Here is a 55,503-nt window from a genome sequence, read left to right as displayed (position 1 = left end):
AAGCGGCCCAGATGGGTGCGCTTGACCGGCGTGCTTGCGGGATCGAACGGGTCGATCTCGACCATCCAGCCATAGGTATTGGGCTCGTTGCGGTAGTCCTCGGTGGCCGAGGCGCCCCGGGTCGTGGCGTCGAACCTGACGAACTCGTCGGCGCCCGACTTCGCCTTGTGCCAGCCGTAGCGGCCACCGTTCGGGTTGGTCGAGACGCCATAGCGGGCATGCTCGCGCGGCAGGTCGGGCTTCTGGTCGATCTGGGTCGTGTTCGAGAAGTAGCCCGCCCAGTTCTCTTCCGCGGCGAGATAGGTGTTCCACGGCGTCACGCCATGGGCGCAGTTGTTGACCGTGCCGCGGGTCATCGTCCCGTCGGGGCTGTACTTGGTGCGCACATGCGCCGAGCCGCGGACCGGGCCGCCGATCTCCATCGGCGTATTGCCGGTGATCCGGCGATTGTGCGGGTCGGCGACGATGGCCCACTGGCCGTCGGCCTGCCTTGCGGTACGATAGATCGAGATGCCGTGGGCGGCGATCTCCATGCGCACCTCGTCGTCGTCGCGCATGCCGTCGGCGTCGTAGACCACGCTGCGCTTGTCATGCGCCACGCCCTTGTAGCCTTCCTTTTCGGCATGCAGGAAGCGCGGCTCGATGTACTCGTGGTTGAGGACGAGCAGACCGTCCTCCGAGGAGACACCGTCGATCGGGAAGAAGTGGATCCCGTCGTGGCATTGGCCGATCTGGTGTTCCTGCTCGGCGCCGGTGTTGGCACCGGGCCGGTAGGCGGGCATGTCGCCCGAGACCGGCTCGCCGGTCGCGCCGAGAACCTGGAAGCTGTAGCCTTCGGGGACGACCACGACGTCCTCGAAACTCACCGGCACGGGCTTGAACCCGATCAGGCTGGAGGTGCCCTGCGCCAGCGCCGCCTTGCCCGACAGCGCGCCGCCGATCAGACCGGTGGCGATGGTGGCGAGGCCCCCCATCATGAAGCCGCGACGCGCGACGCGGGCCTCCATCACGTCGTAGAAGTTGCGATTGGCGGACGTGTTGCACTGCGCCTCGTCGCCGTGCTCGTAGCCCATCGCCTGCGTGTGGTCGGGATAGTCCCGCTCAAAGTCCTTCATGTCCAGCTCCCTGTGCTGCATCGAAAGAGCGAGTCGGCAGACCGCTCGACGAGGAATTAGCTGCCAAGTGTCACAGGTGCGTGACGAACGCGGCGGGGCGCGACCCGCCGCCGGCAGCAGCCCTCCGAGTGTGCCCGCCCCGGGTGATGTTCCATTGATCCACCGCAAACCAGCGCGGAACTCGGGAGATGGCTGACGCCGGGTCGTTTCGTGCTGGAGAACGCTCGGCGCATTGAACAGTGATTATTTGCGACTCGGGAACGAAGCGGCCCCGCCCCGGCCCGGCAAACGGGCGCTTCCCGGCGGGGCCCGCCCGGAAAGGCCCGCCGGACGCCGGAGGTGGAAGATCCCGACGAGACAAGGTGGATCGGGACGACAAGACCCCGTCTCCCGCGCCCCGGCCCGCGCGGTGTCGATGCGCCGGGTGTCTGCCGCGACCCCATGTCCGGCCTGCCCGTTGCCCGTGGCAGCGTGCAAGATGCGGCGCGCGCCAGCCGCCGTAACGCCTTTTCTGCCGGGGCCGGACGCATGCAGCGTGGCGCATCGCTCCTCTTGCCACCTCGGCTGGCGCGTGCGGGGCGACGACCGCTCGCTCGCACCGGCTGGGCCGCCTCTCTTCGAAAGCGCCGCCGTGCGGCAAAAAGGGCCTCACTCCTGGCAGAGCCTCATGGCGGCCGCGGCGAGCCGCGGAAGCGGCAGTTCCTCCTCGACGCCACCCATGCGCCTTGCCTCCTTCGGCATCCCGTAGATCACGCAGCTGTCCTCGTCCTGGCCCAAGGTGCGGGCGCCGGCCTCGCGCATCTCCTTCAGACCGCGCGCGCCGTCATCGCCCATGCCCGTCATGATGATCCCGACCGCGTTGGAGCCCGCGTTCTGCGCCACCGAGCGAAACAGGACGTCCACCGACGGGCGGTGCCGCGACACCAGGGGCCCGTCGCGCACGTCGATCCCGTAATGCGCGCCCGAGCGGGTGACCATCGTGTGGCGGTTGCCGGGGGCGATCAGGGCATGACCGCGCAGCATGCGGTCCCCCGGCCGGGCCTCCTGCACGGAGATGTCGCACTCCCCGTCGAGGCGCCGCGCGAAGGCGGCGGTGAACGTCTCGGGCATGTGCTGCACGATCACGATCGGCGGGCATCCGGCCGGCATCTGGCGCAGGAAGAGGCGCAGCGCCTCGGTCCCGCCGGTGGAGGCGCCGACGGCGATGATCCTGTCGGTGGTGCGCGCCATCGCCCTGCTTCCCGGCGGCGGAAGCATGGCGTCGGCGGTCAGCTTCGCCTCCACCTCGGACGGGCGCAACCGCGACAGCCGCGCCTGCGCGGCCGCGCGCACCGCGTCGCAGATGCGAACCCGGCTTTCCTCCAGAAAGCCGCGAATGCCGACCTGCGGCTTGCAGATCACGTCCACGGCTCCGGCCGCCATGGCCGCGGTCAGGGTCGCGGTATTGGCGCCCACGAGCGAAGAGCACATGACCACGGGAATCGGGTGTTGGGCCATGAGCTTCTTGAGAAAGGTCACCCCGTCCATGCGCGGCATCTCGACGTCGAGAATGATCACGTCCGGCTTTTCAACGCGAAGCCGCTGCGCCGCGGCGAAGGGATCGCTTGCCGCACCCATGACTTCCAGGCCCGGGTCAGACGCGATCAGTTCGCACAGTGTCTGGCGCACCACCGCGCTGTCATCCACGATGAGCACCTTGAGCGGGCGCCGCGGCTGCGCGGACATCACGGGCCCTCCTTGCGGTAGAGCGTGGGTGCGACCTGCCGCAGCCCCTCTGGAACGCGGCTCAGCCCCTCGGCGTGACCGGTGACGAGATACCCGCCTGGCCGCAGGCGGCCCACGACCCCTGCCGCGATCATCGGCTGCTCGGATGGCGGGAAATAGATCAGGACATTGCGCAGAAAGGCGATGTCGGCGGTCAGGGCCGGGCCACGGGCCGGCTCTGACAGGTTCGCCCAGGCCAGTCGCGCCTGCGCACGCAACTCCGGCACGATGCGGTAAAGCGGCCTGCGTCCCGCGCGGGACCGCATGAGATAGCGCCGGCGAAAGGTCTCCGGCAGCCCTTCGATCTCGTCTTCGGTGAAGATCGCGGTGGCGGCCCGTCGCAGGATGCGGCGCGAGATGTCGGTGCCCACTACCGCCCAGCGCAGCCCGCCGGCACGCGACCGGGCGGCCTGATCCAGCACCATCGCGGCCGACCACATCTCCGCCCCGGTCGAACAGGCGGCGCTCCAGACCGTGAGGGGCCAGGACCGCCCTGCGCCGGAGGCCACCACCTGGTCTATGCCCTCCTGTGCAAGCCAGTCGAAATGCGCCCGCTCCCGGAAGAACGACGTGGTGTGGGTGACCAGCGCCTCCGCGAGGTTCTGGCGCTCGGCCGCGCCCGAGGGGCCCCGCAGATGGGCGAGATAGGCGTCGAAATCTGCCGCACCCGTCGCCTGAAGCCGTCGCCCGACGCGCAGCTCAAGAAAGCTGCGCTTGGCCGCATCGATCCGCACGCCGGAAACGCGAAGCATGATGTCGCACAAGCCGCTTGCCTGGACCTCGGTCAACGCCGGCGGAGGAGAGGTCTCGACGGCACCCGCCGCGCCGCCGAGCCCGCGATGCGTTATCGCGCTCACGTCGATGTTCCCCCTGTCATCTTAGGCCCGGCCCGCCGCGCGCGTGTTTTCCCTCGCGTAGCGCTCGAAATCGCTGTCCGAGATGTCCTCGGAGCCGAGATCCAGCGTTACTCCCTGACCACCCGCCACGACGGGCGGCATGGAAGCCCGGGCCGTTACGGTCGAGCCGGACGCCTCCGTCGCGGGGCGCAGGCCACGCGGCGGGGGCGACGCCCCTGTCGTCGCACCGGGCGACGAAACCTCTCCGGATGCGTCCGACAGGCGGAAATATCCGATCACCTGGCGCATCTGCTCGGACTGAGACGCGAGATTCTCGGCGGACGAGGCGGACTCCGTCGCGGCAGAGGCGTTTTGCTGGATCACGATGTCGAGTTGACGGATCGCTTCGTTGACCTGTTCAGCGCCGGTGGTCTGCTCCCGGGCCGCGGCCGAAATCTCCTGCACCAGATCCGCGGTGCGCTGGATCGAAGGCACCAGCGCGCGGAGCATCTCGCCCGCCCGGGCGCTGGCATCGAGCGTACGTCCCGAAAGCGACGAAATCTCCGTCGCGGCCTGCTGGCTTCGCTCGGCCAGCTTGCGTACCTCGGAGGCGACGACGGCGAACCCCTTGCCGTGCTGGCCGGCACGCGCGGCTTCCACGGCGGCGTTGAGGGCCAGCAGATCGGTCTGGCGCGCGATTTCCTGGATGATCGTGATCTTCTCCGCGATGGTCTTCATGGCGGCGACCGCCTCGTCCACGGCGCGGCCGCTATCCTCGGCCTCCTGCGCCGACTTGGTGGCGATCTGCTCGGTCTGGGCGGCGTTGTCGGAGGATTGGCGTATGGTGGCCGACATCTCCTCCATGGAGGCGCTGGCCTGGCCTGCCGCGGCCGCCTGCTCGGTGCTGCCGTTGCTGAGTTGTTCGGCAGTGGCGCTCATCTCCTGCGCGCTGGCGGCGACACTGTCGGCACTGGCACCGGCACTGGAAATGACCTGGCGCAAACGAGCCAGCATGTCCTCGAGCGCGATGCCGAGCGCGTCCACCTCGGAGCGGCGCGTGACGCTCACGGACAGATCACCCTTCGCGATGGTTTCCGCTGCACGGGTCATGCCGCGCAGGTCCCCGGCCATCGTGTCCATCGCGCGCAGGAGATCGCCGATCTCGTCGCGCGGTCGGTTGGCCGCGGCAATGTCCAGATCGCCCCGCGCGACCCGGTTCGCCACATCCGTTGCCAGACCGAGGCCACGAGTGATCGATATCATGATCCATGCGCCGGCAGCGAGGCTGACGATGAACGCCAGGGCCGCGGCGGAGAAAAGCATCGACCGGGCCCCTGCGTAAGTGGCATCGGCCTCGGCCTGGGCATCGACCATCTCGGCACGGCTGCCGGCGGAAACCTCGGAAATGATGTCGAGCGCCCGCTCGAACGCCGCATCGGCCGGGCCCGTCGCCAATGCCTCCGCCTGCCGGTTGCTGTTCTCCAGCGCCAGCATGCGTACCTCATCTAGGACGGAGGCCGACCTGTCCCAGGCATCGCGCAGATCGCTCCTCTCGGCGCGGGCGGTCACCCCGAGAATGGCGTCGATCCGCGCAAGTGCTGCCGACCCTCTGGCCAATGCCGCGTCGAGCTTGGCCGAAGCCTCTTCCTGCTCCGCGGGATCGGCCTCGAGCAAAGTCATCTGCGCCGCCCCCTGGGCGGCCAGAAACGCGTTCGCCATCTCGTCGAGCGCGACGTCGATGGCGTTCGCGTCCACCCCGGCGCCTCGCGCAACGGCACCGCGCAAGGCCGAAACGGCCTCCGTCCCTTCGGCGACGGCAGCCTCGCCGGCATCGCGCGCAAGCCGGCGGCCGCGGGTGTTGGTCTGAGCTCGCGACAGCGTCGCGACTTCGCCGAGTATGTCGTCGAGATCGTCAAGCGCCCCGCGGATGTCGGCCATCTGCGTGAGCAAGTTTGGATCGGCTCGCTCGGCCATGTGCGCGAGCTCGGCGTCAAGCTTGGAAGCATGAGCCGCGATTGCCGCCTCGGCCGCCTCGAGTTCGGCCGGCTCGTCGGCGAAGATCAGCCGGGTCATCGCGATTTCCATTTCGAGCGCGTGCCGGCGCATGTCGGCAGCCGTGAGGATTTTGTCGGCGCTCCCGTTGACGATTTGGTCAAGCACGGAGTCGAGGTTCTTCAGATTGCGCTCCGACACGAAGACGAGAGCGCCGAAGAGGACGAGAACGAGCGTGAAAGTCGCGGCCAGCTTGGCCTTTAGGGTCGGGCGCATGGGAACCTCCTGAAACGTGCCGAACCGGGAAACGGAACCAAGGAAAAAATCAGGTCTCTCGCGGGGGCGGGCCCAGCGCAGCCCGTGCCCGAGGGCCAAGGGCCGGATCGATGTCGCGCGCCTGAAGGGCAAGCCGCGTCGCCTGAAGCAGCTGCAGCGCCGGCGCCGTGGCCCGCCCCTCGCCGAGTTCCAGCCGCACGGGCCGGCCCGGATCGAGATCGGCGAGCCGCGCGCAGAGCGATGCATGCACCGACTGCGCGCCCGACAGGTCCAGGGCCGCGTCGATGTCGAGAATCTGCAGGTCGGGCGAATCGGCGGGCACGGCAACCTCCTTTACGGTCGAGGCCGTTGGTAGCGCCCTTCGCTTAACGATCGCTTGCCAGCGCCGGACCGACGGCGCGCTTGGCCGGTAACCGGATGTCAACGGGTGTCAGGAAGAAACGTCCCATCGAGCGGCTGCCAAGCGAGCAAGAGATGCCCAAGGACACGGTTGAAATCGTCGCGGAAGGATTGGCGCAGGCCGAGGAGGCGCGCAGCCGCGTGGTCGCCGCCTTCGAACGTCTTTCGCAAAGCCTCGGCGGCGCCAACGAAAGCCTCGGCGACGTGGGCGGCGCGGTGAAAGGGCTTGGCGCGCTGCTGTCGCGTCTCGACGACCCGGGCACGCAGGATGCGCTTGCCGGCATCTGCGAGGAGATCGCGCAGCTTCTCGCCACCCAGGCCAAGGAGCTCGGTCAAGGCGCGCTTGCCGAAGGGCTTGACGGCGCGTTCTCGGCCAGCGGCGCCATCCTGCGCGAAACACGCCAGCTGGCCATGGTCGCCACCATGAGCCGGATCACGGGCAATGCGAGCGGCATGGAGCAGATCAACGGGTTCGTCGCATCGCTTCGCCACATGACAGAGGAACTGCGCGGATCGGCCGGCAGCCTGGAAAGCACGATCCAGGAGATTCGCGAGCGCAGGGATGCGGCGCTCGGCCAGATCGGCGCGACGGCCCTCAGCGCGGCAGGGGCGCAATCATTCGGCGGCGCGGCGCGCGCCCGTCACGCCGACATCCACGATCGCAACCGCGAACTGAGCAACGGCCTCGACAGGCTTGCAGAGCGGCTGGAGGCCACGAGCCGCACCGAAACCGGCGCGCTGATCGCCGGCATCCAGCACGCCGACGAGCTTTCGCAGCGGCTGGACCATGTCGGCACCATTCTTTCAAGCACCACAGCCGACCCGGTCGCCGCCCGCGCGCTCGCCTCGGCGCAGATCGCAGCGGCTTGCGCCGACACCGATGAGGTGCTGCGCCGTTTGCGGACCGCGCTTTCGCGGATGCGGGAAAACGGGCGCAACGCCGCCCAGATGCTGGCCGGCGACATCGGTGGCGAAGCCGAGGCCCTGATCGAGGGCCTGTCGACAGAACTGGCGCAGGCCGAACGGCTGGAGCGGTTGCTGGGCCCCGCGCTGGCCGCGGCCCTGGAAGCTGCGGGCGCCGTGCGCACCCGCGTGTCCGAAGCGCGCTCCGATTTCGCGCGGCTCCTCGACACCGCCGAGGGTATCACCCTCGCATCGATCAACGCGGGATTGCTGGCCGATCGCAGCGGCATGTCGAAGGCGGCCATGGACGTCCTGTCGCGCACGGTCCAGGAAACGGCGGCCCGGTGCAGCGCGCAAGCCGACGCCTGCAAGACGGCCTTCTCCCATGTCGATGCACTGATCGAAAGCGCGACCCTGTCGCGCCTGGAGGATCGCGCCGCCGAGCTGCACCAAAGCCTCGCCGCGGCGCGCGCGCGCCACGATGACGTCGCCAAGGGCGTATCCGACCTTGCCGCCTTGCGTGACAGCGCGCGCGCGGACGCCGCGACGCTGTCCAACGCCGTCGAGGAAGGGCTCGGCGCCCTGGCCATCCTGCCCGAAGCGGTCGAGGCGCTGCGCCGCTGCGGCCGCGCGATGGAGCCAGCGACCCCCTTGTCAGGCGCCGCCCTCGAAAGCCTCGCACCGTTGAATGCGATCTACACGATGCAAAGCGAGAGGGATGTGCACGCGGGGCTGGACGGTACGGCCGCGTTGAAGGCGACAGCGCCCGCTTCGCAATCCCTCGATGACATTCTGTTCTGAGCCTCCGGCGTCGCTGCATGCGCGCCCAAGGGAATCGAATGACAAGTATATGAAAATTAGAAATAAAACCGGAACTCAGGGGTTTTGACACGACGAGGTGCCGCATCATATGCGGCTGCGGTCAGAGGTCGGACGCACGCCGCAAATGCCCGGTTTCGAAGATGGCCACACTGCGCTTCGCCATAATTGGCGTCGCGTCCTTCGGAGGACAGCAAGATGACACGTACGGTTCTCACGGTCGATGACAGCAAATCGGTCCGCGACATGGTGGCCTTCACCCTCGGCCAGAAAGGTTTCCGGGTCGTCGGGGCGGCTGACGGCGCGGAGGGGCTGTCGGCTTTCACCTCCCAGAAGATCGATCTGGTCATCACCGACCTCAACATGCCCAACATGAACGGGTTCGAATTCATCGAGCAGGCGCGCGGCTCGGCGGCCAATGCCGGGGTTCCGATCGTGATGCTGTCGACCGAGTCGGACCCCGCCGCCAAGAGCCGCGGCAAGGCGCTGGGCGCGACCGGCTGGATCAACAAGCCCTTCGACGCCGACATGCTGACGGCCGTCGTCAACAAGTTGCTGGGGTGATCGCCATGTCTGCCGAGATCAACCCCGCCATCGCCAGCTTCGTTCAGGAGGCCCGCGATCTGCTCGAGGGCCTCGAAGGTCAGCTTCTGGACCTCGAGGCGAACGCGGATCCCGAGCGTCTGGATGCCGTATTCCGCACCCTGCACACGATAAAGGGATCCGGAGCGATGTTCGGGTTTACCGATCTCAGCCGGTTCACCCACCATTTCGAGGAGGCCTTCGATCAGCTGCGCGCGGGTCATCTCACCGTCGATCCGTCGCTTGTCGACTTGTGCCTGCGTGCGCGCGACCACATGATCGGGCTGCTCGAGGCCGGCGCAGACGGCGACGCTGCGGATGAGCCCGACACGTCGCCCGAGGCGGCGCGCCTGCTCGAGGCTCTGGCACGGGTCACCGGCGAGACGTCGGAGACATCTTCGCCCCCTGCCCCCACCCGACATGACGCGGTGGCCGCCGATCGCGCGCGGCGCTGGCATATCCGTTTCCGCCCCGACCGGGAGGCGTTGCGCCAGGGCATGCGCCCGGATCTTCTGATCGAGGAACTGGCGTCGCTCGGTGCGCTCGACGTCACGCTCGACACCACCGCGGTTCCGACGCTCGAGGCGATGACCCCCGAGGACAGTTATCTTGCCTGGGAGGTCGTGCTTCGTACGGACCGGCCGCGGGCGGAGATCGAGGGCGTGTTCATCTTCGCCGACGACGCGACCCTCGAAATCGAGCCGCTGGAAGAGCCGTCCGAGGCGGCGCCCGGCGCATCCGGTACCGACGCGCGGACGCGCGCAGAAGCCCCGTCCGCAAGCATGTCGTCGCCCCGCGCGGACGGACCGGCCCAACCGGCGGCGCGGCCGGGGCAAAACCGGCCCGCCGACAGCCTGCGCGTGGCATCCGCCAAGCTCGACCGCATCATGGATCAGCTCGGGGAACTGGTGATCGCCCAGTCGCGCCTGCACAAGCTGGCCGCCGATGTCGGACATTCCGAGCTCGAGACCGTGGTTGAAACGGTCGAGCGTCTCGTCACGGGCATGAGGGAGGAAACCCTCTCGATCCGGATGCTGCCCATCGAAGGCGTTTTCGGAAAATTTCGCAGGGTGGTGCGCGACCTTGCCGCCGAACTCGGCAAGGAGGTCGACCTCGTCGCCACCGGGGGCGAGACGGAGCTCGACAAGACCGTGCTCGACCAGCTTACCGAACCCCTCGTGCACATGATCCGCAATTCCATGGACCACGGGTTCGAGCCGACCGAGGACCGGCTCGCCGCTGGCAAGCCCGCGCGCGGCACCCTGCGCCTCAACGCCCGCCAGGAGGGCGGCGAGGTATTGATCACGCTGGAAGACGATGGCGGCGGCCTCGACACGGAGGCGATCCGGACCCGCGCGGTCGATCGCGGCCTGCTGGCACCGGAGGCTGCGCCGACCGAGGCGGAACTGCAGCAGATGATCTTCGCGCCCGGCTTCTCGACGGCGCAGACGCTCTCTTCCGTCTCGGGCCGCGGTGTGGGAATGGACGCAGTGCGCAGCACCATCAACGGGCTGAACGGCGGCGTCGAGGTCACCTCGTCCCGCGGTCAGGGCACCCGCGTCACGCTTCGGCTTCCGATGACGATGGCCATCATGGACGGGTTGCTGGTGCGGCTGGGCGACTCGGTGCTGGTGGTTCCGCTGGCGGTCATCGACGAATGCGTCGAGATGGACCCCTCCGACACCCTGCGCGACAGCGGGCGCCGCACGCTGCAGATCCGCGACACGTTGATACCCTTCGTCGCGCTGGACGACGCGCTGGGCCTCGCGGCGGATCCCGACGCGCGCCGGCGTGTCGTGGTCGTGCGGGCGGATGGCGCCCGCCTGGGCCTCGTGGTCGACGACATCCTCGGCCAGAACCAGACGGTCATCAAACCGCTCAGCCCCTATCATCGCGGCATCTCCGGACTGTCCGGGGCCACCATCCTTGGCGACGGATCCATCGCGCTCATCATCGATGTGGCCACGCTCTGCCGTGGCCTGTCGCGCAGCACGCCCGTCGCGCCCGACGCCGCCTGAAAGGATCCCGCCATGGCCGACACGCATCCCGACATCGTGGCCGAGGCGCCCACGGGGCTTGCCACGCTGCTTGTCTTCCACCTCGCCGGCGAACGGTTCGCGCTGCCGGTCACGACTGTGGCAGAAGTGATCGATCCGGTTCCGGCGACCCCGGTGCCCCATGCAGCGCCCCACGCCCGCCTGCTGGTGAACGTCCGTGGCGTCATCACGCCGGTGATCGACATCCGCCGACGCCTGCGCATTCCCGCGCCGGCCGAGGCGCCGGCCACCCTGCGACTGGTCGTGATCGAGGTCACGCTGCCGGTCGGGCCCCAACGCCTCGCCATCGAGGCCGACGCGGTGGAAAACGTGCTGGAGGTCGATACAGGCGCACTAGAGCCCTTGCCGGAGCTGGGCAGCCGCTGGCCCGCCTCGCTCGTCAAGGGTGTCTGTCGCGATGCCCAGGGCGTCGTGATCCTTCTATCCCCCGATGCCGTGTTCGACCCGGACACCGAAGCCGGCTGAGCCTCTCCCGGGATCGAACCGCATTTCGCCCTACTGCGCGCGTCGCCGAAGGCGGTGCCGCGTCTCTTGATTGCCAACTGAAAGACCTACCCAATGAAGAACCCCCTTGATAATCTGAGCGTGAAACTGAAGGTCTCCCTGCTTGGCGCCTTCGGCGTGCTCGGCGTGATCGCATCCGTGGCGCTTTTCGTGCAGACCCGAGCGACCACCGACCGGCTCGATGCGCGCTACGACAAGTATACCGAGCAAGTGTCTCTCGCATCCGCGCTCGACGAGGCTTTTTCCGACTCCGTCATCGCCGTGCGAGGCTTTGAACTCGCGCCGGGAAACGAGCGCCTCGCGGTCGCGGAGGCGGCGCTTGACGCCAAGACCCGGCCGTTGGAGGCGCTTCGCGCCCTGCTCATGGACCACCAGGACGACACGCGCGCCGCGCTGGAAACCGTGGACGCGCAGATACGCGGTTATGGCGACGCCGTCGCGCGACTGTCCGCGCGGATCGCGGAACGCGGCTTTGACTGGAGCATGGGGTTGCGCGCCGAACTGGCGGCAGCACGACAAGCGCTGGACAACAGGCTGGTAAACGTGGACGACGCTCAACTGCGGGCCCTGGGCCTGCGGTTGCAAGGCCACGAACGCACGTTCATCACCATCCGGGACGATGCGGCAATCCGGGAATTCCAGGACGCGGCGGAGGCGTTCGCCGCCCGGCTGGACACGGCGCTCGCGCTGCCCGCGGGCGAGCGCGCCGCGCTGCGCGAGGCGAGGAACGGCTACGTTTCGGCCTTCGAGGCTTATGCCGAGGGCGTTGGCAACGTCAGCGCGGCCCGGGCCGACCTCGACGCGGCCACCATCCTGCCTACCGAGGCGATCGGCACGTTGCGGGAGGCGATCGACGCCGACAGGTCCGCCGTCCGGGCGGAAGTGCGGGCCGCCGCGGCCGAGGCGCAGAACACGCTCTGGTGGCTGACGGGGGCGATCGTCGTGGCGCTGGCGCTGCTGGCCGCACTCACCGTGCGCAGCATCACGCGCGGTCTCGGCCGCGCACTTCACGTGGCCGAGCAGGTGGCCGACGGCGACCTGACGGTCGACGCCTCCACGACCTCGCGCGACGAGATCGGGCGACTTCTCGGTGCGCTCGACCGCATGGCGGTCAAGCTGCGCGACGTGGTGAGCGAGGTGCAGGCCGCGTCGGCGCAAGTGGCCGAAGGGGCGCAATCGGCCGGCGTCGCCTCCGAGCAGATCAGCCAGGGCGCGACGGAGCAGGCGTCGGCCGCGGAACAGGCCAGCAGCGCCATGGAGCAGATGACCGCCACGATCCGGCAGGCGGCCGACAACGCCGCGCAAACCGAGAAGATCGCCGAACAGGCCGCGCGCGAGGCCGAAGAGGGTGGACAGGCCGTCGATGCCGCGGTGACCCGGATGAAGACGATCGCGGAGAAGATCACGATCATCCAGGAAATCGCGCGCCAGACCGATCTGCTGGCCCTCAACGCCGCCGTGGAAGCCGCGCGCGCCGGCCAGCACGGCAAGGGCTTCGCCGTCGTCGCCTCCGAGGTGCGCAAGCTGGCCGAACGAAGCCAGCAGGCCGCCACCGAGATTTCGGGCATGTCCGGCGCGACGGTCGAGGCGAGCGAAACAGCCGGCCAGACGCTCAAGTCGCTCGTCCCCTCGATCCGGCGCACCGCGGACCTCGTGCAGGAGATCTCGGCGGCATCGCGCGAGCAAAGCACCGGCGCCGATCAGATCAACGACGCCATCCGCCAACTCGACAGTGTGATCCAGCAGAATGCCTCCGCCGCGACCGAGGCGGCCTCGGTGGCGGAGGCGCTGGCCGCCCAGTCCGAACAGGTCCGCGCCGTCCTCGCCTTCTTCAGCACCGGCACGGCGGAGCGGCACCATGCCGCGCGCACGGCTTCGGCGGAGGCCAGAAATGCCCCCTCCGTCCCGGTCGGCGCCAAAGAGGCTCAGAGTCCCCGGAAGGAAGGATCGCGCAAGAGCATCGACCTGGCCGACCGGGGGTCGCGCGCCGCGACGGCCCCGGCATCCGGCACGGGTCACGGGCCGACCAACGGCGTGGCGCTGGATCTCGGCTACGACGACATGACCGACGCCGATTTCGCCCGCAATTGACGCTTGCGCCGGGCCGGGCACCAGCCCGGCCCGGCATTTCTCCACGCCCCTCTCCGGAAGACCGCCATGACCATCGACAATGACGCAACCGACACCATCCCGTCCCGGCCAGAAGAGCAGGAGGCGCGGGCCTATGTCGTTCTGAGCCTCGATGACCAGCTCTTCGTGCTCGACGTCGCGCATGTGCGCGAAATCCTCGACATGGCGCGGATGTCTCCCCTGCCCGGCGCCGGGTCCGACGTCCTCGGCCTCATAGACCTTCGCGGCCGCGCGATCGAGGTTGCGGACCTGGCCGTCCGGCTTGGCCTGCCGAGGAGCCCGGCCGGCGGCGAAGGCCGAATCCTCGTGCTCGATGGAGGCGGGGATCGTCCGAGAGGCCTGCGCGTCGACCGCGTCGAGAGCGTGATCGAGATCGCCCCGGACGCCTTCGAACCGGCCGAATACGGGCAGTCCGGCGGAGCGGTGCGCGCCATCACGCGGATCGATGGCCGCCTTGCACTGGCGCTGGATGGCAACGCGGCGCTCGGGGCGGGCGGCGGTTGGCCGCTCTAGGCATCGGCGCGAGGGCGCCGGCGCTCGACGCCTTCGGGCGAAGGCAATCCCGCCAGGACCGGCGCCTCCCGGAACGGCCCCCGCGCCGGGAATGATCGGGGCTTTCGCGAGCTTTCGATGGGCCCTGGCGAAGGACTGCGGCACGGGTTGCGCCCGAAAGACCCGTCCAACCCGGATCGCGAGGAATTGATCCTTCGCGTCGCCTTGCATCGCGTCCTGAAGATAACGGCCACCCCTCCGTCGAGCGCGCGAAGATGACGGCATCCACGTCCCCGTGGCCAATCGCGCCGCTCGTCCGCGTCATGGCCCCTTGCCGGTGACACTGACAGGCAGGGGCGGGGCGCGCCCACCACGGCGACCGAAGCGACAGGCCGCCGGGCGGTCGTGCTGCTTCGTTCGACCGGATTTTTCGGTGGCCTGCTTCGGGCCGAGCGTCCTCGACATCCTCCCCGGGCAAATTCCAGGGCGGAACCGGCCATGCCCAAGGGCGCACACGGGGGCAGCGCCACGTCCCCGGGCGGGGACGGCGCGGGCTGACCGGACCGCAAGCCCCCGGGCGTCGCGCGCCGAGGAATGAGATCCATGATCTCGGGCGCGCCGCCTTCGATGCCGTGGGTGGCGTCTGGCGGCATGGAACGCCCCCATCGCGGGCCAGCTCCTTTCGATGCGCCCAGACGGGACCGGCGAGGCGGGACAGCCGCGCGGTGCGCATGGGGCGCGAGATGCGGATCCGTGCGGACGCCTGGGCCCGCGACGACACGTGCCGAGGCGGCGGCGATGTCCACGCCGCCCGCGCGACGGGGCAGCGCGGGAGCGCGCCTCCCGGCAACACGGCCCGAATGCCGGCCCCGCGCAGCGGGCGAGCGCCGCGCACGAGGACACCCGCGGGCCGCTGGCGCCGGCCATGCCGGTATCGGGCCAGGACCCACCGTTTCCCGCTTCAGCCGTCAGGTTTTCACCCTCAGCGCCTTGGGGTCGTACATCGGCGTCAGGCTCGCGTGGGCGGGCACACGGCGTCCCGCGACCTCGACCGCGTAGGAGGCGGCCAGCATCTCGGCCGCCGGTTCTCCGGGACGGGTGCAGGGCACATAGCCGAGCCCGACCGCCGCCCCCAGGGCGTGGCCATAGCCGCCGGAGGCGAGAAACCCCACGATCTCGCCGTCGCGCAGCAGCGGCTCGTTGTGATGCAGGTGGATTTCGGGATCCTCGAGCCGAAATTGCACTAGACGCCGCTCCGGGCCCGTCTCCAGCTTGCGCAGCACGGCCTCGCGGCCGATGAAGTCCCCCTTCCGCGTCTTCACCGCGAAACCCAGCCCCGCCTCGATCACGTGATCCTCGTCGGTGATATCATGCCCGTAATGCCGGAACGCCTTCTCGAGGCGGCAGGAATTCATCGCGTGAATGCCGCAGAGCCTGAGCCCTTGCGCCGCGCCGGCCTCGACCAGCGTCTCGAACACATGGGCGGCCTGATCGCAGGGCGCGTAGATCTCCCAGCCAAGCTCGCCGACATAGCTCACGCGATGCGCACGGGCGATCCCGAGGCCGATCTCGATGTCCCGCGCCGTGCCGAAGGGATGCGCCGCGTTCGAGAAATCGTCCGGTGAACAGCCTGCAAGCACAGCGCGCGACAGCGGCCCCATGAGCGAGAAGACGGCCTCGCCCGAGGTCATGTCGACGATCGCCACCGCGCGCTCGCCTGCGTGACGGCGCAGCCATGCCAGATCGCGTTGCAGCGTGGCCGCCGGGACGACCAGAAGATAGCTCGTCTCGCCCAGCCGGGTCACCGTCAGGTCGCTTTCGATGCCGCCACGGGCGTTCAGCATCTGCGTGTAGACGATGCGCCCCGCCGCCACGTCGAGCTGCCCGGCGCAGACGCGCTGAAGAAAGGCGCAGGCGTCGCGCCCCTCCACCCGGATCTTGCCGAAAGAGGTCATGTCGATCAGCCCCACGCCCTCGCGCAGCGCGATGTGCTCGGCCCGGGCGTTGGCGAACCAGTTCTGCCCGCCCCAGTCGTAGCGATAGGCCCGCTCCTGACCGGGGTCGGCGAACCAGTTGGCGCGCTCCCAGCCGGCCGTTTCGCCGAAGACCGCGCCGGCGGCCTTCAGATGCTCGTGCACCGGCGAGCGACGCACGCCGCGGGCCGTCACCGGCTGGCGGTTCGGGTAGTGATCGGCGTAGAGCAGGCCCAGCGTCTCGGACACGCGCTCGCGCAGGTAGCGGCAGTTGCGCTGAAAGGGCTGGGCGCGGCGGATATCGACCTCCCACAGGTCGAAAGGCGGCTCGCCTTCCGTGATCCAGTGCGCAAGCGCCATGCCGGCGCCCCCGGACGAGACGATCCCGATGGAGTTGTAGCCCGCCGCCACCCAGTAGCCCCGAAGCTCCGGCGCCTCGCCCAGATAGTAGCGGTCGTCGGGCGTGAAGCTTTCGGGCCCGTTGAAGAAGGTGTGGATACCGGCCGTCGCCAGCATCGGCATCCGCGCGACCGCGGTCTCGAGGATCGGCTCGAAATGGTCGAAATCCTCGGGCAGCTGGTCGAATTCGAAATCTTCGGGGATGCCGCCCATCCCCCAGGGCTTGGCGCGCGGCTCGAAGGCGCCGAGCATCATCTTGCCGGCGTCCTCCTTGTAATACGCGCATTCGTCGGGCACCCGCAGGACGGGCAACCGGCCCAATCCTTCGATGCCCTCGGTGACGATGTAGAAATGCTCGCAGGCGTGCAGGGGCACGGCGACGCCCGACTGCGCGGCCAGTTCGCGCGCCCACATCCCCGCGCAGTTCACCACGACGTCGGCCGCGATATGGCCCTGTTCCGCGCCGCTCTGCCACGACACGCCGGTGACGCGCCCCTCCTTCACGCCGACACCCGTGACCTTCACGTTCTCGGCGATGGTCGCGCCCCGGTCGCGCGCGCCCCGCGCGAGCGCCAGCGCGATGTTGGCGGGATCGGCCTGCCCGTCCTTCGGCAGCCAGACACCGGCGGTGACGCCCTCGGTGTTCAGATGCGGATACATCGCCTTCACGTCGGCCGGCCCCAGCTCCTCGACCTCGACGCCGAAGACCCGCGCCATGCCGGCGGTGCGCAGCAGCTCCTCCTTGCGGTGGGAGGTCAGCGCGACGGTGATCGATCCGGTCTGGCGAAAGCCTGTCGCCATGCCGGTTTCGTCCTCGAGCCGGGTGTAAAGCTCGGTCGAATACCTGGCGAGGCGGGTCATGTTCTGGCTGTTGCGCAGCTGACCGATTAGGCCGGCCGCATGCCAAGTCGTGCCGCTGGTCAGCCGCTTGCGTTCCAGAAGGACGATGTCGGTCCAGCCCGCCTTCGCAAGGTGGTAGGCGACCGAGCAGCCGGACACCCCTCCGCCGATGATGACGGCCCGGGCCTCGCGGGGAAGCGCGGTCATGTCGTTCGTCCCGAAGCGGAGCCGAGCGGGGTGACGGGAGGACGGTGTCGCGTCAACCCTGCCGGCATCGCGAGCTCCGCGCGCGCCCCGTCGCTTACCCCGCCCGACAGCCCCGGCGCTTCGGGGCAGGCCGGCCGGGGGCGCACCATGGCCCGCGCACGGGGGTGCGCCGCGTTTCGCGACCTGCGTCGCCCCGTCGAGGGCGAGTTCGGGCGTGCGGAAGGCATCACCGTTTCACGCGCTCCATCGCCGGATCCAGCATCGGCCGCAGCGCGGCGCGGGCCGGCACGCGCTCGCCCGCGACATCGACCTCCCACGGGCCGGCCTCGACGATCTCGGGCGTCACGGCGCAGTCGAGCGCGACGAAGCCGATACCCACCGCACCGCCCAGCGTGTGGCCGTAGCCGCCGATCTGAAGATGGCCCACCTCCTTGCCGTCGAGGCGCACGATCTCGTTGCCGTAGAGCAGCGGCTCGGGGTCCTCGAGCAGGAATTGCAGCATCCGCGTCTTCGGCACGCCTTGCGCCTTGATCGCGGCCAGCGCATCGCGGCCGATGAAGCCTCCGGGCTTGTCGAGCTTCACCGCGAAGCCGAGACCCGCCTCGATCGGGTTGTCGGTGTTGTCCACGTCGATGCCGAAGTCGCGATAGGCCTTTTCCAGCCGCAGCGAGTTCAGCGTCTGCATCCCGGCGTTGCGCAGCCCCAGGTCGCGCCCGGCCTCGACCAGCAGATCGTAGACCTGAACCGCCTGCGTCGCCGGCACATGGAGTTCCCAGCCCAGTTCGCCCACGAAGGTCACGCGCAGGGCGAGCACCGCATAGTAGCCGATATCGATCTCCTGCGCCGTCATGAAGGGGAAGGCCGCGTTGGACAGGTCGGTTTCGCTCAGCCGCTGCATCAGCTGCCGCGCCTTGGGGCCATGCACGTTGATCTGCGTGATGCCCGCGGTGAGGTCGGTGATCGTGATCCATTCGTTCGCGCCGATGTGGCGGCGCATCCGCATCTCGGTGTGGCCGTGCGAGTTCTCGCCCACCACGACGATGAATTTCGTCTCCGACAGGCGCGTCACGGTCAGATCGGCTTCGAAACCGCCCCGGTCGTTGACCCAGGCGGTGTAGACGACGCGCCCCGGCGCGACGTCCACGTCGTTGCAGCTCAGCCGCGAGAGCAGCGCGCAGGCGTCCGGCCCCTCGACGGCGAATTTCGACATGCTCGACATGTCCATCACGATCACGTCCTCGCGCGCCGCGCGATGCTCCTCGGCGTGCCAGTCCCACCAGTTCTGGCGGAACCAGCTCAGCCGCTCGATCTTCGCCTGCGCGGGTGATGGCGCGAACCAGTCGGGCTGTTCCCAGCCGTTTCCTTCGGTGAAATACGCGCCCGCCGCCGCCAGCCGGTCGTAAAGCACCGACCGCTTGAGGTTCCGCCCGGTTTTCGGGGCCTCGTTGTGGAAATGCTGGCCGAACAGCTTGCCCAGAAGTTCGGTCGTCCGGTCGCGGCGGAAGGCGGGCGTCGCGTGGTGCCGGGTGAAGCGATTGACGTTGATGCCGGTCACGTCGATCGGCGGCACGCCCTCGACGATCCAGTGCGCGAGCGCCCGGCCCGTGCCCGCCCCGTTCAGGATGCCCAGGGAGTTCATGCCGCAGGCCACCCAGCAGTTGCGAAGCTCCGGCGTTTCGCCCACCAGCGGCGCGTTGTCCGGGGTGAAGCTTTCCGGCCCGCAGAAGAGCTTGCGCACGCCCACGTCCAACGCGCCGGGCACGCGGCTGTAGGCAAGTTCGAGCCAGGGGCCGACCCGGTCCCAGTCCGGCTCGATCTCGCCGAAGGCGAAGGTCTCCGGGATACCCTCGACCTTCCAGGGCGCGGCGCCGGGCTCGAACAGGCCCAGCATCAGGCCGCCCACTTCCTCGCGGTAATAGGTGTAGGTCTTCGGATCCTCCAGCACCGGCAGGTCGCGCGGCAGCCCCTCGATCTTGTCGGTGATGAGATAGTAATGCTCGGCGGCCTGAAGCGGCAGCGTGATGCCGGCCTTCGCGCCCAGTTGCCGCGACCACATGCCCGCGCAGATCACCACGTGATCGGCGCTGATCTCGTGCCCGTCCGCCATGCGCACCCCCACGGCACGGTCCCCCCGCACGACGATGTCGGTGACGGCGGTCGTCTCGAAGATCCGCGCGCCACCCATCTGCGCGCCCTTGGCGAGCGACATCGTCACGTCCACCGGGTTCGCGCGCCCGTCCTCGGCGATGTAGAAGCCGGCCAGCACGTCGCTCACGTCCCCGACCGGGAAGAGCTCCTGCACCTCGCGGGGCGAGATCTCGACCATGTCGATCCCGTGCCTGCGCATGAAGGGCGCGACGCGGCGCATCTCGTGCACGCGCTCCTCGTTGCTGGCGACCTGCAGGTATCCCACCGCGCGAAAGCCGGTGGGCACGCCCGTCTCTTCCTCGAGCCGGGCGTAGAGGTCGCGGCCGTGGGTGTAGATCTCGCATTCCGCCTCGGACTTGAGCAGCCCCGCGACGACCAGCCCCGCGGCGTGCCATGTCGTGCCCGATGTCAGGCGGTCACGCTCCAGCACCACCACGTCCGACACGCCGAGCTTCGTGAGGTGATAGGCGGTGTTGCAGCCGATGGAGCCGCCCCCGACGATCACGACGCCTGCGTGCGATGGCAAGTCGGACATGGTTGCTCCTCTTTCCCCAGGCTGCGCATCCGCGTTCGAAGCGGCGACACGGCAAAGCATTCTTGGATGCGCGCGGCGGCGCAACCCCCCTTCGCCCCGCGGCCCGCGCGCGGTGCGCCCCGTGGAAACGCGGTCGGCACGGCCCCTGCTCCGGCCGGCGCCGCAAACGTGGCCGCCCGGATCCTTCCGCCCGGGACCGCTGGATAAACGGTCGGCCCGATATTCGGGCTTGAAGCTTACCCGGAAGAGGATAGTTTCGCGTATGCACAGGGGAGCTCCGCGATGCCGGGGCTGAGATGCAGGGCGCAGGCCCTCGGACCCTTCAGCTGATCTGGGTAATGCCAGCGGAGCGAGGTGACCATGTTTTCCGGCGCACAGGTGTCATTGTATCCGATGTCCGACGATTTCGTCGGCATCATTCTCGGCGCGCTCGGGGCGCTCGATCCCTGGCGCGATCGGCTCCGGCTCGAGACCGACGACCTGTCGACCCTGATGGTCGGTCCGCCGGAGATCCTCTTTCCCGCGATGCGCGACCTCTTCGTGGCGGCCGCCGCGTCCGGCGCGCACACGACGATGCACGCCACGATCTCGCGCGGCTGTCCCGGAGAGCCCGACGACCCGATCTGCACCCCCGTCGCCGGGCCGCCCCCGGAGATGGACCTGCCCACGCGCATCGCCACCTGCCGCGAGGCGGTGGCCGCCGCGCCTGAAAGCACGCAGACGGTGGCGGCGCAGCTGTCGCTCTATCCGCTGGGCATCGGCCATCATATGGACGAGATCTACGGCTGCATCGCGTTCCTCAAAAGCTCGGGCACCTTCGACAGGTCGAAGAAATTCTGCACCGCGCTGCGCGGCGACGCAGGCCCCGTCTTCGAGACGCTGAACCAGGCCTTCACCGGCTTCGGGTCGGCGGCCGGGCATCTCGCGCTCGACGTGACCGTATCGGCGAATTCGCCAAGCGACCGCTGACCCTGCCGCCCGCGCGCGGCCGGCATCCCTTCGAAATCTTGTCCAAAAAAGGAGGCCGACATGGCTGAACAATCCGTCTGGACCATGCGCGAAACCCTGATCATCGCCGTTCTCGGCACCGTCTTCGGCGTGCTTTACCTGGGCTGGGTCCAGGTCTGGCTGGTCCTGCAGGCGATCTTCGGGGCCGTGACGATGGACGTGGTCATGGGCTTCTGGTTCATCGTCTCGATCATCGCGGCGGCGATCATCCGAAAGCCGGGGGTCGCGCTTGTCTCCGAAGTCATGGCCGCCGCCGTTCAGGTGCTTCTGGGCAGCCCGGCGGGGCTCTTGCTGCTGCTCACGGGCCTCGTGCAAGGCGCGGGGGCGGAAGCGGTCTTCGCGGCGACGCGCTGGCGGCGCTATTCCCTGCCGGTCCTGATGGCCGCGGGCATGGGGGCCGCCGTGTTCTCGTTCGTCTACACATGGATCCGGTTCGACTACGCAAGCCTGGCGCCCGGGCTGCTCGTCGCCATGTTCGTGCTTCGGCTGGCTTCGGGCGCCTTGCTGGGCGGCCTTCTGGGGCATGTCGTCGTCAAGGCGCTCTACCGCACGGGCGTCCTGTCGGGCCTCGCCATTGACCGGGACACCCGCGCCGCGAATGCCTGACGCGCTGGCCTACGAACGCGTCGCGCTGCGCTATCCCGGCGCGGCGTCCGACGCGGTCGGGCCCGTCTCGTTCTGCGTGCGACGTGGCGAACGGGTGCTTCTGCTCGGCCCGTCCGGCGCGGGAAAATCCTCGCTTCTGCACGCCGCGACCGGGCTTCTGCCCGAAGCGATCGACGGCATCCGCAGGGGCGAGATCCGCGTCGAGGGGCAGCCGGCGGACGCGCGGCGCCCGGCGGGCTGGGCCGATACCTGCGGCTATCTCTTTCAGGACGCCGCGCAGACGCTGGCCGGATTCACCGTGCGCGACGAGGTGGCCTTCGCCCTTGAGAACAGGGCGGTCGAGGCCGCGGATATCCCGGGGCTGGTCGCGAGAGCGATGGCCCGCGCCGGGCTGCCGACAGACTGGGCGGGACGGCGGATTTCCAACCTCTCCGGCGGGGAGCGTCAACTGGTGGCGCTTGCCGCGCTTCTCGCGCAGGACGCCGCGATCACGCTTGCCGACGAGCCCGCGGCAAGCCTCGCCCCCCAGGCGGCGCGGCGCATGACGGAGCTCGTTCTGGCGCGCGGCCGCACGGCCCTCGTGGTGGAGCACAAGCCGGGGCCGATCCTCGACCGGATCGACCGCTGCCTCGCGCTCGGCCGCGACGGCCGCATCATCGCCGAGGGCCCGCCCGCGGAGGTGCTTGTCGCGCAGGGCCCGGCGCTGGCCGACAACGGGATCGCCCTGCCGCTCGGCATCCGCTTGCACCTCGCCATGCCGGAGATCTTCGCCCCGGCAGCCGACCTGACCGACAGCCTGCGCGGCCTGGCGCCCGGACGCCGCCGCACGGAGGCCCTGCGCGCCGCCGTCCTGGCCGATCCGGTGCCGCCCGGCGAAACGCTCGTCGCGCTCCGGAACGCGGATTGCGCCCCGGCCTTCGGTCCCGTGGTGCTGCGGGACATCACGTTATCCCTGCGCGCCGGAGAGGTCCTCGCGATCCTGGGGGCCAATGGGGCCGGCAAATCCACGCTTGCCGCCTGCCTCGCAGGGCTGCTGCCCCCGCACGCGGGCCAACGGACCGGCCCGCCCGGCGCGGTGGCGTTCCAGAACCCCGAGGCGCATTTCAGCCGCGAGTCCGTTGCCGCCGAGATCACGGCGGCAACGGACTCTGCGACGGCCTCCGACATCCTGGCCCGTTGGGGCCTGACCCGCGTGGCGGGCCAGCACCCCTTCACCCTTTCGCAGGGTCAGAAACGGCGGCTGGCGCTGGCGCTTCTGACCGAAACCGGCCGCTGGCCGGTCCTGATCCTCGACGAGCCGACGGGCGGGCTCGACGGGGCTGCCGAGGCCGCGCTGGGGCGGCGGATCCGGGCGCTTGCCCGGGGCGGGTACGGGGTTGCCGTGATCACGCATGATCTCGATTTCGCCCTGTCGGTGGCGGACCGCGCGGTGCTCGTCGCGCAGGGTGCCCTGCGGTTCGACGGCGCATGTCCGGCCCTGTTGCGGGACGAGGCGCGGCTGGCGCAAGCGGGGCTCCTGCCGCCGGAGGCCGCGCCGCTGCTCGGCTGGCTGGAGACGGCATGCTGAACGGCTTTCATCCCCTGCCGAAGCTGGCGTTGTGCCTTGCCTGGATCGTGGCGTCCCTCCTCGTTTTCCGGCTCTCCTTCCAGATCGCACTTTTCGTGGCCGCGTCGGTCCTGCTTCTGGTCGACGCGCACATCCCGCCGCGGCGCCTTCTGGCGCTGATGGTGCCCTTCGCGCTTTTCGGGTTCGGGTTCTTCACGACATCGGTGCTGTTTCGCGCCGACACGGGCTTCGCCTTCCAGATGGCGCGGGAACAGGGCGGCGCGCCCGACGCGGCACCGGGGCTGGTGCTGTTCTTCCGGGTGCTGGCCTGCGGCATGGTCTCGGCCGTCTTCGCGGCGACGACGGATCCCGGCCGGTTCGTGCGCGCGCTGATGTTTCATCTGCGCCTGCCGGCGCCGATGGGTTTCGCCCTGCTGCAGGCCATGCACATGGTGCCGGACCTGCGCGCGGAGATGCTTCAGCTGCGCATGGCGCGCGCGATCCGGCTGGGCCGCCCGCTGCGGCGCATCGCGTCGCCCGCGGAAATCGGGGCGCTGGCCATCCCGGCCCTCGCCTACGCGATCCGGCGCGCGACCCGCGCCGCACTCTCCTTCGAGGCGCGCGGCATGCAGCCCGGCGCAACGAGAACCCACCTGCCGCAGCCTCCGATCACGGGACGGGACTGGACGCTGCTGGCGCTGGGCCTCGGCCTGCTTGTCGCTGCGCTGTCGGCCGTGGGCGCGGCGGGGCCGTGATCGTCGGACGGGTGGCCAGGAGGCCGCGTATCGTGCCCGACCTTTGCGAAAAGTCGGCGCCGCGGAGAGCGCCGGGAGGGAGAGGCGCACCGGACGACGGGGGCGTGACTTCGGCAATCCCGTGCCACCGCCGGGGTCCCGTTCGACGCCGATGATGCCGACCACCCCGTCGCGGATCATCCTCATGGTCTCTCGCCCGCACTTCGCCCGGGCGGGTGACGCCCCACCCCCCCCCCAGGCGCGCGGCGTTGGCCTTCCGGTCGAACGCGCCGCGATGGCAAGCGCCGCCCGGATCACGCCTCGTGCCATGGCCGCCCTGGCAGGCTGCCTCCGGCAGGCTTCAGCCTCGGCCCTCGCAAAGCGTTCCGAGTTGAAGCAGCCCCGCGCCGAAGACCGGGTCCGGGCCGGGCTCTCCCAGATCCGCCGCCATGACGCGCAACTTCGCTGCGATCTCGCGCGGGCGAAGCTCGGGGCGCCGCTCGCGCAGGATCGCGGCGGCGGCGGTGACGAACGGCACCGCGTAGGAGGTGCCCGTCTTCCAGCGCGCGCCGCTGATAGAGGCCGCCGTCCATACGGCGACCCCCGGCGCGGCAAGATCGACATGCGCGCCCTGGATCGCGCGGCGGTAGACCACGAGGTCGCGATCGACCGCGGTGACGGCGATCACCTCGGGATAGGCGGCGGGAAAGGCCGGGTCTGCCCGCGGCCCGTCATTGCCAACCGCGGCGACGAGGACGATCCCCGCCTCGCCCGAAAGCCGCGCGACGACGGTCTCGAGCACGGTGTTGGGCGGACCGGCGAGGCTGAGATTGATGACGCCGACATCGCGCTCGGCCAGAAGCGCCATCGCCTCGAGAAGGGTGAAGAGATCCGCGCGCTCGTCCGATCCGCGACGGTGAAACGCGTCCACCGCGACAAGCCGCGCCGAGGGCACGAGGCCGGGCGCGCGTGTGGCCGGATCGCCGACGAGAAGCGCCGCGATCGCCGTGCCGTGCAGGGCGCGCGAGGGCGCGATCTCCTCCGGCGACAGGCGCACGACCTCAAGGTCGGCGCCGACGAGCGTCTCGTGGGCCTCGTTGATGCCGGTGTCGACCATCCCGATCGCCACCCCGCCGCCGCAGCCCGCGGCCCGGTCGGCCGGCTCGGGCCAGTCGATCATCCGCCGGATCGGACATTCCAGCGCCTCGCAATCCTCGGGGAAGCCCTCGGACCGGTAGTAGTGATTGACGTCGGCGTCCTGGCCGCTTGGCAGCGCACGCACCGCGGCGCGGGCATCGGCCAGTGTCTGGCCGCGGGGGATGCGCAGCCGCCGCGGCGTCGCGTCGAGCCCGGGCACCGCAAGCTCCTCGATCACCTCGAAGCCCTGCGCGGTGAGCGTGGACAAATCGGCCATGGTGAGCGCGAGGGCGACGATCTCGTCCGGCGCCGAAAGGGGGGGCGGCGGGGCCGGCGCAGCGGGTGCGGCGGGGGCAGGTGCCGTGCGACGCGGCTCCGGCGCGGTGCGCTCGGGCTGACCGAGCAGGCGCTCCAGCAAGTTGCCACCGTCGCTCCCGGCGCTGCGCCCGCCGCCACCATCGTCGTCGTCGTCATCATCATCGTCGTCATCATCGTCGTCATCGCCCCGGCCGTCGTCGCCGCCATTGTCGTCGTCGTCGTCGCCCCGGCCGTCGTCGCCGCCATTGTCGTTGTCCCCGCCATCGTCGTTCCCGCCGTCGTCGTCGTCCGCCCAGGCCGCGCCGCCGGGCCCCCCGGTCGGGAAAAACGGGGGCGCCACGACAAGAAGACCGGCGAGAAAAAGCAGGGTGGCCGCGCGCAGCATCATGGCGATACTCTCCGTTTTTCTTGCGTCGCATGGAATACGTTCCCGATATCGTCGTATTCCGCAATGCTGCGCGGAAAGTTCTGGGGCGCGCCGGATGCTGGATGATTTCGAGACGGAGCTCGTCGCGGCGCTGCCGGTCCTGCGCCGCTACGCGCTGTCGCTCTGCCGGCGGCCGGACATGGCCGACGATCTCGTGCAGACCACGGTGGAACGCGCGGTCGAGGCGCGCGGCCGCGTCGAACCCGGGGCGCGGCTTCAGCCGTGGCTCTTTCGTATCCTGCGCAATGCCTGGATCGACACGGGGCGCCGGCAGGCCACCCGGGGCACGGAGATCGACGTGCACGCCACGCCCGAGGCCGCGGTCACCGACGGGGCGCGCGCGACGGAGGCGTCGCTGATGCTGACGCAGACCGTGGCCGCGCTGGAAACCCTGCCCGCCGATCAGCGGGACGTGATCGTCCTCGTCTGCTTCGAGGAGCTGACCTATGCCGAGGCGGCCGGGGTTCTGGGCGTTCCGGCGGGCACCGTGATGAGCCGCCTGGCGCGCGGACGCGTCGCGCTGGCCCGGAAGATGGGAATAGATCGCGCCGCCGACGCGTAGGTCCGTCGAAGAAAAGGAAAGAGCCCATGGCAACGCATGACCTCTCCGACGAGACCCTGATGGCCTACGCGGACGGGGCGCTCGACGCGGACACCGCCGCCGCGGTCGAGAGGGCCGCGTCGGAGGACGAGACCGTGGCGCAGCGCATCGCGCTTTTCCGCGCGACGGGCGATGTGCTTGCCACGGCCCGCGCCGCCCGCCCCGCGGAGCCGGTGTCCGAAACGCTGATGGCGCGGGTGCGGGCGACGCTCGACGCGGCCCGCGACACGCGCGTCACGCCGTTTGCCCGACCCGCCGGCCGGGGTGCGGCCAGCGGGCTGCCCTGGGCGCCCATGGCGCTCGCGGCGAGCCTGGCGCTCGCGGTCGGGCTGGCCACGGGCCTGACGCTGCGGCCGGATACCGCGCCGGATGCCGCGCGGGGGCTCGCCGCGCTCGAGGCGGGCGGGATCGCCAGGGCGCTGTCGCGGCTCGAGGCCGGGGCGGCGGCGCGCGTGGCGGCAGGCGAGGTTTCGGTGATCTCGTCCTTCCGCATGCCCCACGGCGCGCTTTGCCGCGAATTCGAACTCGACACGGAGCGCGACGCCACGATCGCCGTCGCCTGCGCCGAGGGTGCGGCGTGGAACCTGCGTTTCGCAGCCTCGACCGGCGCTGGCGCGGACAGTGGGCAGAGCTACGCGCCCGCCGGCGCGCTCGAGGCGCTGGACGCATGGATGGTGTCGGTCGAAGCCGGTGCGCCGCTGCCGCCGGAGGAGGAGCGGGCCGCGCTGTCGGCGCTGGAGGACTGACAGCCTCGCGCCGGCCGGTCCGGGCGCCCACGGCGCCCTTGCCACGGCGCATCAGCTTGCATCACGACCGAAAGACCGGTGCGACGGGGCCGGTCGGCATGTTGCGCATGTTCGGGTGCCGGAACGGGGCTGTCGCCCGGCGTTCGGTCCATGCGCGGGAAAACCCGAGGGACAAGGCGCTCGGCGCACGCACGGAGCGGGAACGAAAAGGGCCGGCCCGCATGCCGGGCCGGCCCCACCTCGGTCGCGATGCTATCGCTCAGTCGTCATCGTCGTTGTCGTCGCCGTCGCCCCCGTCGTCATCGTCATCGCGGTCGCCACCGTCATCGTCGTCGTCATCGCGGTCGCCGCCGTCATCGTCATCATCGTCGCGATCACCGTCATCGTCATCGTCGTCGAGATCACCGTCATCATCATCATCATCGTCGTCGTCATCGTCATCGTCATCATCGTCATCGTCGTCGTCATCATCGTCGTCATTCATGCCACGCACGTCATCGCGCGAGAGGTCCTGTCCGCCGTTGCGGTCCAGGAACCGCGTCGCCGCGGCCGCGCCGAAGCGGCTTTCAAGCTCCTCGAAGGACAGAAGGCCGTCCCCGTTGGTATCGATATCCGAAAAGCGCGCCTGCGCTCCCGCGGTCGTGCTCGTCATGAGAAGCGCGACGGTGCCGAGAGCCGCGAAGGTGAATCTGAAGGTCATTGCAGGATCTCCGTGATTTGAGGTGTGGTTCGATCGAACCGGTCGGGTCGCGCTCTGCACGCGGCAGAAGCCGCCGACCGCGCCGGCGAAGGCCCGGACGGGCGCGCGCCCGTCGAGGAGTGCACGGGATGGCCCGGCGCGGCGGGATCGACGACCGTCGTGAACGATGTTCGGTCCTTCATTCTTGCGCTCCCGCCACCTGGCCCCGTGCGCTGGGCCTCGGAAGGGTTTACGAACCGTGGCCGTCATCTATTCCCGGGACGGGACGGATTTCTTCCCCGCCGCGATCGGTGCGCGACCGGCCAGCCGCAACCACGCCCGCCGTCCGCGCACGAGCCACGGATAAACCAGGGCGGCCCTGCGCGGCTTGCCGAAGAGCCAGCGCTGCACCCAGTTGCCGAGCCCGCCCTCGCCGGACAGCAGGGCGAGCAGGTGAACCGCCTCGACCCCGTGATATCGCTTCCCCTGCCAAAGCACGACCATGCCCTCGTCGAGATCGAGCCCCGCGGCGAGCGCCTCGCCGACGCGCGGATCCCCGGACCGGGCATCGACCAGTTCCACCTGGCCCACCGTCGCGCGAAGCCGCGCCATGCGGACATAAGACGCGCAGAACGGGCACGCGCCGTCGTAGAGGATGGTCAGCGGATCGGCCGTCATGGCGGGGTCCTTCATTTCATGGCTTCATGGAATACGCAGCCGCTTGGATCGTATTCCGAAAGCATGGGAAAAACCGGAGACGGACGGATGCCGACACGCCTGCCGCACGCAGCCACCCTCGCCCAGGCGCTCGCGCGCCCGGTTCCCGCGCTCTCGCTCGCCGCGTTCCGGATCGCGCTGGGGGCCATGCTGGTCTGGGATTGCTGGCGTTTCATCAAGTACGACCGGATATGGCGCTACTGGGTCGCGCCGGACTACCATTTCGCCTATCCCGGTTTCGGCTGGGTGCAGCCCCTGCCGGAGCCGTGGATCCACGTCGCGTGGCTGGCGATGGGCGTCTTCGCGCTGCTCGTCATGCTGGGCCTGTTCTACCGCGTGGCGATCATCGCGCTGACCGTGACGTTCAGCTACTTCTTCCTGCTCGACAAGGCGGAATACCTCAACCACTTCTACCTCGTCATCCTGTTCCTGCTGATCATGTGCGTCCTTCCCGCGCATCGGGCCCTGTCGCTCGACGCGCGCCTCTTTACGGGCGTGCGCGCGACGCATGTGCCCTATGCCGCGGTGTTCATCCTGCGCGCGCAGATGGAGATCATGCTGATCTATGCGGGCCTCGTGAAGCTGACGCCCGACTGGCTGGCGGGAGAGCCGCTTGGGCTGTGGCTTCGCGCGCAGGCGGACGATCACTGGTTCGGTTTCCTTTTCCAGTACGATTGGGTGATCCTCGCGGGCACATGGGGCGCCGTCGCGCTCCACATCGTCGGCGCGCCGCTGCTCCTGTGGGAAAGGACCCGGCTTGCCGTCTTCCTCGTCTACTGCGTGTTCCATGCCGCGAACGCCCTCTTCTTCAACATCGGGATCTTTCCCTGGCTGACGATCGCGGCGACGACGATCTTCTTCGCGCCGGACTGGCCGCGCCAGTTCGCGCGCTGGCTGCTCCTGCGCTTCGAGGAACTGCCGCCCCATGTGCCGCCACCCGCGCCGGCCATGCGCGCCCTGCCGGCCGCGGCCCTCGTGGCGATGGCCGGCTGGCTTGCGGTGCAGGTCGCGCTGCCGCTGCGCGCAGGCGCCCTTCCCACCGAGGTGCGCTGGTCGGGGGACGGGCACCGCTTTTCCTGGCGGATGCGGATCTACGACCGGGACGCCGAGGGCGTGTTCCACGTGACGTCCGGCACCGAGACGTGGGAGGTCGACGCACGCGATTACCTCTCCCGGCGGCAGGCGCGCAAGATGATTGTGCGCTCCGACATGGTGCACGCCTTCGCCGGTCATCTGGAAGAGATCTGGCGACAGGCCGGCCACAGCGACGTCGCGGTCCGCGCGGAGATCCGCAAGTCGCTCAACGGCCGCCCGCCGCAGCTATTCATCGATCCCGACGTGGACCTGACCGCGGTGCCTCTGGGCTACCTTCGCGCCGACCCATGGGTCCTTCCGCTGCGCGAACCGGTCTGGGGCGTGGCCGACAACGGCTTGCCGGATCCGGTCATCGACCTTTCCCTTGCAACGGACGCTCCGGCCCTCGCGGTCGGCCCTGCGCGCGCCACGCGCGCGGAGCGCCCGCCGCAATGATGCCCGCGGCAGCCGGCTTCGGAAGACGCCGCCGCGAACGGACCCGCGCGCCTTGGTCCGGGCCAAGGCGTCGCCGCGCGATCGCGACGACGCGGCACGGCGTTCGGCCGGTGGCGGCTTCTCCGCTCGCGCGGAAACGGCAGGCGCCCCGATTCCGCGGATCGGCGGACGGCTGGGCGACGCCGCTGCCCGGTTCGAAGCTCCCCCGCCTCGCCGACGCGTCGCGCCCGGCGGTCGAAGACGGGCTGGACTTTCCGGGGCGTCCGGTTACTTGCACGGATCGGGGTCTGCGAGGCAATATCATGGACATCACCATCCTCGATGGCGGAATGGGGCAGGAGCTGGTGCGCCGCGCGGGCTGCGCGACACCGCTCTGGTCCACGCAGGCGCTGCTGGACGAGCCCGATCTGGTGCGCGGCGTGCATCGCGATTTCTTCGCGGCGGGTGCAGAGGTCGCGACCGCGGACACATACGCCCTTCTGCCAGACCGGCTTGCGCCGCACGACCTTGCCGAGCGCCTCGAGGAACTGATCGATATCGCCTGCGCGATCGCCGCCGAGGCGCGTGACGCGGCCGGCCGCGGGCTGGTCGCCGGATCGCTGGGGCCGCTCGGCTTCTCGTACCGCCCGGACCTTGCCCCGCCGGTCGAGCGCGCGGCGGAGATCTACGCGCATGTCGCCGCGCGCCAGGCGCGGGTGGTCGACGTCCTCCTGCTCGAGACGATGTCTTCGGTCGACGAGGCGCGCGGCGCGCTCATGGGTGCGCGAACCGCCGGCAAACCCGTCTGGCTGGCGCTGAGCGTCATGGACGAGGACGGCACGCGCCTTCGTTCCGGCGAAGCCTTGTCCGATATCGCGCCGCTCCTGCCCGAATACCGCCCGGAGCGGGTGATGCTGAACTGTTCGCGTCCCGAGGCAGTGTCCCGCGGATTGCCGATCCTCGCGGGCCTCGGCCTGCCCTTCGGCGCCTACGCCAACGGGTTCACGCAAATCGATCCACGGTTCGACCGGATCGGCGCGACCACGGACCTGCTGACGGCGCGCGAGGATGTCGGGCCGGAACGATACGCGGACTTCGCAGCCGAATGGGTCGAAGCCGGCGCCTCGACGATCGGCGGGTGCTGCGAAATCGGGCCCGCGCATATCGCGGAACTCTCCCGGCGGCTCAAGAGCGGGTGCCCCGACGCTTCATCCTGAGACGATCGCGGCCGCGCCCGGCGTCAAAGCGGCGGCAGACCGGGAGATCTTATGGGTCACAGCACGCCGGACTGCGCGGCGATGATCGCGCTCGCGGCCCTTTCGGCCGATGCCAGGGCCCCCTCCATCAATCCGCCCATCTCGGGTGCGGTCTCGGTCACGGCGAAATGAAGCCGGCCGCCCCAGAGGTCCGTCGCTCCGGCGGGCAGGCCGTAGGCGGGGTGGCCTTGCGGGGGAACGTGATCCTGCCCGGTCGCGGCGAGGGGGTCGAACGCCCAGTCCTTCAGCGACGTCAGCACCGGCGACGCCGCGGCGGAACCGAAGATGCGCGAAAGCTGGCCAAGCGCGGCGTCCTCGATCTGCCGGGCATTCTCGAACCGTTGGGCCGCGGGAACGCCCAGGAATCCGAAAAGCGCGGCAGGGCGTCCGTCAGCGCCCGAGGCGTCGTGGATTTCCGCGAGCGGGCCGTGGCGGCTCATCGCGTCACCGGACAGGCCCGCCTCGCGCCAGAAAGGGCGATCGTAGACCGCGACGAACTTGCCATGCCCTGCCATCCAGGTGGGAATGGCGTCGAGGCGGTGCAGCACGTCCCCGGGCAGACCGGGCTCGAAACGAAGACCCGCGGCAAGGCGCGGCGGCAGCGCCAGCACCACGTGGCGCGCCATCACGCGCCGCCCGTCGGCCAGCACGATCCCGGCGTCCCGTTCGACACCGCGAACCGGGCTGTCGAGGTGCAGACGGTCCGCAGGCAAGCGCGCCACCAGCCCGTCGATCACGGCGACCGTGCCGCCGTCGATGCGCAAGGCGCCCTGCATCGACGCGAAGCCCGCCCCGCGATGCACGCGGCCCCGCGCGTCCTCGAGGCAGATCTCGCCCTCCGAATGCTGGGGAAAGGCCCGAAGGCCGAGATCCGCTATCAGTTGCGCAAGGCGCGGCTGACCCGGCCAGAACCAGGACGGGCCGAGGTCCACGCGGCCACCGGGCGCGTCGAGCGCCGCGATGCGGCCGCCGAACCTCTGTCCCGCCTCGAAAACACGGAACGCGATACCGGCGTGCGCCAGCCGCGCGGCGAGCGCCACTCCGGAAAGACCGCCGCCGACGATGGCGACCGTCGTGTCGAGGCTTTCGGCGTCACGCATGGACGCGCCTCCGCCGGCCCGGCCGAGGCCCCCGGTCGCTGCCGGGGCGCTCCGCCCCGGGCACGCTCGTCCTGGTCATCATGCCTCGCGCGCCTCCTCGACCCGGTCTTGCCGGACCGTATCCGCCGGGGAGCGGGAAATACCAGCCGACTTTCCGCGCGACCAAGCCGGTCTTCGGCCCGGCACGTCGAACCTGAAGAGGTCTGCGAAAGAGGATCGCGCTCTTGCCCGGCCCCGGAGAGATCGCGGGAGCCCCGGGCCGCGACGGGTCGGGCCGGACAGGTCAGGAAGGCTCCGCCGACAGGGCCCGGGCGGCGGCCCGTCCGCAGGATCGCCCCTACGCCCCCCGGCGACGGGGGCGCGACATGCATCGGCGGCGTTCACGCCGGCCGTGTCCCCGGGAATGAGGCGCGCGGCGTGGGCCGCGCGGTCCATCGCATGACCGGCCCGGAGGGCGCATCGAGCCTCTTGGCCTTCGCTTGCGATCTGCCGCCCGAGGCCCGCTCGGCCCGGGTGATCGCCGCCGCTCGGGACGCCACACTCGCGCTTCATGACGGCACGCCCGGCACGGATGACGCGGTCCGGCTCGCGGCCCGGGTTCCGCGGCAGGAGGCGGGACGCGTCAGCGCGAAGGAGGTGCCGCCCGGCCGGGGCACCGGTCGGTCCGGTTCTTCGAGCACCTTGGCGCGGGCGCGCGGCGGCCCGGGTTGACCTCGGGCTCAGGTTGGTTATGTAGCGTGCAGTTGTGGCGCAAGACAGGCGCCCACGCCAGACGGATGCCGATCACGCGCCGAACCGCCATCACGAAAGGCGGTGCATCCGAATTGGGCTTCATGGCGCGGCAAAACGATCTCGACGCTTGGGGCGATCACATGCGCCCCCCGACACCGGCGCTGACCGCGCCGCGGTCGCGCGTCCTTGGCACGTTTCGGCGCAGCCGCGCCGATGCCGGTCTGCGGGAGACGGTACCGATTGTCCCGCGACGAGACGACTCAAATGTTACGCAACCACTCCGAAGGGAGAGAAGCGATGAAAAAGCTGACACTTGCAATGGCCGCAGGGGCGCTGAGCGTTCCGGCGATGGCCCACGCCGAATGCGGCGAGGTGTCGATCACCGAGATGAACTGGGCGTCCGGACAGGTTGTCACGAGCGTCGCATCGTTCATCATGGGTCAGGGCTATGGCTGCGACGTGAGCGTCGTGCAGTCCGACACCATCCCGGCCGTCACCTCGGTGGCCGAGAACGGCGAGCCCGACATCGTGACCGAGCTCTGGCTCAACTCGACCGGCGACACCTACGACGAGCTCAAGCAGGCCGGCAAGGTCGTCGAGGCCGGCCCCGTGCTCGATCCCGGCGGTGTCGAGGGCTGGTGGATTCCCACCTACCTGGCCGAGGCGCATCCCGAACTGACCACCATCGAGGGCATTCTCGAGAACCCGGAGCTGGTCGACGCACGCTTCTACAACTGTCCCGAAGGCTGGGGCTGCCGCGTGGTGAGCGACAATCTCGCGCGTGCGCTCGACCTAGAGGGCAACGGCTTCGAGGTGTTCAACTCCGGGTCCGGGCAGGTGCTCGCCTCGTCGATGGCCGACGCCGTGCTGAACGAGGAGCCGTGGCTGGGCTATTACTGGGGACCGACCGTGCCGCTGGGCAAGTACGACATGACCAAGGTCGATCTCGGCCCGGTCAAGGAAGACGTGCACGCGCGTAACCAGAACGCCGACGCCGACAATCCCGGCGTCTCGGACTTTCCGGCCGCGCCGGTCGCCACCGCCGTGACGGCCACCTTCCAGCAGGAAAACCCGGAGGTTTTCGAGTTCCTGCAGAACATGACCTTCAAGACCGCGGACATGAGTTCGGTGCTGGCCTGGAAGGACGAGAACAACGCCTCGGCGGATGAGGCGGCGGTCTACTACCTGACCAACTACCAGGATCAGTGGGCAAACTGGCTGAACGACGAGGCGCGGGCGAATCTCGCCAACATCCTCGACCAGAGCTGATGCGCTGAAACGCGGCGGGGCCGGTCAGGGATCGGCCCCGCCTTTTTTGCGCCGGGCCCCTCGATGAAACGGCGCATGGGAGCAAGGTCACCATGGCAACATATGATTTCGTTTTCCGGGCCCTCGGGCTCGAGGAGTGGTGCGCGGCCGATGGCGGCGACGCAGCCCCGATGTCGATGGACGCGCTTGTCGCCCAAAGCTCGGGCGAAGAGGCGTCGACATCCATCTGGACCCTTCCATTCCCCTCGATGGACGCGCTGAACGAGGCCTGTCCTGCGTTTCCCCAGTCGCGCAACGTCACGCTCGGCCTGGAGCAGGGCTTTCTGGACGTGAAGGACTCCATGAGCGTCGTGCTCGATCCGATCACGCAACCCTTGTCCTGGCTGCTCGAAGGGGCGCTCTACGGCATTCTCAACACGCCCTGGTGGATCGTCATCCCGCTCCTGATGCTCGTCGTCTGGATGGTGTCGAGATCCTGGAGGCTTCTGGCCTTCGTGGCGCTCAGCCTCGGCGGGCTCGCCTTCATCGACTACTACAGCTACGCCATGCAGACGCTGGCGATCATCTTCGTCTGCGCGTTTCTCTGCGTGCTTCTGGGCGTGCCGATCGGGATAGCGATGTCGCGCTCCGACCGACTGCGCGGGGCGACGATCCCGGTCCTCGACATGCTTCAGACGCTTCCGCCCTTCGTCTATCTCATCCCGCTCATCTTCCTCTTTTCGGTGACAGAGCCCAAGCTCTACGGCATCGCCATCATCCTTTACGCCATCGTCCCGGTCATCCGGCTGACCGATCTTGGCATCCGCATGGTGGACCCGTCCGTGATCGAGGCGGCCGACGCCTTCGGCATGACCAACCGGCAGAAGCTTTACGGTGTGCAGATCCCGCTGGCGCTGCCGAACATCATGGCGGGCGTGAACCAGACCATCATGATGAGCCTCGCGATGGTGGTGATCGCCTCGCTGGTCTCCGCGCCGGGCCTCGGCGTGCTGGTGCTGCGGGGGATCAACAACCTGGAGCTTGGCGTGGGCCTCGTTTCCGGGCTTGGCATCGTGCTTCTGGCGGTGATGCTCGACCGGACGACGAAGGCGGCGCTGGACCGTGTCAACGCCGCGAGCGCGGCACAGCAGAAATCATGAGCGGGGCGGAGCACATGGACAAGAACGTCAAGATCTCGATCCGCCACCTCTACAAGATCTTCGGGGCCGACCCCGAGGGCGCGCTGGAACATGTCCGCGCCGGCGTCGGAAAACCCGAGCTGTGGGAGGACTACGGCCACGTCCTCGGCCTTGAGGATATCAACGTCGACATCCGGGACGGGGACATCACGGTGATCATGGGGCTGTCGGGGTCGGGGAAATCCACGCTCATCCGGCACCTCAACCGGCTGATCGAACCCACGGCGGGCGAGATCCTCCTCGACGGCGAGGATGTGCTCGCCCATGACGAGCGGGCCCTGCGCGCCCTCCGGCGCCAGAAGATGTCGATGGTGTTCCAGCACTTCGCGCTCTTGCCGCACCGAACGGTGCTGGAGAATACGGGCATGGCCCGGGCGGTCCGCGGCGAGCGCCACGCGGAGTACGAGCAGGACGCCCTGAAATGGCTCGATCGCGTGGGGCTCGGCGGCCAGGGCGGGCAATATCCCCACCAGCTTTCCGGCGGGATGCAGCAGCGGGTCGGCCTTGCCCGCGCGCTCGCCTCGGATTCCCCGATCATGCTGATGGACGAGGCGTTTTCAGCCCTCGATCCGCTCATACGCACCGACATGCAGAACCTGCTGCTCGACCTGCAGGAGGAGTTGCGGAAGACGGTCGTGTTCATCAGCCACGACCTCGACGAGGCGCTGAAACTCGCCGATCACCTTGTTATCCTGAAGGATGGCCGCGTGGTGCAGCAGGGCGAGCCGCAGAACATCCTGCTTCACCCCAACGACCCCTACATCGTGGATTTCATCAGCGACATCAATCGCGCGCGGGTGCTGCGCGTGCGCTCGGTGATGACCGCCAGCAAGGCGCCCGAGGGGCCGTTCGCCGGAGACGTCGATCCCGACGACACGCTGGAATCGGTGATCGCGATCTCGGGCGGGGACACGCAAGTCAGGTACCGTGTCACGCGCGACGGCGAGCCGATCGGCGTGCTGCACATGAAGGATCTCGTGCGCGCCCTGGTGCCCACCAACGGCGCCGATGACGGGATGCGCGCCCGCGCCGTCTGAGGCCACCGGCAGCGCACGCCACCAGGTCGGAACGGCGCTCGCCGGCCGACGGCGGGGCTCCTGCCCGGCGTCCCCGACATCGTGACCGCGTGCCTGGCCGGCTCGCCGGGCCGGTCAGCGGGCGCCCAGCGGTCCGTCTCTCGCGGACGAGTTGACAACCGACCTCCGCCTCGCCGAGCGTAGCGCCAACCCGGGCCACAGGACCGCGGACCCCCATGCGCAACGCGACATATGCGACGGCACTCACCCTGATGTTCGGCTGGCTCCTGTGGGTCGGCCGCCCCGTGCTCGTCCCGGTGATCGCGGCGGTCATCTCCGTCTACGTCCTGTCCACCGCCGCCGCGACCATGCAGTCGCTTCCGGTGGTCGGTCGCCTCCCGGCCATGGCCCGCCGCGGCATCGTGCTGCTGGCCTTCGCGGTGGGGCTCGTCTCGCTCTTCGTTCTCGTCATCAACAACCTCGCCCAGGTCGCCGCGGCGCTTCCCCGCTACGAATCCAACCTCGACGCGCTGGTGACGCGCAGCGCCAGCCTTCTCGGTATCGAGAACGAGCCGACCTGGGAAAACATGCGGCGCGTGACGCTCGACCAGGTCGACATGCGGACGTGGATCACCCCGGCGCTGCTCTCGCTCAGAGGCTTCGGCACGACGCTGTTCCTCGTCGTGCTCTACGCGAGCTTCTTCATGGCGGAACGCGGCGTGATGGCCCGGAAGGTCGTCATCGCGATGGGCGGGGCAGAGGCCGGAGAGCGGGCGCTTTCCCTGCTGGCCCGGATCAACGACCGCATCGGCCGCTACCTCTTCGTCAAGACCGTGGTGAACATCATCCTCGGCGGCGCCTCTTTCGCGATCATGCTGCTTCTGGGGATCGAGTTCGCGCTCTTCTGGGCGGTGCTGATCGCGTTCCTCAACTATATCCCGTATATCGGGTCGCTCATCGGCGTGATCTTTCCGGTGCTGCTCAGCCTCGCCCAGTTCGGCACGCTGTGGATGGCGAGCGTCGTCCTGGTGGCCCTGACCACGGCCCAGATCGTCGTCGGCGCCTATCTGGAGCCGCGCATGATGGGCCGGGCCTTCAATCTGAGCCCCTTCGTCGTCCTCCTCGCGCTGGCGGTCTGGAGCACGCTCTGGGGCCTGCCCGGCGCGCTTCTGGCCGTGCCGATGACGGCAAGCCTCGTTCTCGTGCTTTCGGAGATACGAGCCACGCGACCGATCGCCGTGATGCTGTCGGCGAGCGGAAAGGTCTGACGCGCGGGTCAGCGATGGCCCGGTCCCGGCCTGCCAAGGCGGGCCGCACACCGGCCGCTTCCGAAGCGCATCGCGGACCCACAGATGCGGCGACGGAACGTTGCGGCCCCTGAACCTGGTTGGTGCCCGCGGCGAGACTCGAACTCGCACGGCCTTTCGGCCTGGGGATTTTAAGTCCCCTGTGTCTACCATTCCACCACGCGGGCATGCCCGCGTGACCCTAACGGGCCGGTCCGGGGAACGGAAGGCGGCGTCAGAGTTCCTCGCCTTTCAGAAGCGACCGTTCCGGCAGCCACGGGTTGATCGCGAGCGCCGCGCGCAGAACGGCCTGCGCCTCGGCCTCGCGTCCCAGCGCGTTGAGGGTCAGCGCCTTGCCCGAAAGCGCGCCGAGATGGGTCGGCGCCCGTTCGAGGGCGGCGTCGAGGTCGGCAAGCGCCGCGGCGAAATCCTGGTCGAGATAATGGACGAAGGCGCGCTGGTTCCAGCCCTCGGCGTAATGCGGGCAGTACTCGATCAGCCGGTCGAACTCCGCCCGCGCGCCGAGAAGGTTCCACGACGCGCGCATCCCCATGCCGCGGTCCAGCACCGCCTGTGCCGCCTCGTCTGGCGCGTCGGTGTAAAGCTCCCAGGCCCGGTCGTTGAGCGGCTGCGCGGTCGCCGGGTCGGGCGCCTCCTGCATCCGCTCGTAGAGCGCGGCGAGTTCCCTCTCGTGGTCCGGGACCGGCGGGCACGCGGCGCGCGCGGGCGCCGCGGCGGCGACCGCGGCCAGAAGAAGAGACAGGGTCAGAATACGCATCCCCTAAAACATCGCCCGGACCGGCGGCTGCGATCAAGTCACATCCGCGACATAACCCTCCTTCACCGCCTGCATCGCCATGTAGGTCGACGTGCTCGCGACATGCGGCAGGGTCGAGATGCGCTCTGCCAGGACTTCACGATAGGCGCGCATGTCGGGCGTGCGCACCTTCAGCAGGTAGTCGAAATTTCCCGCGATCAGGTGCGCCTGCTCGATTTCGGGCGTGGCCGCCACCGCAGCGTTGAAGGCGGCGAGCGCGGCCTCGCGCGTGTCGTCGAGGCGGACCTCCACGAAGGCGACATGCTCGAGCCCCAGCCGGATCGGATCGAGGATCGCGCGGTAGCCGCGTATCACGCCGCTGTCCTCCAGCCTGCGCAGCCGGGCCTGGGTGGGCGATTTCGACAGCCCGATGCGGCGGGCGAGCTCGGTGACGCTCACACGGCCGTCGCGCGCGAGCTCGTCGAGAATCGCGCGATCGAAACGATCGAGGCCCAGTTGATCGGGTGACTTCATTCAGACCTCGAGTTTGGTCGCTCCGCCTGCCAAATCCCAACTTATCAGGAAATCCGCCCGCCGCCACGCTGATATGCTTCACGGCGACAAGGAGGATCCCAAGCCATGCCCCGTGACGCCGCAGACCTGCGCGCCGCCATCGACGCGGCGACCTATGCCGACGAAGGCGAGACGATCGCCCGCCTCGCCGAAGAGGCGCGACTGACCAAGGACGACCGCGCGCGGATCAGCGACCGCGCCGCGGGTCTGGTGCGCGAGATCCGGTCCTCCACGCATCCGGGCCTGATGGAGGTGTTCCTCGCCGAATACGGGCTTTCGACGGAAGAGGGCATCGCGCTCATGTGTCTTGCCGAGGCGCTTCTGCGTGTGCCCGACGCCGAAACCATCGACGCGCTGATCGAGGACAAGATCGCGCCCTCGGACTGGGGCCGGCACATGGGCCGCTCCACCTCCACGCTGGTCAACGCCTCGACCTGGGCGCTGCTGCTCACGGGGCGCGTGCTCCGGGAAGACGCGCAGCCTGGGCCCGTCGCGGCGCTGCGCGGCGCGGTGCGGCGACTGGGCGAGCCGGTGATCCGCACCGCCGTCGGCCGCGCCATGCGAGAGATGGGCCGGCAATTCGTCCTGGGCGAGACGATCGAGAGCGCGATGCGCCGCGCCGCGGAACAGGAAGCGAAGGGATATACCTACTCCTACGACATGCTTGGCGAGGCCGCGCGCACGGACGCCGACGCGCTGCGCTATCACCGCGCCTACTCGGACGCCATCGCCGCGATCGGCGGCGCGGCGAAGGGTGACGTCCGGGACAACCCGGGCATCTCGGTCAAGCTCTCCGCGCTCTCGCCGCGCTACGAGGTGGCGCAGCAGGCGCGCGTCATGGAGGAGCTCGCCCCGCGCTTTCTCGACCTCGCGCAGCAGGCGAAGGCCGCGGGCATCGGGCTCAACATCGACGCCGAGGAGGCGGATCGCCTCTCGCTTTCGCTCGACGTGATCGAGGCGGTGTTGGCCGAGCCCTCGCTCGCCGGTTGGGACGGCTTCGGCGTGGTGGTGCAGGCCTACGGGCAGCGTGCGGCGCCCCTGCTCGACTGGCTGCACGATCTCGCGGAACGGCACGACCGCCGCCTGATGGTCCGGCTGGTGAAGGGCGCCTACTGGGACACCGAGATCAAGGCGGCACAGGTGGACGGCATCGACGCCTTCCCCGTCTTCACGTCGAAGGCCGCGACCGACATTTCCTATCTCGCGAACGCGCGGAAGCTGCTCGGGATGACCGACCGGATCTACCCGCAATTCGCCACCCACAACGCCCACACGGTCGAGGCGATCCTCGACATGGGCAACGACCGCAACGCCTTCGAGTTCCAGCGCCTGCACGGCATGGGCGAGACGCTCCACGGGATCGTCAAGGCGAAGTCGGGCGCGCGCTGCCGCATCTATGCGCCGGTGGGCGCGCATCGCGACCTGCTGGCCTACCTCGTCCGCCGCCTGCTCGAGAACGGGGCGAATTCGAGTTTCGTGAACCAGATCGTGGACGAGAGCGTGCCGCCGGAAGACGTCGCGCGCGATCCCTTCGACGTGCTGGCCGAAGGCGGTCGCCGCATCCCGACGGGCGCGGAGATCTTCCTGCCGGAGCGGCGGAACTCCCGGGGCTTCGACCTCGCCCACCGGCCGACGCTCGACGCGATCGAGGCCGCGCGCGGCCCCTTCGCGGACCATGTCTGGGACGCCGCGCCGCTCTTGGCGGGCGCGGCCGCGCCGCAGGCGCCGGAAGAGACGCGCAACCCGGCCCGGCCCGCGGATCTCGTGGGCCGCGTCAGCTGGGCGAGCCCGGCGGACGCGGACACCGCGCTTGCCGCCGCGCGCGCCTGGGACGCGCCCGCCGCCGAGCGCCGTTTGGTGCTGGAACGTGCGGCGGACCTGTACGAGGCGCATTACGGAGAGCTTTTCGCGCTCTGCGCGCGGGAGGCCGGCAAGTCCCTCAAGGACAGCGTGGCGGAGCTGCGCGAAGCGGTGGACTTCCTGCGCTACTATGCGGCGAACGCGCCCGAGGCCGATCCCGTGGGCCGCTTCGTCTGCATCTCGCCCTGGAACTTTCCGCTCGCGATCTTCACCGGCCAGGTCTCGGCCGCGCTCGCCGCTGGCAACGCCGTGCTGGCAAAGCCGGCCGAACAATCGCCCCTAATCGCCCATCGCGCGGTGCAGCTGCTGCACGAGGCGGGCGTCCCCCGCGCCGCGCTTCAGCTTCTGCCGGGGGCGGGCGACATCGGCGCGGCGCTGACCTCGGACGCGCGCACCGACGGCGTGGCCTTCACCGGGGGGACCGACACGGCGCGACTGATCCGCAGCGCCATGGCGGAACACCTCGCGCCGGGCGCGCCGCTCGTCGCCGAGACGGGCGGGCTCAACGCGATGATCGTCGACTCCACCGCGCTGCCGGAACAGGCGGTGGCCGACATCGTGGAAAGCGCGTTCCAGTCCGCGGGCCAGCGCTGTTCGGCGCTTCGGTGCCTCTACGTGCAGGAGGACATCGCCGAGGAGTTCACCACGATGCTCACCGGCGCGATGGACGCGCTCGCCATGGGGGATCCCTGGGCGCTGTCCACCGATGTGGGGCCGGTGATCGATGCGGATGCCCACAAGAGCATCTCGGACTATGTCGCGGCCGCGAAAGAGGAAGGGCGACTTGTCCACAGCATCGCGGCGCCGTCGGGCGGCCATTTCGTGGCCCCGGCGCTTATCCGGGTGACGGGCATCGCGGATCTCGAGCGCGAGGTCTTCGGGCCGGTGCTGCACATCGCCACCTTCCGCGCCGAGGAGATCGACGCCGTGATCGCGGCGATCAACGCCACGGGCTACGGGCTCACCTTCGGCCTCCAGACCCGGATCGACGACCGCGTGCAGCATGTCTGCGACCGGGTCCATGCCGGCAACATCTACGTGAACCGCAACCAGATCGGCGCCATCGTCGGCAGCCAGCCCTTCGGCGGCGAGGGGCTTTCGGGCACCGGGCCGAAAGCGGGCGGGCCGCACTACCTCGCGCGCTTCTGCCGGCATCCCGCGCCCGACACGGCCGGCGACTGGGAGGCCGCGATGGAGGTCGCGGACATCGAGGCGGCGATCACCTCTGCGAGGCCGGGTGCTGCGGAACGGAGGCTCTCCCTCCCCGGCCCCACCGGCGAGTCGAACCGGCTTTCGATCCTGCCCGGGGCGCCCGCGCTTTGCGCCGGCCCCGGAGCCGAGGCCGTCCGGGCACAGGCCGAGGCCGTGCAAGCGCTTGGCGGCCGTCCGGTCGAGGCCGCGGGCCATCTCGATCCCGCCGCGCTGACGACGCTGCACGAGGTCTCCTGCGTTCTGTGGTGGGGCGACGCCGAGACGGCCCGGGCCATGGACCGCGCGTTGGCCGCGCGGGAGGGGCCGCTCGTGCCGCTGGTGAAAGGGCTGCCGGACACCGGCCATGTCTGCGACGAGCGCCATGTCTGCGTCGACACGACCGCAGCGGGCGGAAACGCCGCGTTGCTCTCCGGCGCGGCTTGACGCGACCGGGGGCAGCGCTCAGCTTAGCGCCATGTTTCCGATCCGCGATCACAACCCGTCGGGGCGCGTGCCCTATGTGACCTTCGCCCTGATGGCGGTGAACATCGTGGTGTTCCTGAGCTACGTCCAACTTTTCGCGGACGGGCGCGCGATCAACCTGTTCTTCTTCGACTGGGCGCTGACACCCGCGCGCCTGGCCCAGGGCGAAGCGTTGCACACGCTCGTGACGTCGATGTTCCTTCACGGCGGGTTCATGCACCTGGCCGGGAACATGCTCTTTCTCTTCATCTTCGGCGACAACCTGGAGGACGAGATGGGCCATGGCGGCTTTCTCGCCTTCTATCTCGCCTCGGGCATCGGCGCGGCGCTCGCGCAGGCGTTCTCGGCACCGTTGTCCGAGGTGCCGATGGTCGGCGCCTCGGGCGCGATCGCCGGCGTGATGGGGGGCTACCTTCTGTTGTTCCCGAAGGCGCGGGTCGACGTCCTCGTGATCCTCGTGGTGATCTTCAAGGTGCTGCCGGTGCCCGCCTGGCTCATGCTGGGCGTCTGGTTCGCGCTTCAGCTCTTCAGCGGGATCGGCGCGGACGCGGCGGCGGGCGGGGTGGCCTACTGGGCGCATGCCGGCGGTTTCGTCGCGGGCCTCGCGCTTGCCCTGCCGCTCTGGCTCAAGCTGGGCGGACCGGCCTACTGGACCCGCACCCATGGCGAGCCGCCGCATCCCGCCGCGACCTACCGCACGCGCCGCACCCATATCCCGCGTGCCGGGCGGCGGCGCATGAAGCCATGGATCAATCGCCGCGAATGATCCGGGAGAACCCTTCGAAAAGGTCACCGTTGGCGGCGATGATCTCACCCGTCTCCAGCGGGTCGGCGCCGTCGCGCAGCGGCCCGACGAGCCCCCCCGCCTCGGTCACGATAAGGCTTCCCGCGGCGACATCCCAGATCTGCAACTCGCGTTCCCAGAACCCCTCGTAGCGGCCCGAGGCGACGTAGGCCAGATCGAGCGCGGCCGCGCCCCAGCGCCGCACGCCCGCGCATTCCGGCATCAGCCGGGCGAGATCCTGCAAGGTGGCCGGCAGGGTGCGCTTCGCGCCGAACGGCACCCCCGTGGCGAAAAGCGCCTCGGACATCCGCGCCCGCCCCGACACGCGGAGGCGGCGGCTGTCGTTCATCCAGGCGCCCTGCCCCTTCTCGGCGTAGTAGAGCTCGTCCTTGGCGGCGTCGAAGACGACCGCCGCCACGATCTGCTTCTTGTGCTCGAGCGCGATGGAAATCGCCCAGTGCGGCAGGCCGTGCAGGAAGTTCGTCGTGCCGTCGAGCGGATCGACGATCCAGCGCCGGGTCGGATCGGCGCCCGGCGTCTCGCCACCCTCCTCGGCAAGCCAGCCGTAGTTCGGCCGCGCGCCCAGCAGTTCCTCCTTCAGGATCGCCTCGGCCGCGAGGTCGGCTCGCGTGACGAAATCGCCCGCGCCCTTGCGCGACACCTGAAGGTTCTCGACCTCGCGGAAATCCTTGACCAGGGACCGGCCCGCCTTGCGCGCCGCCTTGATCATGATGTTGAGGTTGGCGCTGCCCTGCATGCTCCCGGCTCCTCTGGATCAGGCCGGGCGTATACGCGCAGGCGCGGGGAATGCCAAGGCCGGCCGGCGCCTCGGGAAGGGCGTTTTCCGTGGGCGTCAGGCCGGGTCACCCGCGCGGTCGAGACGCGCCGCCCGCACCGACCTTCCGGCCGGGTGGCACCTGATCTTCCCGTGGCGCGCGAGGTGCGGCCCCGCGATGCGGGGCACGGGCACCGCGTCGTCAGCCGAAGGCGCGCAGAACCGCCACCCCGGCCCAGGCGGAGACCGCCGTGAGCGCCGTGCCCCATGTCAGGTCCACCGCGACGAGGGTCCAGTGCCAGTCGCGCAGCACGGCGTAGTTGGTGAATTCGTAAGTGCCATAGGCCACGAAGCCCAGCACCGCCCCGCCCACGAGCGCCTGCATCGGGTCGCCCGCGCGCAGGGCCGGCACCGAGACCAGGTAAAGAAGCCCCGCGACATAGGCGAGGTAGAACACCGCGGCCGGCCCCATCCGCAGCGGCTCGGCCATGATCGCGCCGATCCGTCCCTCGAAGAGCGGGCGCAGCACCATGTTGAGCATGAGCGCGTCGAGCACGAGGAAGACCCCCGCCGTGGCAAGGTAGAGAAGTGCGATCTGCATGGGCGCCGGTCCTTCAATCGTTTCAGGAGAATACGGGAGCCGACGCCCGCCGGATCGTTATCGCTTGTCCGCCAGTTTCCCGAACTCGTGATCGAGGCGCGCGCGCATCTTCTTGGCGGCGCCGCGCACCGCGGATTCGATGTCGGTATCGTCGTGATTGGCGCCGAAGGGGCGCAGGCCCTCGGGCCGCGCCTCCAGCGTGGCGCGGATGTCCACGCCGCCCTTGTCGGCGTTGAGATCCTTGATGTGCACCTCGACGCGGCTCAGGCGCGACGCCACCGGGCCCAGGGCCTGCGTCACCAGACGCTCCACGACTTCCTTGACGCGGTCGTCGCCCTGAAGATGGTTGTCGGTGTTGAGCTGGATCTGCATCGGGTTCTCCTGGCTTGCGGGCGGCTCAGCCGCGGTTGATCTGCATTTGCCGGTTTCGGCCATCCGTGTCGATCCCTCCGAAAATGATCGCGCTCGGCATCTCGGAAAAGACCGCGCGCGCGGGGACGTCGCCGTCGATCCCGCCCTCGATCGTCAGGAAGCTCCAGCCCCCGTCGGACGACAGCGCCGCGGGCGCTTCAGGCAGGCCGGGCGTGCCGTCCTCACCGGGACCGAAACCCGCCACCCGGTCGGCTTCGTCCACCGGCACGCCGATGGCCGCGCGGTCGAGACGCCCTTCCTTCGGCCAGAAGGTGAGGGACAGATCGCCGTCGCGCGGCGGCGTGAATTCGAAGGGCTGGTCGTCGCTCATGGGGAAGCCTCCTGTTGTCAGGGCAAAGGCTAGCAGGGCGATGCGGCGGGGTTAAGCCGGTTTCGGCGCGGGCGGGTCGCTAGCCCGTCACCTCCCGGAACTCCCGCCATTCCCCTTTCGACATGCCGGAGGTCTCCTGCGTGACCTCCTCCCCCTTGAGCATCCGCCGGATGCAATCAACGGCCGTGGCCGAGAGCGTGGCGCCCCCCACACGGTAGTCCTGGAACGCCTTCCAGGAGAGAGGCACCCAGTCGGCGACAAGATCGCCGATCGTTTCGGCATAGACGCGGATCTCGTATTGCGCGTGGGCATCGGCGCGCAGGCGCAGGAAATGCAGAAGGTTGTGCAGATCGGTCTTCCAGTACCACTGGGTGTAGACATTGGCGGGCAGATTCATCCGCGCGAGTTCGCGGGCGAGGCCCTGCTGACCCTCGTCCGAGATCATCTCCTCGTAGTGGTCGTAGCAGCGCGCGGCGTCGGCCTTGAGGATTTCGAGCACGCGCGCGGCCTCCTGCCCTTCCAGCGTGGCGCCGCGGCCCTGGTTGTTCACGGTCGACTGGGCCGCCAGCATCTCGGGCGCGGGGATGTAGAACTCCCGGTCGAGGATCGAGTAGCGCGCCGAGTACTCGTTGACGTTGGCGGTGCGGTGGCGGATCCACTGCCGGGCGACGAAGACCGGCAGTTTCACGTGCAGCTTGAGTTCGCACATCTCGAACGGTGTCGAGTGCCAGTGGCGCATGAGGTAGCGGATGAGGCCCTCGTCGTTCGAGACGTGTTTCGTGCCCGCCCCGTAGCTCACGCGCGCGGCCTGTACCACGGCGGCGTCGTCGCCCATGTAGTCGATCACCCGGACGAAGCCGTGATCGAGCACCGGCTGCGCGGTGTAGAGATGGGCCTCCATCCCGGGGCTTACCGCGCGCAGGGTGGGTTGAGGGCTGGCGCGCTGCGCCTCGATTTCCGCCTGCTGCTCTCGGGTCAGGGTCATCCCGGAATCCTCCACCGCTACATGAGTCGCGCTTCCACCATATATTGAGGCGACCACCGGTGAAAACGCCAGATGCTGCGTAGGCAAATCCGCCTCAGTTCAAAAGATTTCCACAGGCCGCGCGGAACAGGCCGTTGACTTCCTGGGGATGACTCCGAAAATGTCACGAAAAACAAGACGAAAACGCACGAAATTGAGGCGGCGGTCCAATGGCACGACTTCTGATGCTTTTTCTCGTCCTGACGCTGGCCGCGGGCTGCGACAGCGACGGCACGAACCCCTTCGACAGGGACGACCCGGCCGATCCCGGCGATCCGGACGGCGAAACGCCCTCGGGCGACATCCCGGAAACCCTCGCGGGCGACGTGACGCGGGTGCGCTACGACCCTGCGGACAACACGATCGTCGTCGAAGGGCTTACCCTTGACGCCACGCCGTTCGAGGCCGTCTACAGCCGTGCGCCCGCGCTCGAGGCCAACGTACCGGGCTATCGGGTCTACACCGCGCAGGACGATGCGCTCGACCGCCACTCCACCGCCTTCGCGGCCCAGTCCAACAACAGCGGCGCGGTTCGCGCCGGGGTCACGGTGACGGGAGGGCCGCGCAACCGGTTCTTCGGCGGGACCTACTATGAACGCGACGGTGGCTTCAGGCCGCCGGCGGGCGGTCTCGTGACCTATACGGGGCGTTACGCGGGGCTCACCAATGTCGGCGGCAGTGGGGAGGATCTCATTCCCGTGCCGGGGGGCACGAATCCGGAACTCATCCCCGACCAGGCCGCCGAGGTGACAGGCGGCGTGGTCATGACTGCCGACTTCTCGGACAACTCCATCGAGGGCAACATCGTCAACCGCAGCCTCGAGGGCACCCCCCTTCCGAGCCTCGTTCTGGTCAGAACCGACATCGCAGCGAACGGCACCTTCTTCGGGAACGTGGAGTTCGACAGCAGGCACCCGGACTCCGGCGATAACCCCGTCGGCAACGATATCGGCGATTATGGCGGCATCATCGGCGGGCCGGACGGGGACGGGCTGGCTGGCAGCATCACCCTCAGCGAGTTCGACGGACTCGGCGACCAGCTTGGTTTCGAGAACGAAGAGGAGTACGGCATCTTCGTGCTCGACCGCTGCGGAACGCCCGGCGCGGCCGACCCGCTGGGCCTCTGCGCAAGCGTGAACTAGACCGTGATCCGGCGCGCCGCGACGCGCTGGCGGGGGGCCGGGCGGGCGCTTCTGGCCGGGGCGCTCGCCGCCCTGCTGTGGTCCCCCGGCCCGGCGCGGGCGGAGGCGGCGGAGCTGTCCATCCCCCTCGCGCGGGGCCTTGCGGAGGCGGCGGTGCGCGCCGGCGACGTCGCGCTTGCCACGCAGATGGCCCGCGCGCTTCTGGACGCCGATCCCGAGGACGATTTCGCGCATTACGTGCTCGCGCACGCCGCGCGGGCGGAGGACCGGCCGCGCGCCGCGCGGCGCGCCGCCGTGCGCGCCTTCCGGTACGCCCGAAGCGACGGGCGCCGCTTCGAGGCCGCGCAGATGGCCGCGCGAGGGGCGCTGGACGCCCGGCAGTTCACCGTGGCGCAGTACTGGCTGCGGCGCGCGACCGACGCGGCGCCGACCGACCAGGCCCGCGATGTCGCCACGCGCGACTTCCGGGCCGTGCGCCGGATGAACCCCTTCAACTTCCAGCTCCGCTTTTCGGTCTCTCCGTCCTCGAACGTCAACAACGGGGCCGAGGACGCTCTCAACGTGATCGACGGCGTGCCGGTGGTGGGACTTCTCAGCCCCGACGCGCTGGCGCTCTCGGGCGTGGAAACCACGGTGGATCTGCGCACGCGCTTCCGCCTGCATGAAACGGCCCGGCAGCGCACGGAACTGACCGGGCGCGCCTATCTCCGCCGCGTCGCGCTTTCGGACGAGGCAAAGCGGAAGGCGCCCATGGCCAGCAACGGCGACTATGCCCTGAACGTGCTGGAGGCGGGCCTGCGGCACGACATGGCGCTCGGTCCCGCGGCGGGGATGCTTCGTCTTTCGGGCGCGCTGGGCGACATGGCCTATGCGGGCGATCCCTACCTCGATTTCGCGCGATTGACCCTGGCGCATGTGAAGCCCGTGGCGGACAGGGGGCGGCTGCACTACGGGCTCGGGCTGGAAGCGCGGCGCTACGACCGGGCGGCCGACCGGCCGGAGCGGATCGCGGACCTCTTCATGGGGTATCGCCACGCCCTCGCTTCGGGCGACAGCCTCGATTTCGGCGTGTCGCTGCGCGCCAACGACGTTGACAGCACCACGCTGCTGTCGCGCGGGATCACCGCGCGGCTCGGCTACGATTTCGGGCGCGCCTTCGGGCCGGTGACGCTCTCGGCGGCGATCGCGGCCAGCTACACCGACTATCCCGACTATCGCGTGGCCACGATCCGCGTGCCCGGAGGGCGGCAGGACGAGAGCCTCGCGGCCACCTTCGACATCGCGTTCCAGGACATCCAGCACGCGGGCTTCCTGCCGGTCGTGAGCCTCAAGGCCGAACGCACGCTGTCCAACGTGAGCCGCTTCGAGACCGATTCCGTCTCGGTGAGCTTCGGGATCCGCTCGGCCTTCTGATCTCGACATCGCGGCGCGCGGGCCTAGAGTGTCGATGGAACCAGGCGACAGGAGGCACCCCATGACCATCCGCTATCTTCACACCATGGTCCGTGTGAAGGACCTCGAGAAATCCATGGCGTTCTACGCGCTTCTGGGCCTGAAGGAGACGCGGCGCTGGGACAACGACCAGGGGCGCTTCACCCTCGTCTTCATGGCGCCGCCTGGGCAGGAGGAGTGCCCAGTGGAGCTGACCTACAACTGGGACGGGGACGAGGGGCTGCCCTCGGACAGCCGGCATTTCGGCCATCTCGCCTACCAGGTGGACGACATCTACGAGATGTGCCGGCACCTGATGGACAACGGCGTGACCATAAACCGCCCGCCGCGGGACGGGCGCATGGCTTTCGTCCGCTCGCCCGACAACATCTCGGTCGAGCTTCTGCAGAGGGGCGACGCGAAGGAGCCGGCGGAGCCCTGGGCCAGCATGGAGAACACGGGGCATTGGTGAGGGCCCTCGCCCTCGCCCTCGCCCTTGGGGTCTGGACCGGCGCGGCGGCGGCGGAGTGCCGCCTCGCGCTGGCGCTCGCGCTCGACACCTCCTCGTCGGTGGATGCGCGGGAACACCGCCTTCAGCGCGAGGGCCTGGCCGCCGCGCTGCGTCATCCCGACATCCGCTCGGCCATCCTGTCGGGCGCGCCGGGGCATGTCGCCCTCGCCGTGTACGAGTGGTCGGGGCGCTACCAGCAGGCGCTCATCCAGGGCTGGACACCGCTCGACAGCGACGCAGCCATCGATGCGGCCGCGGACCGGCTTCTCGGCGCGCCGCGCAGTTACAGCGAGTTTCCCACCGCCATCGGTTACGCCCTGGGCTATGCCGCCGGGCTTTTCGAAAACGGGCCGGACTGCGCGCGCCGGGTGCTGGACGTGTCCGGCGACGGGATCGGCAATGACGGGTTCGGGCCGCGTCACGCCTACCGGCATTTTCCCTTCGCGGGCATCACCGTGAACGGCCTCGCGGTCGGAGGGCACGACCCGCATGTGCTGGACTACTACCTCGACGAGCTGCGCCTCGGCCCCGTGGCCTTCGTGGAACACGCCGAGGATTACAGCGACTTCCAGGTGACGATGACACGGAAGCTGCTGCGGGAAATCGGCACTCTGGCCGTCGGCGCGGCGCGTTGAGACGTGCCGCCTGCGCGATGTTGCTGCTGGCCGGGCTCGCCGTTGCCGCGCGGGCGGAGGCCGCGTGCCGGCAGGCGCTGGCCCTGGGCCTCGACGTCTCGGGATCTGTGGACGCGCGGGAATACCGGCTGCAACTCGACGGTCTGGCCGACGCGCTCGAGGCGCCCGAGATACGCGAGGCGCTTTTCGCGATCCCGGCCGCGCCGGTGGCCGTTGCCGTCTACGAATGGAGCGGCCCCGCCCCGGCGCGGGACATTCTGGGCTGGACCGAGATCGCCGGCGAGGCCGCGCTTCTGGCGGTGACGGCCCGGCTGCGCGCCGCCCGGCGCGCCCCGGGCGACGACAGCACCGCGCTCGGCCATGCGATGCGCCACGGGGCCGCGCTTCTTGCCGCGCGGCCGGACTGCTGGCGCCATGTGCTCGACATCTCGGGCGACGGAAAGGCCAACGCGGGGCCCGCGCCACGCTCCGTCCGCAGCAGCTTTCGGGAGATCACGGTCAACGCGCTGGTCGTGGGGGCGGACGCCCGCGACTCCCTCGACCGCAGACAGGTCCAGATCGGGGAATTGTCGAGCTACTTCAACGCGCATGTGATCCACGGGCCCGACGCCTTCGTCGAGACAGCGCTCGGCTATGAGGATTTCGCCCGCGCCATGCGCCGAAAGCTTCTGCGCGAACTGTCGGCCCCGTCGCTGGCCACGCTCGATCCGGCAGGGCCCGGGCACCCCGCGCATCGGTCTCAGTAGATGTAGCGGATCTGGTCCGTCCAGAAACGTTCCAACCGACGCAGCGCGGCGGTGCTTTCCACGAGGCGCGCAGGGTCGACGCCTGTCTCGACCTCCAGCCCCTCGGCATGGCGCGCGAAGAGCGTGGCGACGATCTCGCGGATCTCGCGCCCTTTCGCGGTAAGACGCACACGCACGGCGCGGCGATCGATCTCGCAGCGCTGATGGTGCATGTAGCCGCCATCGACGAGCTTCTTCAGGTTGTAGCTGACATTCGACCCCTGGTAATAGCCCCGGGTCTTCAACTCGCCCGCCGTGACCTCGTTGTCGCCGATGTTGAAGATCAAAAGCGCCTGCACGGCGTTGACCTCCAGCACGCCCAGGCGCTCGAATTCGTCCTTTATGACGTCGAGCAGCAGGCGGTGCAGCCGTTCCACCAGCGACAGCGTTTCGAGATACGGGGTGATGAGGCTCTGCCCGCTGGCGGGCAGCATCGCGGTCTGCATGCTCATGTCGCGCCGGTCTCCGCTTGACTTGCGGGCCGGAGATTGGCGCGGAATACCGAAGAAGAGGTTAAATCCTTGGAATAAATTCTAAAATTCTAGCTAACTCGCCATCCCGAGGCGCGCGCGGATCTCGCCGATCAGGGGCGCGTGCCGCGCCGGAGGCTCCGACTGCCCGGCCACCCAGGCATAGAGGTCCTGGTCGTTCTCCTCGAGCAGCGCCTCGTAGGCATCGAGCGCCGCGTCGTCCATGCCCGCGAGCCGCGCCTCGGCGAAGCCCTGCAGGATCAGGTCCATCTCCTTCGTGCCGCGGCGCATCGAGCGCATCGAAAGCCGGCGCCGCCGGGTCTCGGCGGTTTCGGTCATGCGGAGGCCTCTTCCTTGAGGCGCTGGCGAAGCCGCTTCTCAAGCTTGCCGAGGCGCTCGGAGGTGGTGCGCAAGGAGGTCTTGAGCGTGCGAAGCTCGGTAAGAATCTCGGTGATGTCGGGCGAAAGCGCCTCTTCCTCCGCCGGGCTTTCGACGCCCTCCCCCTCACCGGTGAGAAGCCACATGATCGAGACGTTCAGGATGCCCGCCATCATCGACAGCCGGTTGGCGCGGGGTTCTGACAGGTCCTCTTCCCAGCCGCGCAGCGTTCCGAGCTTCACGCCGAGCCGCTTGGCAAGCTGCGCCTGCGTCATGCCGGCGTTTTCGCGCGCCGCCGCCACGCGGTCGCCGAAGGTGGCCTGATCGGGGCCGTACCAGTCGCCGGAGGCGTCGCTCAAATCGTCCATGGCTCTCTCCCATCCGCTGCGCGATCGCCGCTTGATCGCTTTCGAACCCCAGCCTAAGACATGGGGCACCCCAGTTCAAACCGGTGTGACCATGATCCCGATTTCCGCGACCCTCGAGCGCGTGCAGCCTTCGCCCACCATCGCGGTGACGCAGCGGGCGCGGGATCTCAGGGCCGAGGGGCGCGACGTGATCGGGCTTGGCGCCGGCGAGCCGGACTTTGACACGCCACGGCACATAAAGGATGCCGCAATCGCGGCACTCGAGGCGGGAAAAACGAAATACACCGCGCCGGACGGTATCCCCGAACTCAAGGAGGCGATCGCGGCCAAGTTCCTGCGCGACAACGGCCTTCGCTACACGCCGGCCGAGATCGGCGTCTCCTCCGGCGGCAAGCAGGTGCTCTTCAACGCGCTGATGGCCACGCTCAATCCCGGCGACGAGGTCATCGTGCCCGCGCCCTACTGGGTGAGCTACCCCGACATGGTCCGCATGGCGGGCGCCGATCCGGTGATCGTGCCCTGCGGTCTCGACACGGGCTTCAAGCTCTCGCCCGAGGCGCTCGAGGCCGCGATCACGCCCCGGACGCGCTGGGTCATCCTCAATTCGCCCTCGAACCCGACGGGTGCGGGCTACGCCCGCGACGAGCTGCGCGCGCTGAGCGACGTGCTGATGCGCCACCCCCATGTCTGGGTGATGTCGGACGACATCTACGAACACATCGCCCATGACGGGTTCACCTTCTGCACGCCGGCCGAGGTCGAGCCCGGTCTTCGCGACCGGACGCTCACGGTGAACGGCGTCTCGAAAGCCTACGCCATGACCGGCTGGCGCATCGGCTACGCGGGCGGGCCAGAGCCGCTGATCACCGCGATGCGCAAGGTGCAGTCGCAGTCCACATCCTGCCCCTGCTCGATCAGCCAGTGGGCGGCGGTGGCCGCGCTGACCGGACCGCAGGACTACATCGCCGAAAGCTGCGCGGCCTTCCGCCGCCGCCGCGACCTCGTGGTGGATCGGCTGAACGCGATCCCCGGTATCGACTGCCCCGTGCCCCAAGGCGCCTTCTACGTCTTCCCCTCGATCGCCGGGCTCATCGGGCGGACCTCGGCGGGCGGGCAGCGGATCGACGACGACGAGACCTTCGCCGCCGCTCTGCTCGAGGAGGAGGGCGTGGCGGTCGTGTTCGGCGCGGCCTTCGGCCTCTCGCCCCATTTCCGTGTGAGCTACGCCACATCGGACGACGTGCTGGAGGATGCCTGCGACCGCATCGCGCGCTTCTGCGGCGGCCTGGGCTGAGGCGGCCGTGGCGGACCTGCCCGACTACTACTTCCGGGTGCGCGACAACGGCGCGCTGGTCTTCCGCGTGGACACCGAGAACCGCCACCGCCGCATAGAGATGGACCCGATCGCCGCCGTGAACATCCGCAACGGCGAGATCAGGCCCCAAGGCGACCGCGTCCTTTCGGAGACCGATGTCGAGGTCATCCGCGACTGGATGGCCGAACGCCGCGAGGTCGTCGCCGCGCGCGAGATGGACGACATCTTCCGCGCGGTGGATCACCTCAACCTCACCGCGCACTGGGCGCAGACCAGGGCGACCGACGCCGAACTGGACGAGGTGACGGAGTCGCTTCTCATGGCGATGCACGACCTGCGCAGCGTGCTGGTGCGCCGGAAGTCCGAGCGGCTGACACGCGACGACGACTAGGCCGCGCGCCGGCCCGCCCTTCCCTGCCCCGCGCGGAGCCGCGGCACGGAGCCCCACCAGAAGCGCGTCATCAGCAGCACCCCCGCGCAGGCAAGGCCGAGGGTCAGCCCGAGCCAGACTCCCGCGCCGCCCCAGCCCAGCACGAAGCCCATCACCCAGGCGCCGGGAATGCCCACGCCCCAATAGCTGACCGCCGCCATGACCATCGGCACGGCGGTGTCCCGCACCCCGCGCAAAAGCCCGAGCGCCATCACCTGCGCGGCGTCCACGAGCTGAAAGAGCGCCGCGATGGCGAGCAGCGTCGCGCCCAGCGCCATGATCTCGCCGCGGGCGGATTCCGCGGGATCGAGGAAAAGCGCGTAGAGCGGCCCCGGCACCGCCAGGAACAGCACGATCGTCAGGAGCGCCGCCAAGAGGCTGAGGCCGAGCACGGCGCGCGCGCCCCGGGCCAGATGCTCCGCGTCGCCGCGCCCGAAGGCGTTGCCGGCACGGATCGTCGCCGCGTTGGACAGCCCCATGTGGATCATGAAGGTGGCGGAGGCGATCTGCAGCGCGATGCCGTGCGCCGCGAGCGGCACCGTCCCGAGCCAGCCCATCATCACCGAGGACACCGAGAAAAGACCGATCTCGGCGAGGTTGGTCACCCCGATCGCTGCACCCATGCGCGCCACCTGCCGGAACACGTCCCAGTCGGGGCGCCAGAGCCGGACGAAAAGACTGTGCTGGGGCAGCGCCGCCGCGGCGTAGGCGGCCGAGAACAGCAGCGCCACCGCGTTCGTCGCCACCGAGGCGATGGCCGCCCCGCGCAGGCCCAGTTCCGGCGCGCCCCAGTTGCCGAAGATGAGCGCGTAGTTGAACAGGGCGTTCGCCACGGCGGCCGCGACGGTGATCCAGAGCACCACCTGCGTGCGCCCGAGCGCGGCGAGATAGGATTTCAGCACCATCACCAGAAGCGCGGGCAGGATGCCGGGCCCGGCGATGCGCAGGTAGTCCTGCGCCGCCGCCGACAGCTCGGGCGTCTGCCCGAGCAGGCGCAGCAGCGTGGCGGAGAACCAGAATATCGGCAGGCAGGCCAGCGCGAAGAGGACGGACAGCCACAGCCCCATGCGCGTGACCCGACGCACGGCCGTCTCGTCCGCCTCGGCCTCGGCCGAGGCCACGAGCGGCATGACCGCCCAGGCGATCCCCGCCCCCATGATCCAGAGCGTGAACCAGAGCGCGGTGGCGAGCACCAGCGCCGCCAGCCCCTCGACCGAGTGCCAGCCCATCATGACCGTGTCGGTCAGGTGGATCGCGAACTGCGCGAGATGCCCGCCGATCAGCGGGAACCCGAGCAGCAGGATGGCGCGGAGGTGCCGGGTATATGACATGGCGGCAGCGGGCATGGCCGCGCTCTAGCGCCGGTTCGCGCCTCCGGCAAGACGGGATCAGATCGCGGCGATAAGAAGCTG

51 protein-coding genes, 1 tRNA gene and 1 riboswitch (2 of these 53 only partly in view) are annotated in these 55,503 nt (G+C 69.6%); of the genes, 28 read left to right on the top strand and 24 right to left on the bottom strand.

The genetic code is table 11. The features are described from left to right. From AB6A69_RS05070 to AB6A69_RS05050, 5 genes are all read right to left on the bottom strand, one after another. Positions 1 to 1,115, bottom strand: the 5' portion of a protein-coding gene (locus tag AB6A69_RS05070; RefSeq protein ID WP_371059970.1) for a PhoX family phosphatase. The gene continues 946 nt to the left of window position 1, outside the view; the window shows 1,115 of its 2,061 coding nt (coding positions 1-1,115); its start codon is at positions 1,113 to 1,115; the stop codon falls past the left edge of the window. 648 nt (positions 1,116 to 1,763) lie between these two features. Further along, on the bottom strand, positions 1,764 to 2,840 hold the full coding sequence (locus tag AB6A69_RS05065) for a chemotaxis response regulator protein-glutamate methylesterase (protein ID WP_371059969.1): 1,077 nt from the start codon (positions 2,838 to 2,840) through the stop codon (positions 1,764 to 1,766). Next, on the bottom strand, positions 2,840 to 3,736 hold the full coding sequence (locus tag AB6A69_RS05060; RefSeq protein ID WP_371059968.1) for a protein-glutamate O-methyltransferase CheR: 897 nt from the start codon (positions 3,734 to 3,736) through the stop codon (positions 2,840 to 2,842). The genes AB6A69_RS05065 and AB6A69_RS05060 overlap by 1 nt, the downstream gene beginning before the upstream one ends. 21 nt (positions 3,737 to 3,757) lie before the next feature. Next, positions 3,758 to 5,983 carry a methyl-accepting chemotaxis protein gene (locus AB6A69_RS05055; RefSeq protein WP_371059967.1) on the bottom strand — a complete coding sequence of 742 codons (2,226 nt, stop codon included), beginning with the start codon at positions 5,981 to 5,983 and terminating at the stop codon, positions 3,758 to 3,760. Between the two features lie 49 nt (positions 5,984 to 6,032). Then, positions 6,033 to 6,305, bottom strand: coding sequence for a hypothetical protein (locus tag AB6A69_RS05050; protein WP_371059966.1), 273 nt, complete (start codon positions 6,303 to 6,305; stop codon positions 6,033 to 6,035). Positions 6,306 to 6,523: 218 nt separating this feature from the next. Between AB6A69_RS05050 and AB6A69_RS05045 the strand changes: the two genes are divergently transcribed. The 6 genes from AB6A69_RS05045 to AB6A69_RS05020 all read left to right on the top strand — a co-directional run bounded on the left by AB6A69_RS05045 (position 6,524) and on the right by AB6A69_RS05020 (position 13,890). Then, positions 6,524 to 8,086, top strand: a complete 1,563-nt coding sequence (locus AB6A69_RS05045) for a hypothetical protein (protein ID WP_371059965.1) — start codon at positions 6,524 to 6,526, stop codon at positions 8,084 to 8,086. A gap of 216 nt (positions 8,087 to 8,302) precedes the next feature. After that, the gene (locus AB6A69_RS05040; RefSeq protein WP_371036832.1) at positions 8,303 to 8,668 is read left to right on the top strand and encodes a response regulator; all 366 of its coding nucleotides are present in this window, start codon (positions 8,303 to 8,305) and stop codon (positions 8,666 to 8,668) included. Positions 8,669 to 8,673: 5 nt separating this feature from the next. Next, positions 8,674 to 10,704 carry a chemotaxis protein CheA gene (locus AB6A69_RS05035; protein ID WP_371059964.1) on the top strand — a complete coding sequence of 677 codons (2,031 nt, stop codon included), beginning with the start codon at positions 8,674 to 8,676 and terminating at the stop codon, positions 10,702 to 10,704. A gap of 12 nt (positions 10,705 to 10,716) precedes the next feature. After that, entirely contained in the window at positions 10,717 to 11,208 is a 492-nt protein-coding gene (locus AB6A69_RS05030) for a chemotaxis protein CheW (protein WP_371059963.1), read from the top strand. Positions 11,209 to 11,301: 93 nt separating this feature from the next. After that, complete coding sequence (locus AB6A69_RS05025; protein ID WP_371059962.1) at positions 11,302 to 13,338, top strand: methyl-accepting chemotaxis protein; 2,037 nt, start codon at positions 11,302 to 11,304, stop codon at positions 13,336 to 13,338. Positions 13,339 to 13,404: 66 nt separating this feature from the next. Continuing rightward, positions 13,405 to 13,890, top strand: coding sequence for a chemotaxis protein CheW (locus AB6A69_RS05020; RefSeq protein ID WP_371055757.1), 486 nt, complete (start codon positions 13,405 to 13,407; stop codon positions 13,888 to 13,890). Positions 13,891 to 14,837: 947 nt separating this feature from the next. Here the strand turns inward: AB6A69_RS05020 and AB6A69_RS05015 are convergent. Both AB6A69_RS05015 and AB6A69_RS05010 read right to left on the bottom strand, forming a co-directional pair. After that, positions 14,838 to 17,288: an FAD-dependent oxidoreductase gene (locus AB6A69_RS05015; protein WP_371059961.1), complete on the bottom strand. Its 2,451-nt coding sequence runs from the start codon at positions 17,286 to 17,288 to the stop codon at positions 14,838 to 14,840. A 226-nt stretch (positions 17,289 to 17,514) separates the two neighbouring features. Continuing rightward, positions 17,515 to 19,971 carry an FAD-dependent oxidoreductase gene (locus tag AB6A69_RS05010; RefSeq protein WP_371059960.1) on the bottom strand — a complete coding sequence of 819 codons (2,457 nt, stop codon included), beginning with the start codon at positions 19,969 to 19,971 and terminating at the stop codon, positions 17,515 to 17,517. 258 nt (positions 19,972 to 20,229) lie between these two features. After that, positions 20,230 to 20,341: riboswitch (TPP riboswitch) on the top strand. Between AB6A69_RS05010 and AB6A69_RS05005 the strand changes: the two genes are divergently transcribed. The 4 genes from AB6A69_RS05005 to AB6A69_RS04990 all read left to right on the top strand — a co-directional run bounded on the left by AB6A69_RS05005 (position 20,332) and on the right by AB6A69_RS04990 (position 23,886). Further along, complete coding sequence (locus AB6A69_RS05005; protein WP_371060043.1) at positions 20,332 to 20,940, top strand: YkoF family thiamine/hydroxymethylpyrimidine-binding protein; 609 nt, start codon at positions 20,332 to 20,334, stop codon at positions 20,938 to 20,940. (Overlaps the previous riboswitch by 10 nt.) Before the next feature lie 60 nt (positions 20,941 to 21,000). After that, complete coding sequence (locus tag AB6A69_RS05000) at positions 21,001 to 21,585, top strand: ECF transporter S component (protein ID WP_371059959.1); 585 nt, start codon at positions 21,001 to 21,003, stop codon at positions 21,583 to 21,585. Then, positions 21,578 to 23,152 carry an ABC transporter ATP-binding protein gene (locus AB6A69_RS04995; RefSeq protein WP_371059958.1) on the top strand — a complete coding sequence of 525 codons (1,575 nt, stop codon included), beginning with the start codon at positions 21,578 to 21,580 and terminating at the stop codon, positions 23,150 to 23,152. The genes AB6A69_RS05000 and AB6A69_RS04995 overlap by 8 nt, the downstream gene beginning before the upstream one ends. Next, entirely contained in the window at positions 23,146 to 23,886 is a 741-nt protein-coding gene (locus tag AB6A69_RS04990; protein WP_371059957.1) for an energy-coupling factor transporter transmembrane protein EcfT, read from the top strand. The genes AB6A69_RS04995 and AB6A69_RS04990 overlap by 7 nt, the downstream gene beginning before the upstream one ends. Positions 23,887 to 24,226: 340 nt before the next feature. On the opposite strand, the gene AB6A69_RS04985 is transcribed toward AB6A69_RS04990, so the two are convergent. Beyond that, positions 24,227 to 25,708 carry a S8 family serine peptidase gene (locus AB6A69_RS04985; protein WP_371059956.1) on the bottom strand — a complete coding sequence of 494 codons (1,482 nt, stop codon included), beginning with the start codon at positions 25,706 to 25,708 and terminating at the stop codon, positions 24,227 to 24,229. 94 nt (positions 25,709 to 25,802) lie between these two features. Here AB6A69_RS04985 and AB6A69_RS04980 point away from each other — a divergent pair, with 94 nt between their 5' ends. Then, on the top strand, positions 25,803 to 26,309 hold the full coding sequence (locus AB6A69_RS04980) for an RNA polymerase sigma factor (protein WP_371036844.1): 507 nt from the start codon (positions 25,803 to 25,805) through the stop codon (positions 26,307 to 26,309). Between the two features lie 26 nt (positions 26,310 to 26,335). Further along, the gene (locus tag AB6A69_RS04975; protein WP_371059955.1) at positions 26,336 to 27,094 is read left to right on the top strand and encodes an anti-sigma factor; all 759 of its coding nucleotides are present in this window, start codon (positions 26,336 to 26,338) and stop codon (positions 27,092 to 27,094) included. A gap of 259 nt (positions 27,095 to 27,353) precedes the next feature. Here AB6A69_RS04975 and AB6A69_RS04970 read toward each other — a convergent pair whose 3' ends face one another. Both AB6A69_RS04970 and AB6A69_RS04965 read right to left on the bottom strand, forming a co-directional pair. After that, positions 27,354 to 28,043 (bottom strand): EF-hand domain-containing protein, encoded by a 690-nt coding sequence (locus AB6A69_RS04970; protein ID WP_371059954.1) that lies wholly within the window; start codon positions 28,041 to 28,043, stop codon positions 27,354 to 27,356. Then, positions 28,044 to 28,451, bottom strand: a complete 408-nt coding sequence (locus AB6A69_RS04965) for a thiol-disulfide oxidoreductase DCC family protein (protein ID WP_371059953.1) — start codon at positions 28,449 to 28,451, stop codon at positions 28,044 to 28,046. Positions 28,452 to 28,538: 87 nt separating this feature from the next. On the opposite strand from AB6A69_RS04965, the gene AB6A69_RS04960 reads away from it, so the two are divergent. Beyond that, a complete protein-coding gene (locus AB6A69_RS04960) occupies positions 28,539 to 30,020 on the top strand; it encodes an HTTM domain-containing protein (RefSeq protein WP_371059952.1) in 1,482 nt (493 codons plus the stop codon). 302 nt (positions 30,021 to 30,322) lie between these two features. Beyond that, positions 30,323 to 31,216, top strand: a complete 894-nt coding sequence (locus AB6A69_RS04955) for a homocysteine S-methyltransferase family protein (protein WP_371059951.1) — start codon at positions 30,323 to 30,325, stop codon at positions 31,214 to 31,216. 56 nt (positions 31,217 to 31,272) lie between these two features. On the opposite strand, the gene AB6A69_RS04950 is transcribed toward AB6A69_RS04955, so the two are convergent. Continuing rightward, entirely contained in the window at positions 31,273 to 32,355 is a 1,083-nt protein-coding gene (locus tag AB6A69_RS04950) for a flavin monoamine oxidase family protein (RefSeq protein ID WP_371059950.1), read from the bottom strand. A 438-nt stretch (positions 32,356 to 32,793) separates the two neighbouring features. Between AB6A69_RS04950 and AB6A69_RS04945 the strand changes: the two genes are divergently transcribed. From AB6A69_RS04945 to AB6A69_RS04925, 5 genes are all read left to right on the top strand, one after another. Further along, positions 32,794 to 33,066, top strand: a complete 273-nt coding sequence (locus AB6A69_RS04945) for a hypothetical protein (RefSeq protein WP_371059949.1) — start codon at positions 32,794 to 32,796, stop codon at positions 33,064 to 33,066. Between the two features lie 318 nt (positions 33,067 to 33,384). Then, complete coding sequence (locus tag AB6A69_RS04940) at positions 33,385 to 34,356, top strand: ABC transporter substrate-binding protein (protein ID WP_371036851.1); 972 nt, start codon at positions 33,385 to 33,387, stop codon at positions 34,354 to 34,356. 92 nt (positions 34,357 to 34,448) lie between these two features. Further along, positions 34,449 to 35,495 carry an ABC transporter permease gene (locus tag AB6A69_RS04935; protein ID WP_371036852.1) on the top strand — a complete coding sequence of 349 codons (1,047 nt, stop codon included), beginning with the start codon at positions 34,449 to 34,451 and terminating at the stop codon, positions 35,493 to 35,495. A gap of 14 nt (positions 35,496 to 35,509) precedes the next feature. Next, positions 35,510 to 36,571 (top strand): glycine betaine/L-proline ABC transporter ATP-binding protein, encoded by a 1,062-nt coding sequence (locus tag AB6A69_RS04930; RefSeq protein WP_371037237.1) that lies wholly within the window; start codon positions 35,510 to 35,512, stop codon positions 36,569 to 36,571. Positions 36,572 to 36,786: 215 nt separating this feature from the next. After that, the gene (locus tag AB6A69_RS04925; protein WP_371059948.1) at positions 36,787 to 37,818 is read left to right on the top strand and encodes an AI-2E family transporter; all 1,032 of its coding nucleotides are present in this window, start codon (positions 36,787 to 36,789) and stop codon (positions 37,816 to 37,818) included. A 120-nt stretch (positions 37,819 to 37,938) separates the two neighbouring features. Here the strand turns inward: AB6A69_RS04925 and AB6A69_RS04920 are convergent. From AB6A69_RS04920 to AB6A69_RS04910, 3 genes are all read right to left on the bottom strand, one after another. Then, positions 37,939 to 38,024: transfer RNA gene (locus tag AB6A69_RS04920), tRNA-Leu, on the bottom strand. Positions 38,025 to 38,071: 47 nt separating this feature from the next. Then, complete coding sequence (locus tag AB6A69_RS04915) at positions 38,072 to 38,614, bottom strand: hypothetical protein (RefSeq protein ID WP_371059947.1); 543 nt, start codon at positions 38,612 to 38,614, stop codon at positions 38,072 to 38,074. A 33-nt stretch (positions 38,615 to 38,647) separates the two neighbouring features. Continuing rightward, entirely contained in the window at positions 38,648 to 39,127 is a 480-nt protein-coding gene (locus AB6A69_RS04910; RefSeq protein ID WP_371056053.1) for an Lrp/AsnC family transcriptional regulator, read from the bottom strand. 105 nt (positions 39,128 to 39,232) lie between these two features. Between AB6A69_RS04910 and putA the strand changes: the two genes are divergently transcribed. Both putA and AB6A69_RS04900 read left to right on the top strand, forming a co-directional pair. After that, positions 39,233 to 42,661, top strand: a complete 3,429-nt coding sequence (gene putA / locus AB6A69_RS04905; RefSeq protein WP_371059946.1) for a bifunctional proline dehydrogenase/L-glutamate gamma-semialdehyde dehydrogenase PutA — start codon at positions 39,233 to 39,235, stop codon at positions 42,659 to 42,661. A gap of 31 nt (positions 42,662 to 42,692) precedes the next feature. Next, positions 42,693 to 43,466 carry a rhomboid family intramembrane serine protease gene (locus AB6A69_RS04900; protein ID WP_371059945.1) on the top strand — a complete coding sequence of 258 codons (774 nt, stop codon included), beginning with the start codon at positions 42,693 to 42,695 and terminating at the stop codon, positions 43,464 to 43,466. On the opposite strand, the gene AB6A69_RS04895 is transcribed toward AB6A69_RS04900, so the two are convergent. From AB6A69_RS04895 to thyX, 5 genes are all read right to left on the bottom strand, one after another. Then, positions 43,450 to 44,241, bottom strand: coding sequence for an inositol monophosphatase family protein (locus AB6A69_RS04895; RefSeq protein ID WP_371059944.1), 792 nt, complete (start codon positions 44,239 to 44,241; stop codon positions 43,450 to 43,452). The two genes, AB6A69_RS04900 and AB6A69_RS04895, sit on opposite strands and share 17 nt — an antisense overlap. A 220-nt stretch (positions 44,242 to 44,461) precedes the next feature. After that, positions 44,462 to 44,860 (bottom strand): DUF2177 family protein, encoded by a 399-nt coding sequence (locus AB6A69_RS04890; protein WP_371036859.1) that lies wholly within the window; start codon positions 44,858 to 44,860, stop codon positions 44,462 to 44,464. Positions 44,861 to 44,917: 57 nt separating this feature from the next. Further along, positions 44,918 to 45,232: an HPF/RaiA family ribosome-associated protein gene (locus AB6A69_RS04885; protein ID WP_371036860.1), complete on the bottom strand. Its 315-nt coding sequence runs from the start codon at positions 45,230 to 45,232 to the stop codon at positions 44,918 to 44,920. Positions 45,233 to 45,257: 25 nt separating this feature from the next. Beyond that, entirely contained in the window at positions 45,258 to 45,602 is a 345-nt protein-coding gene (locus AB6A69_RS04880) for a hypothetical protein (RefSeq protein ID WP_371059943.1), read from the bottom strand. Positions 45,603 to 45,681: 79 nt separating this feature from the next. Continuing rightward, positions 45,682 to 46,587: an FAD-dependent thymidylate synthase gene (thyX, locus tag AB6A69_RS04875; RefSeq protein ID WP_371059942.1), complete on the bottom strand. Its 906-nt coding sequence runs from the start codon at positions 46,585 to 46,587 to the stop codon at positions 45,682 to 45,684. Between the two features lie 209 nt (positions 46,588 to 46,796). Here thyX and AB6A69_RS04870 point away from each other — a divergent pair, with 209 nt between their 5' ends. From AB6A69_RS04870 to AB6A69_RS04850, 5 genes are all read left to right on the top strand, one after another. Beyond that, a complete protein-coding gene (locus AB6A69_RS04870; protein ID WP_371059941.1) occupies positions 46,797 to 47,768 on the top strand; it encodes a thymidylate synthase in 972 nt (323 codons plus the stop codon). Positions 47,769 to 47,771: 3 nt separating this feature from the next. Next, entirely contained in the window at positions 47,772 to 49,181 is a 1,410-nt protein-coding gene (locus tag AB6A69_RS04865; RefSeq protein WP_371059940.1) for a hypothetical protein, read from the top strand. 61 nt (positions 49,182 to 49,242) lie between these two features. Beyond that, positions 49,243 to 49,671: a VOC family protein gene (locus AB6A69_RS04860; protein ID WP_371059939.1), complete on the top strand. Its 429-nt coding sequence runs from the start codon at positions 49,243 to 49,245 to the stop codon at positions 49,669 to 49,671. Further along, positions 49,668 to 50,345 carry a DUF1194 domain-containing protein gene (locus AB6A69_RS04855; protein ID WP_371059938.1) on the top strand — a complete coding sequence of 226 codons (678 nt, stop codon included), beginning with the start codon at positions 49,668 to 49,670 and terminating at the stop codon, positions 50,343 to 50,345. Before AB6A69_RS04860 ends, AB6A69_RS04855 begins: the two co-directional genes overlap by 4 nt. 17 nt (positions 50,346 to 50,362) lie before the next feature. Beyond that, positions 50,363 to 51,091, top strand: coding sequence for a DUF1194 domain-containing protein (locus tag AB6A69_RS04850; protein ID WP_371059937.1), 729 nt, complete (start codon positions 50,363 to 50,365; stop codon positions 51,089 to 51,091). On the opposite strand, the gene AB6A69_RS04845 is transcribed toward AB6A69_RS04850, so the two are convergent. The 3 genes from AB6A69_RS04845 to AB6A69_RS04835 all read right to left on the bottom strand — a co-directional run bounded on the left by AB6A69_RS04845 (position 51,085) and on the right by AB6A69_RS04835 (position 52,346). Then, positions 51,085 to 51,582 carry a MarR family winged helix-turn-helix transcriptional regulator gene (locus AB6A69_RS04845; protein WP_371036868.1) on the bottom strand — a complete coding sequence of 166 codons (498 nt, stop codon included), beginning with the start codon at positions 51,580 to 51,582 and terminating at the stop codon, positions 51,085 to 51,087. The genes AB6A69_RS04850 and AB6A69_RS04845 overlap by 7 nt on opposite strands. Before the next feature lie 93 nt (positions 51,583 to 51,675). Further along, positions 51,676 to 51,939, bottom strand: coding sequence for a succinate dehydrogenase assembly factor 2 (locus AB6A69_RS04840; RefSeq protein ID WP_371056061.1), 264 nt, complete (start codon positions 51,937 to 51,939; stop codon positions 51,676 to 51,678). Next, positions 51,936 to 52,346, bottom strand: coding sequence for a multiprotein-bridging factor 1 family protein (locus AB6A69_RS04835; protein ID WP_371036870.1), 411 nt, complete (start codon positions 52,344 to 52,346; stop codon positions 51,936 to 51,938). Before AB6A69_RS04835 ends, AB6A69_RS04840 begins: the two co-directional genes overlap by 4 nt. Before the next feature lie 91 nt (positions 52,347 to 52,437). On the opposite strand from AB6A69_RS04835, the gene AB6A69_RS04830 reads away from it, so the two are divergent. Both AB6A69_RS04830 and AB6A69_RS04825 read left to right on the top strand, forming a co-directional pair. Further along, positions 52,438 to 53,640: a pyridoxal phosphate-dependent aminotransferase gene (locus AB6A69_RS04830; RefSeq protein ID WP_371059936.1), complete on the top strand. Its 1,203-nt coding sequence runs from the start codon at positions 52,438 to 52,440 to the stop codon at positions 53,638 to 53,640. Between the two features lie 7 nt (positions 53,641 to 53,647). Further along, positions 53,648 to 54,052 carry a hypothetical protein gene (locus AB6A69_RS04825; RefSeq protein WP_371059935.1) on the top strand — a complete coding sequence of 135 codons (405 nt, stop codon included), beginning with the start codon at positions 53,648 to 53,650 and terminating at the stop codon, positions 54,050 to 54,052. Here the strand turns inward: AB6A69_RS04825 and AB6A69_RS04820 are convergent. Further along, positions 54,049 to 55,437, bottom strand: a complete 1,389-nt coding sequence (locus AB6A69_RS04820; RefSeq protein ID WP_371059934.1) for an MATE family efflux transporter — start codon at positions 55,435 to 55,437, stop codon at positions 54,049 to 54,051. The genes AB6A69_RS04825 and AB6A69_RS04820 overlap by 4 nt on opposite strands. A gap of 42 nt (positions 55,438 to 55,479) precedes the next feature. Continuing rightward, positions 55,480 to 55,503, bottom strand: the final stretch of a protein-coding gene (locus tag AB6A69_RS04815) for a nickel/cobalt transporter (RefSeq protein WP_371059933.1). Its footprint extends 897 nt past the window's final position; the window shows 24 of its 921 coding nt (coding positions 898-921); its start codon lies off the right edge, out of view — the gene reads right to left on this strand; the stop codon is at positions 55,480 to 55,482.

The organism is Rhodosalinus sp. 5P4 (assembly GCF_041365695.1).
Lineage (GTDB): Bacteria > Pseudomonadota > Alphaproteobacteria > Rhodobacterales > Rhodobacteraceae > Rhodosalinus.
Note: the sequence above shows the minus strand (reverse complement) of the source record. Positions and strands in the feature narration are given on the sequence as shown.

What these genes read in the sequence shown, in the direction of transcription:
- AB6A69_RS04985 (WP_371059956.1), bottom strand. Translation starts at nt 25,708, where the DNA reads ATGATGCTGCGCGCGGCCACCCTGCTTTTTCTCGCCGGTCTTCTTGTC.
- AB6A69_RS04925 (WP_371059948.1), top strand. Translation starts at nt 36,787, where the DNA reads ATGCGCAACGCGACATATGCGACGGCACTCACCCTGATGTTCGGCTGG.
- AB6A69_RS04835 (WP_371036870.1), bottom strand. Translation starts at nt 52,346, where the DNA reads ATGGACGATTTGAGCGACGCCTCCGGCGACTGGTACGGCCCCGATCAG.
- AB6A69_RS05040 (WP_371036832.1), top strand. Translation starts at nt 8,303, where the DNA reads ATGACACGTACGGTTCTCACGGTCGATGACAGCAAATCGGTCCGCGAC.
- AB6A69_RS04990 (WP_371059957.1), top strand. Translation starts at nt 23,146, where the DNA reads ATGCTGAACGGCTTTCATCCCCTGCCGAAGCTGGCGTTGTGCCTTGCC.
- AB6A69_RS04885 (WP_371036860.1), bottom strand. Translation starts at nt 45,232, where the DNA reads ATGCAGATCCAGCTCAACACCGACAACCATCTTCAGGGCGACGACCGC.
- AB6A69_RS04880 (WP_371059943.1), bottom strand. Translation starts at nt 45,602, where the DNA reads ATGAGCGACGACCAGCCCTTCGAATTCACGCCGCCGCGCGACGGCGAT.
- AB6A69_RS04930 (WP_371037237.1), top strand. Translation starts at nt 35,510, where the DNA reads ATGGACAAGAACGTCAAGATCTCGATCCGCCACCTCTACAAGATCTTC.
- AB6A69_RS04940 (WP_371036851.1), top strand. Translation starts at nt 33,385, where the DNA reads ATGAAAAAGCTGACACTTGCAATGGCCGCAGGGGCGCTGAGCGTTCCG.
- thyX (WP_371059942.1), bottom strand. Translation starts at nt 46,587, where the DNA reads ATGACCCTGACCCGAGAGCAGCAGGCGGAAATCGAGGCGCAGCGCGCC.
- AB6A69_RS04960 (WP_371059952.1), top strand. Translation starts at nt 28,539, where the DNA reads ATGCCGACACGCCTGCCGCACGCAGCCACCCTCGCCCAGGCGCTCGCG.
- AB6A69_RS04980 (WP_371036844.1), top strand. Translation starts at nt 25,803, where the DNA reads ATGCTGGATGATTTCGAGACGGAGCTCGTCGCGGCGCTGCCGGTCCTG.
- AB6A69_RS04935 (WP_371036852.1), top strand. Translation starts at nt 34,449, where the DNA reads ATGGCAACATATGATTTCGTTTTCCGGGCCCTCGGGCTCGAGGAGTGG.
- AB6A69_RS05055 (WP_371059967.1), bottom strand. Translation starts at nt 5,983, where the DNA reads ATGCGCCCGACCCTAAAGGCCAAGCTGGCCGCGACTTTCACGCTCGTT.
- AB6A69_RS05015 (WP_371059961.1), bottom strand. Translation starts at nt 17,288, where the DNA reads ATGACCGCGCTTCCCCGCGAGGCCCGGGCCGTCATCATCGGCGGAGGG.
- AB6A69_RS04970 (WP_371059954.1), bottom strand. Translation starts at nt 28,043, where the DNA reads ATGACGGCCACGGTTCGTAAACCCTTCCGAGGCCCAGCGCACGGGGCC.
- AB6A69_RS04955 (WP_371059951.1), top strand. Translation starts at nt 30,323, where the DNA reads ATGGACATCACCATCCTCGATGGCGGAATGGGGCAGGAGCTGGTGCGC.
- AB6A69_RS05035 (WP_371059964.1), top strand. Translation starts at nt 8,674, where the DNA reads ATGTCTGCCGAGATCAACCCCGCCATCGCCAGCTTCGTTCAGGAGGCC.
- AB6A69_RS04915 (WP_371059947.1), bottom strand. Translation starts at nt 38,614, where the DNA reads ATGCGTATTCTGACCCTGTCTCTTCTTCTGGCCGCGGTCGCCGCCGCG.
- AB6A69_RS04830 (WP_371059936.1), top strand. Translation starts at nt 52,438, where the DNA reads ATGATCCCGATTTCCGCGACCCTCGAGCGCGTGCAGCCTTCGCCCACC.
- AB6A69_RS04975 (WP_371059955.1), top strand. Translation starts at nt 26,336, where the DNA reads ATGGCAACGCATGACCTCTCCGACGAGACCCTGATGGCCTACGCGGAC.
- AB6A69_RS05030 (WP_371059963.1), top strand. Translation starts at nt 10,717, where the DNA reads ATGGCCGACACGCATCCCGACATCGTGGCCGAGGCGCCCACGGGGCTT.
- AB6A69_RS04890 (WP_371036859.1), bottom strand. Translation starts at nt 44,860, where the DNA reads ATGCAGATCGCACTTCTCTACCTTGCCACGGCGGGGGTCTTCCTCGTG.
- AB6A69_RS05020 (WP_371055757.1), top strand. Translation starts at nt 13,405, where the DNA reads ATGACCATCGACAATGACGCAACCGACACCATCCCGTCCCGGCCAGAA.
- AB6A69_RS05065 (WP_371059969.1), bottom strand. Translation starts at nt 2,840, where the DNA reads ATGTCCGCGCAGCCGCGGCGCCCGCTCAAGGTGCTCATCGTGGATGAC.
- AB6A69_RS04845 (WP_371036868.1), bottom strand. Translation starts at nt 51,582, where the DNA reads ATGAGCATGCAGACCGCGATGCTGCCCGCCAGCGGGCAGAGCCTCATC.
- AB6A69_RS05010 (WP_371059960.1), bottom strand. Translation starts at nt 19,971, where the DNA reads ATGTCCGACTTGCCATCGCACGCAGGCGTCGTGATCGTCGGGGGCGGC.
- AB6A69_RS04910 (WP_371056053.1), bottom strand. Translation starts at nt 39,127, where the DNA reads ATGAAGTCACCCGATCAACTGGGCCTCGATCGTTTCGATCGCGCGATT.
- AB6A69_RS05025 (WP_371059962.1), top strand. Translation starts at nt 11,302, where the DNA reads ATGAAGAACCCCCTTGATAATCTGAGCGTGAAACTGAAGGTCTCCCTG.
- AB6A69_RS04965 (WP_371059953.1), bottom strand. Translation starts at nt 28,451, where the DNA reads ATGACGGCCGATCCGCTGACCATCCTCTACGACGGCGCGTGCCCGTTC.
- AB6A69_RS04945 (WP_371059949.1), top strand. Translation starts at nt 32,794, where the DNA reads ATGACCGGCCCGGAGGGCGCATCGAGCCTCTTGGCCTTCGCTTGCGAT.
- AB6A69_RS04900 (WP_371059945.1), top strand. Translation starts at nt 42,693, where the DNA reads ATGTTTCCGATCCGCGATCACAACCCGTCGGGGCGCGTGCCCTATGTG.
- AB6A69_RS04820 (WP_371059934.1), bottom strand. Translation starts at nt 55,437, where the DNA reads ATGCCCGCTGCCGCCATGTCATATACCCGGCACCTCCGCGCCATCCTG.
- AB6A69_RS04950 (WP_371059950.1), bottom strand. Translation starts at nt 32,355, where the DNA reads ATGCGTGACGCCGAAAGCCTCGACACGACGGTCGCCATCGTCGGCGGC.
- AB6A69_RS05000 (WP_371059959.1), top strand. Translation starts at nt 21,001, where the DNA reads ATGGCTGAACAATCCGTCTGGACCATGCGCGAAACCCTGATCATCGCC.
- AB6A69_RS04850 (WP_371059937.1), top strand. Translation starts at nt 50,363, where the DNA reads ATGTTGCTGCTGGCCGGGCTCGCCGTTGCCGCGCGGGCGGAGGCCGCG.
- AB6A69_RS04995 (WP_371059958.1), top strand. Translation starts at nt 21,578, where the DNA reads ATGCCTGACGCGCTGGCCTACGAACGCGTCGCGCTGCGCTATCCCGGC.
- AB6A69_RS04895 (WP_371059944.1), bottom strand. Translation starts at nt 44,241, where the DNA reads ATGCAGGGCAGCGCCAACCTCAACATCATGATCAAGGCGGCGCGCAAG.
- AB6A69_RS04840 (WP_371056061.1), bottom strand. Translation starts at nt 51,939, where the DNA reads ATGACCGAAACCGCCGAGACCCGGCGGCGCCGGCTTTCGATGCGCTCG.
- AB6A69_RS04870 (WP_371059941.1), top strand. Translation starts at nt 46,797, where the DNA reads ATGGCACGACTTCTGATGCTTTTTCTCGTCCTGACGCTGGCCGCGGGC.
- AB6A69_RS04860 (WP_371059939.1), top strand. Translation starts at nt 49,243, where the DNA reads ATGACCATCCGCTATCTTCACACCATGGTCCGTGTGAAGGACCTCGAG.
- AB6A69_RS05005 (WP_371060043.1), top strand. Translation starts at nt 20,332, where the DNA reads ATGTTTTCCGGCGCACAGGTGTCATTGTATCCGATGTCCGACGATTTC.
- putA (WP_371059946.1), top strand. Translation starts at nt 39,233, where the DNA reads ATGCCCCGTGACGCCGCAGACCTGCGCGCCGCCATCGACGCGGCGACC.